The following is a 57671-nucleotide window of genomic DNA, read 5'->3' as shown; positions in this document are numbered from 1 at the left end:
AACAGCTTAATTTTATCTTCTTGCGAAGGATGAAATAGCTCTTCTTGAATACGTTTACCCGTTTTAACGTCAGGTTCAATTTGAACATGCTCTGGGTTTGTCATGTGTTCAAACGCTAACTCTTGTACGCGATACGATAATGTGGCAGAAAATAATAAGTTTAAACGCTTTGATGTATCTGGCATACGATCGAACATATAGCGAATATCTTTGATGAAACCTAAATCGAACATACGATCAGCTTCGTCAAGCACGACTACCTCAATTTCATTAAGGGTGTAACAGCCTTGCTTATACAGATCTATTAGGCGACCTGTAGTACCAATTAAAATATCAACGCCTTTTTCTAGTTGTGCACGTTGTTTTTCGTAATCTTCGCCACCATATACTAAACCTAAGTTAAGATTACAGTGCGGCGCTAAAATTTTAGCATCTTTGTGTATCTGAATCGCAAGCTCCCGAGTAGGGGCCATGATCAGGGCTCTTGGATGTTTACTAGGTGCTTTGCTAGATTGTAATAACCGATGGCACGTGGCAGTTAAAAACGCCAACGTTTTGCCTGTACCAGTTTGAGCTTGGCCCGCGATATCGCGTCCATCACAAATAAAAGGTAGGCATTTTGCTTGAATAGGTGTGCAATATTCAAACCCATTCTCGGTTAAACCGGCAACCACTTCCGGTGCGATAGCAAAGTCTGAAAACTTTTTATCGGTTAAATGTGTCTTAGTCATAGCGTTTAAGCATAACGTTTAAACTTGCAATAAGAAACAAGAGTGTTTAAATACGCACTAAATATTTCGCCTAACTAAATCGGAGAGCGCAATGAGCGAGAAAATAATCCAAATTACTGACGATAGCTTTGAAGCTGACGTATTACAATCAGACAAACCAGTACTAGTAGATTTCTGGGCTGAATGGTGTGGACCTTGTAAAATGATCGCCCCTATTCTTCACGAAGTTGCTGATGAATACGACAGCCGTGTGACTGTTGCTAAATTAAACATTGACCAAAATGCTGGCACACCGCCAAAATTTGGTATTCGTGGTATCCCTACTTTACTTCTTTTCAAAGATGGCCAAGTAGCTGCAACGAAAGTAGGTGCGCTTTCAAAAACTCAACTTATCGAGTTTTTAGAAAACAACATCTAACTGTAAGCTAGAACAATAAAAAAGGGCTTTTTGCCCTTTTATTAAATTTATTTTGTATAAAGACTGGACGCTTTGCCAGTGAACTGCTAGTTTATAAAGACAACTAATCCTTAGTTATATTCAACAAACCTCACTCAACGATCAAAGCGATTTTGAGTATGACAACTGTAATAAAGAACCCACCAATATGCATTTACGCGAATTAAAAGACAAGTCCATTAAAGAACTTGTAGACTTAGCTGAGTCCATGGGGCTCGAAAACGTAGCCCGCTTAAGAAAGCAAGATATCATTTTTGCTATTCTTAAATCCCATGCCAAAGGCGGAGAAAATATCTTCGGCGGCGGTGTATTAGAGATTTTACAAGATGGTTTCGGCTTTTTAAGATCATCAGAAGCCTCTTACTTAGCTGGCCCAGATGACATTTATGTTTCACCTAGCCAAATTCGCCGTTTCAGCATGCGTACTGGCGATTCAATTTCAGGACTTATTCGTCCACCGAAAGATGGCGAACGTTACTTTGCTTTACTTAAAGTAAATGAAGTTAACTTTGATAAACCTGAAAACTCTCGTACTAAAATTCTTTTCGAAAACTTGACGCCGTTACACGCTAACGAACGTTTTCGCATGGAACGTGGTAACGGCAGTAAAGAAGATATTACAGCCCGTGTACTTGATTTAGCATCTCCTATTGGCCGCGGCCAACGTGGTTTGTTAGTAGCGCCGCCAAAAGCGGGTAAAACAATGCTACTTCAAAATATTGCGCAATCAATTACGCATAACCATCCAGATGCAACATTAATGGTATTACTGATTGATGAGCGTCCGGAAGAAGTAACAGAGATGCAGCGCCTAGTTAAAGGTGAGGTTATTGCATCAACGTTCGATGAACCAGCTTCTCGCCACGTACAAGTTGCCGAAATGGTTATCGAAAAAGCAAAACGCCTAGTTGAACACAAAAAAGATGTTGTTATCTTATTGGATTCAATCACTCGTTTAGCACGTGCTTATAACACCGTTATTCCTTCATCAGGTAAAGTACTTACTGGTGGTGTAGACGCTAATGCATTACACAAACCTAAGCGCTTCTTTGGTGCTGCACGTAACGTTGAGGAAGGTGGTAGCTTAACAATCATAGCTACAGCGCTTATCGATACTGGCTCTAAAATGGATGAAGTTATCTACGAAGAGTTTAAAGGTACTGGTAATATGGAATTACACCTTAACCGTAAAATTGCGGAAAGACGTGTATTCCCAGCTATCGACTTTAACCGCTCAGGTACTCGTCGTGAAGAATTACTAACAAAACCAGATGAGCTTCAAAAGCTTTGGATTTTACGTAAAATTGTTCATGACATGTCAGAAATTGATGCTATGGAATTCTTAATCGATAAATTATCGATGAGCAAAACCAATGATGAATTTTTTGATTCGATGAGACGCCAATAAACGCGTTTTAATTGAATAAAAAAAGCGCCTTAGGCGCTTTTTTTGTGTCTGGATTAAATACAGTTTAGCTTTCATACCAATTCCATTAAGTATGTGATCTAAATTTTACGCCGAAAAAATAATTCAGTTCTAGGCGTAAATTGATGTAAATGGTTGTTCCCTTTGCGAAATTTACAACAAAGAAATGGGTTGTTTTAGCAAGTAAAATAGATCAGCTATTTATTGGAATTAGTATCATTATACTTTTTTAGTACGCTCTGCAGCGAAGTAACTAACGTTTTAAAGTCATCCCCACTACTCTTTTGGGTTCTACGTATAAGTGCTCTATCTAAACTTTTTGCTGATTGCGCAATTTCATCTAAGCCAAACATTTGCGCTGCTCCTAATATGCGATGACTATCTTTTTGTAGCGCATCTAAATCCTCGCTTATAAAATGCTGAGTAATTGTTTCACTCTCTAAAGCAAAGCTTTGCTTAAAGCTAATCACGAGATCGCTCATATCAACTTCACTTTGCTTTGTAATTGGCTGATTCTCTGCGCTATTGAGGTGATTAGAAAGTGCTTTATAAAATGACTCTTTGTCGATCGGTTTACCTAAGTAACCAGTAAATCCAAGCTCTAAATAACTATCTACTTCATGGCTCATAGCATTTGCGGTTAAAGCAAAAATAGGCCGTTCAAAACCACATTTTTTTAATAGTGTAAAAGCAGAACGCCCATCCATCACAGGCATTTGAATATCGAGTAAAACTAAATCCGGATACTCTTGTAAGCACTGCTCTACCGCTTGCTCACCATTCTCAACAGCAATAACCTCCAGCCCCATTGAGCGTAAGTAGCGGCTTATTAACCTACGATTGTCAGGATGATCTTCTGCAAGTACAACCCGACCTGTTAATTGTTTATTTGCCTTAGGAGTACTTTGAGTTTCAATCATGCTTTGCGATTTATTTACTTCTGCACAGGGTAAGAAGAACGAGAATTGACTGCCTTTTTTATATTCGCTTTGTACGCTTATATAACCGCCCATCATAGAGGCCAATTGTTGCGATAAGCTAAGGCCTAAGCCCGTACCACCAAAACGGCGGCTAATGCTATTATCAGCTTGGCTAAAGCATTCAAAAATAAGCTTTAACTGTTTAGAGCTCATACCTATACCGGTATCTTTTACAATAATAACTAGCCCCTGCTCACTCTTATTTAAAGCAATAATGATCTGCCCGGAATGAGTGAACTTAATAGCATTTGCACATAAGTTTATCAGAATCTGCTTTACGCGAATCAAGTCGAGCTTAGTGTAAAACTCATTACCTACTTGATTGTCTAAAATAAGGTGTAGATTTTTTGCTTTTGCTTGGGTGATAAACATTGCGTGCACGTCATTTACAAGCTCTACAATATCAAAGCACGAAATATTTAACTCTAATCTATTGGCTTCAATCTTACTTAAATCGAGTACGTCGTTTATTAAGCTTTTTAAATGATCGCTATGGCGCTGAATTACTCTTAATTCATCTTTAAGTGACTCCGGCTCATATAATTCGTTAATTAAAGCATCTGTTTGCCCTAAAATAGCCGTTAGTGGAGTGCGGATTTCGTGGCTAATATTAGCCAAAAACTGGCTTTTAACATCATTGGCTTCCCTTAGCTCTTGTGCTATCGCCTGTAACTCGGCAGTGCGCTGCGCAACTTGCTCTGTTAACTGCTGCTTAGCGCGTTTTTCTGCACCACGACGATAAAGCGCAATACCTGTTACAACAACTAAAAGTAACAGTAAAAAAGAGAATAAAGTAAGCTGGGAACGCTGCGACATTTTTAGCTTTTGCACACGGCGATCTTGTTTAAGTTTTTCTATTTCTTGGTTTAATTGCGTTGCTTTAAATTGGTTTTGAAGAACTGCTAACGCATTGATAATTGCCGTACTTCTAAGTTTTCGTTGCTCACTAATATACTTTTGTTGCAGAGCCATAGCGCTTGAATAATCACCTTTACTAGCCTCAAGAAGTGCTTTAGCGCCTAAGCTCTCCCTAATTATTCGCTCACTGCCATATTCATGCGCAAGTAAAATAGCTCTATCTAAATTTATTTGAGCCTCTTCTAAATCTCCCTTAACAAACTGAATTTTAGCCAGCGCATGCAGCGCATTGAGCTCTAAATTATGGTTATCTATTTTAAGCGCATAGTATTCACCTAATTTAGCCTGCTCGTATGCTTCATCAACTTTTTTCAATACTAAATTAGTATTTGCTAAATTAGTATATTGTGTAGATAACTTATTATAATCATTGGCTGAAATATAATAACGCAGCGCTAACTGATAGTAATGTAGTGCTAAATCAAATTGGTTACTCTCCATATGAGCAACACCCATGTTGTTATATACCTGCGCAATACCGCTTTTATCATCTAATCGCTGATAAACCTTAAGTACATCTTGATAAAGCCCAAACGCACTATCGTAGCGTGATAAACGTATATAAACACCTGCTATATTAAGCAATATATCGGTTTGATCTTGTTCACTACCGTGTGCTTCGTAAATAGCTTTTGCTTTTAAATAAAACTCTAGGGTATCGCCTAGCTTATTCATATTAAAATAAGCCAAGCCAATATTATTTAGTAAATTTGCTTGTTCGAGTAATTGTTCATTTTTTTCAGCTAATACTAGAGTGCGGGTATATTCAATAATAGCTTTTTGAAATAAGCCTTGATAAAAAAGCACTACACCTTGCATTTTAATTGCACGAAAGTGCTCATCAGGAAAGAAAGTATCTGAGGTATGTTGTTCTAGTAATTTAAAATAGTGTAAAGATTCTTTAAAATTATCAGCCGATAACGCACTATTACCCAATGCAGAATAAACAGCGACACGCTCTTTTCTGGAGATGTTTTTATTAGTGAGTAGCGTGTTTGCTAATTGTAATTTAGGCTCCCACTGCACTTCGTTTTTGAATTGCTCAAATAGCGAATCAGTATCTTGGGTATAGCCAGGAGCTATTAATACACAGCATATAGTAAATAAGAGGCATTTAAACTTGCCCAGCATAATTTTAATCCTTCAAACCGTTACTTATATCAGTGTAATCTTTATTGAAGATACACCAACTACTAGGGCCTAAACAATGCTTAACCCACTGATTGATGAGATTTTTGAGCTAATATTAACAAAGCAGGTTTGGCAAGTTCATACTTTAGCAGCAGAACTAACAAACCGCAGCGCAATAACAACACTCGATAAAAGCCCTGAACGTGATTTATTTAAACGCAACTTTTTAATTATGAATGCATTGTACCAACTGCAGGAACAATTACGTCCTCAGAGTTTACTCATTTCAACTCTGCATATCGAGCTTTTAGAAAAAGGAGCTAATAGTTTAGTAACAACAAGTGAAAATTTGCGAGATTATTATTTAGATTGGCTAAATTACGATACCAGTGAAGAGCAGATTGATACGCTTTTAAATAGCTTTTGGCGTCAGTTTAAAATGATATCGCCACAACAGACTTTAAACGAAAGTGAATTTAAAGAGTTGGCTTTAGAATGGAAGTTACCTGAAAATTTTACGCTTAAAAACCTTCAAAAACGCTGGCGACAACTAGCATTGAAAATGCACCCAGATAAACCAAATGGGTGTGAAGTGAAATTTAAAAAAATAAAATTACAATACGAGCAGCTAAAGGTAGCTGCTCGCTAATTTGTTAATTTAGCCTTTTAAATTAACGAGTAAGACGACGTGCGCGTATCTTACGCCCTTTAATGTTGCCTTCGGTTAATTTACGAAGCGCAGGTTTTAATGAGTTACGCTCAACAGCAACAAACGCTACGTTATCAAGTACGTTAATTTTACCTACCTGACGGCCTGCAACCCCATCTTTACCCGTTAAAGCACCTAAAATATCACCTGCGCGTACTTTTTGCTTTTTACCTGAATCAATCATCAAAGTAACCATTTCAGGTCGGTACGGCGGTTTATCTAATAAATTAAACGGTGGCATTTGTTCTGGCGTAATATCGCGCTCGTAATGCTCCCCTATTTGAGCAATTTTAAACGCTTCTGCTTCACCATAAATAGAGCATGCAATGCCCTTTTTACCAGCGCGACCAGTACGACCAACGCGGTGAACATGTGTTTGCGTGTCATGTGCTAAATGGTAGTTAATAACCATATCCATGTCATCAATATCTAAACCACGTGCTGCAACATCGGTTGCAACAAGTATTGAAGCACTTTTATTTGAAAAATGGATTAGCGTACGCTCACGATCACGTTGTTCTAAATCACCATGCAGCGAAACGGCGCTAAAGCCTTCGTCAGCTAGATCATCACACACTTGTTGTGTTTCTACTTTAGTATTACAAAATACAACACAGCTTTGTGGCGTAAACTTAAGTAGCAATAATTTAAGCGTTGGGTAGCGCTGCTTATTATTATCCATTTTATAGAAGTACTGCTTAATTGTACTTTTGGCTTGTTCTTCTTCTACTTTGACCATTTCTGGATTTTTAAGTACACGCTTAGCAATTGCTTCAATTGCTCTTGGGAATGTAGCACTAAATAACAGTGTTTGACGGTTTTGTGGAATACGCTCAATAATTGCATCAAGTGTGTCTTGAAAACCCATATCAAGCATTTGATCGGCTTCATCAAGCACCAATGTTTCAACATCGTCTAAACGCAAAGTACCTTTACGAATGTGGTCATCAACACGCCCAGGTGTGCCAACAATAATATGTGCACCATGTTCAAGTGAGCCAATTTGAGGACCAATTGATACACCACCGCATAGCGTTAATATTTTAATATTGTGGATACCGCGCGCTAATTTGCGCATTTCAACCGCAACCTGCTCAGCAAGCTCTCGGGTTGGGCATAAAACTAACGACTGAATACGAAAGCGTTTTACGTTTAATTTAGCGAGTACGCCCAAACTAAACGCAGCAGTTTTACCTGAGCCGGTTTTTGCCTGAGCAATGATGTCTTTACCAGCAAGTACAGGCGGTAAACTTTGCGCTTGTACAGGTGTCATGTGGGCATAGCCAAGTGTTGATAAATTATCAACGAGTCCAGCTGGTAAAGCCAAAGATGAAAAAGCAGTTGAAGTCACAGTAAGTTCCATAGCAATAAAAATAACATGGGGGAAAGCCCCACTAAATATGTTGCTAATAATAGCAGAATTCGCAATTGGCAACCATTAACAAACACACTATAAAGCATGTTAATAAAAGATGTTGAAAATGATAGTGATTTGCATTAGGATCTCGATTGTTTTTTACATAACTGCGCTGGAAGCAATCAATGAAACTGAATTCTCTTTACATAGCACTATTGGCAAGCATTACAACAAACGCATATGCAAACTCTACCGACCTTGAACGTATAGAAGTAAAAGGTAGCTACTTTAACGATTACAAAGTAGATAACGCTAATGGCGCAATGAGAACGTCAGCTTCATTACTTGAAACCGCACAATCTGTAACCGTAATTACAGATACTATTGTTAACGAACAACTCGCCACCACGCTTGGCGAAGTGCTAACAAACGATGCAAGCTTAACTGCAGGTTCACAGCAACGAAACCGTGAAGTATTTAACTTACGTGGGTTTGAGCTAAGCTCATCGACAGGTTATTTACGCGACGGGCATCAACATTGGTCGCACTATCAGCAACCAATCGAAATTTTGCAACAAGTTGAAGTAATTAAAGGCCCATCGAGCATTTTATATGGTCAATCAGGCCCGGGTGGCTTGGTGAACATGGTAACCAAAAAACCAACTGCAACGACATTATTTAATGCCAGTGCCGATGTGGATCAACATGGTTCAACGCGCTTTATGGTTGATGCTGCCGGTGCCTTGACTGAATCTGAAGATTTACGTGCTCGTGGCATTTTAGTCAAGCAAGACGTTGATTACTGGCGTGAATACCAAAACGGTGAAAACCGCGAGCGTGACCGCTTTTTAGGCGCTTTAGTTGTTGATTACGATATTAGCGACAACGCATTAGTACGTGTGCATTACGACCGCACAGACGACGAAGCAGGTTTAGATACTGGCGCATGGATAGACGATAATGCCAATGTAATTGGTGATGATAAAACAATCCGTGATATGTCTTGGGCGTTTACCGACATAACCGTAGAAAATCTAGGTGTAGACCTAGAAGTATTTTTAGCCGATAACTGGCAAGTAAAGCTTGGCTATAACGAACAAACGTTTGAACGCCAACGCTTTGAGTCAGCACCGAATATGCCGGGTGGTTTTACTGAAGGCGACAGCTATGAATCTCGCCCTTACGATCGTTTTGATGATTGGCAGTTTAAAACCGCATTTATTGATTTTATTGGTGAGTTTGAAACCGCGGGCTTACAACATCAGTTTTTAATTGGCGCAAACTCGCTTGATTACTACTACGGGCAATTACGCACAGCACTGCCTAAAGAAGAATACCTTTACTATTCAGCAGGTCAAGACGAATCATCTCGTCCATCAGTAAGCTATAAAACAGATGATACAATAAGCGAAACTGAATATGACTACTACGGTATTTACGTTCAAGACTTAATTTCGTTCTCACCAGAGTGGCAATTATCGCTAGGTGGCCGTTACGATAAACAAACACGAGAAGATGCAGATAACGAATCATTTGTACCAAAAGTAGCCGTGCTTTATCACCCAAATGCTTCTGCAACTATATACGCTAGTTACTCAGAAGGTTTCGAGCCTCAAGGTAGCGAAACATTAATTGATGAAACAGATGTAAATAACGGTATGAAATTAGATGCTATTACATCTGAGCAAAGAGAAATTGGTATTAAATGGCAGTTATTTGATGACCGCTTAATGCTTACCAGTGCTATTTTTGATATTAGCAAAGAAGGTACTCTTGTTAGCGAACAGCTTGAGACGCCTATTGGCTCATTCACAAGTGAAACAAACCAAGTAGGTGAACAACGCCACAAAGGCTTTGAAATTGCAGCTCAAGGCGCTGCAACAGATCGTTTATTTGTAATGGCATCTGCAATGTATTTAGATGCTAACTATGAAAGAGCGAATGAGGATCTGCAAGGCAAACGTCCTGTTGATGCCCCTAAATGGTCTGCTTCTTTGTGGACTCGTTATGAACTAAACGATGCGATTGCTTTTAACGCTGGTGCTTTTTATGAAGGCGAGCGCTTTGCAGATAGCGATAATACAATTACTAAAGATGCATATACACGTGTTGATGTAGGCGCCACTTATAAGTTTAACTTAAGTAATACCGATATTAACCTACGCCTTAACGTTGAAAACCTATTTGATACTGATTACTTAGGTGGTGGCGGTAACGGTAACGTAACTGTTGGCGAGGGCACAAATCTTCGTTTGGCTGCGCAATTTAGCTTTTGATTAAACGCTTACAATAATAGTTTTAAAATATAGCCCGCGTACATTTACGCGGGCTTTTTTATATCTAAACGTTTATACCTAACAGTATTAAACCTATTACAAAGTCTATTCATCTCATCTATTTTTTATCGTGTTTATTACATGCTCTAATAGGGTTAATTATTAAAAAGGCCCACCAAAATGAAAAAATTGATTACTGCACTACTGTTTACCAGCAGTATGGCTGCAAACGCTAACAGCGCCGAATTCACCCAAAAACAATTACAACAAGTAGACGAAGTACGCACTTCTGCTCTAAAAAGTGATTTAAGCTATAAATTACTAGAGTCATTAACAACTGAAGTTGGCCCACGACTTCCTGGCACCGAAAACGACAAAAAAGCGGTTGCATGGGCTAAAGCTAAATTTAATGAGCTAGGCTTTGATAAAGTATGGCTTGAAGAGGCAACGTTTCCTGAATGGCGCCGTTATAGCGAAAGCGGAAAAATACTGACTCCAAGCGAGCAACCACTGCACTTAACGGCGCTGGGTAACAGCATAAGCACGCCAAAAGATGGGATCACAGCACCAGTAGTCTTGTTCGAAACACTTGATGAGTTAATTGCAGCACCAGCAAACAGCTTAAAAGGTAAAATTGCATATATTAATTACCGTATGAACCGCGATATAGACGGCAATGGTTACGGACCGGCTGTAAAAGCACGCGGAACTGGCGCTATAGAAGCGTCAAAAAAAGGCGCTGTTGCCTACATGATGCGCTCGGTTAGTACCGGTCATCATCGTTTTGCGCACACTGGTGGTAGTTACTATAAAGAAGGTGTTAAAAAAATACCTAATGTAACCATTGCTAACCCAGATGCCGATCAAATCGCACGCTTAGTCGCTTTAAATAAAGACGTGTCGGTAAATATTAATGTGCAAACCGAAAGCCTTGGCGAAGGCACTGGCTACAACGTTATTGGTCAATTTAACGGTACTGAAAACCCTGAGCAATACGTATTAATTGGCGGGCATTTAGATTCTTGGGATTTAGGAACTGGCGCACTCGATGACGGCGCAGGCGTTGCACTAACAATGGCAGCCGCTAAGCATATTAGCGATGTAAAACGTCCTAAGCGCAGTATTCGTGTGGTACTTTTTGCAGCCGAAGAGCTAGGACTTTGGGGAGCAAAAGCGTACTTTGCACAGCATAAAAACGAGCTAAACAATATTGTTGCAGCCGCTGAGTCTGATTTTGGCGCCGATGTTGTATATGCTTTTGAATCGAACGTAAGCGCAGAGTCACTTCCTGTAGTTCGCGCTATAGCAAAAGAGCTTGCACCATTAAATGTTGAATACATTGGTAAAAACCAAGCGAATGGTGGCCCGGATCTAATTCCACTTAAAAATGTAACGTCAGCACCTATTTTTGAACTTGCTCAAGATGGAACTGATTATTTTGATTACCACCATACAGCCGACGATACCCTTGATAAAGTAACACCTGCTAAGCTTCGTCAAAATACCGCTGCATATGCTGTATTTGCTTTAATGGCTGCTGATGCTAAAACAACCATTAAGCCTAAGGCGCAAACTAAATAACCTGACATACTTACTTACAGTTTGCAGCTTTGATAAATACGCTCCTTGTTTTACCTTTAGGTAATTAAACAAGGAGCGTGCTTTATGTTACTTTTCAATACTAGCGAATCATTTCCACATTTTGCACAAACAATACGCTGTCCTCACTGCCAAAGCGACGCCTATCATTTAATAAATAAAAGCCGCTATTTACGATTTAGTATTTTGCCTATACTCGCCTTAAAATTAAATTACAAACGCGAGTGCTATCAATGCGGAAAAAGCGAACTTGTAAAAATTAAGCAGCTGCCATTAGCCGAAAAACTTAGCTTCCCAAAGTACTTTATTGGTACCTTTTTATTACTATGGTTAGTCACCTTCTTTTATCAACAGCATCTTGATACTGAAGCTCAAAAGCAAAATTACTTAAGCGCACCAAAACTATACGATACCTATTTAGTACAGGCTGACAAATTTACCCATGAACCTTGGACTCTTACAAACCTAAAAATTGCTCAAGTAATAAGTTTTGACGCGCAATTTACTACCTTTCAAGTAGGTAACTACAGCTATAAACGAAATAACAGTATTACGCTGGCAATGCGTACTAGCCAATTAGTACAAAATAACTATTTTTCAACTAAAACAATTACTCTCCCCCGCAATGAAATAAAGCGCTTATATAAAGACGAAGTTATTTACGACGTACTACGCCCTTATGCCAACAGCCTCTATGGCGGATTTGTGATGTTCCCCCCTAAACCTAAGCTACTATATAAAGGCTTAAAGCTCGATAAAAATAATCAACAAGGCATTATTTATTTTAAAGATGGATTATTTGTTGAAGCATTTGATAGCTTTAAATTAGCTGCCGAAGCGGGTTCTCAGTGGGGGCAATTAAATTTAGCGCAGATGTATCGTGATGGTGAAGGCGTTGAGAAAAATCATCACCAAGCTATTTACTGGTATAAAAAGGCTATTGAGCAAAAAAATACTAAAGCACAATTTGAACTAGAGTCTCTTTGTGAAATAGCTGAATGCGGGTAAGTCGATTAGGTAAGTTATCAATTGACTAAAAGTCGGTTTTTATAAAGCTGGCGTAATAAATACGCCAGCTATTAATTATTTTTTAAATAACTTTGTATAACCTACATGTATAAGCACAACGACTAAACCAGCAATAACACCAAGTAAACCATCAAACAAGAGAGGCGCTAATACTTCTCCTGTGCCGCCAGCAACAGACTGAGCATAGCTTGTTACATTTACTTGCGTATGATGTAATAACTCAACGCCATGTACTAAAATACCACCGCCTACTAAAAACATCGCAATAGTGCCCGCAAATGCTAAAAACTGCATTAATCTAGGTGCAGCAGCAAGTAAGCCTTTACCCAGTAACTCTTTAAATTTATTAGCAGATATTTTTGACTGATTAAGTAAATATAAACCGGCATCATCTAGCTTAACTATGCCAGCAACTAAACCATAAACGCCAATCGTCATTATAATTGCGATAACACAAAGCACTAAAGCTTGGTTAAGTAATGTAGCGCCTGCCACTGTGCCTAAAGTAATAACAATAATTTCGGCAGAAAGAATAAAATCAGTTCTTATTGCGCCTTTTATTTTTTGCTTTTCGTACTCAACTAAATCTAATTTTTCATCCTCATCTACCGCTTCATTGTGATGAGGTAAAAATTTAGCAAATACCTTTTCAGCACCTTCAAAACATAAAAACAAACCACCCATCATTAATAAAGGTGTTATTAGCCAAGGCAGCCATACGCTTATTAATAAAGCGGCTGGTACGAGTATCGCTTTATTTAAAAATGAGCCTTTTGCGACAGCCCAAACTACAGGTAATTCACGCTCTGCTGCCACACCTGTAACTTGCTGTGCGTTAAGTGCTAAATCATCACCTAATACGCCCGCCGTTTTTTTTGTTGCAACTTTACTCATAGTCGCAATGTCATCGAGTAAGGTGGTTATATCGTCTAATAAGGTTAAAAGGTTAGTGCCAGCCATAAAGCTTCCCAGCTCAAAAAATATTGCTATAAACATAACGTAAAGCGTAATTTTCACCAACGGTTAATTTTGCTTTGTTATTCTCATATAAACAAAATAGATAAGTCATCTAAAAGCAGTGGCTTAAAAGTAAATGGAGGAATGATGAAAGTATATTTGTCTATAGTGGCCGGTTTACTTAGCTTAACGGCATGTAACGACCCGCAAATAAGTACTACCTACTTATGTGACAAAAGCACTGTAAATCTCAATGTTATTAATCAGAGCAATGCTGAGCTTACTTTCAATAATCATACTTATTTACTTAATCGAGAAAGAAGTGCATCGGGTAATAAATATATAAATGAAGATGTTTTATTTTGGGGGAAAGGTAACAACGCAATGCTAATAATTGCGGGAAAAAAATACCTATGCGTTACAGAGTAAAAAATAATATATTCGATTCAATGCTGAACTAAATAAAGTAATAAAGCGTACTAAAAAGTATAACCACCCAATCAAGCCAAGTTAAAAACTAATTAACTCATATATATTGTAACTGTATTAAGGGTACTCTAAGTTTTGAGTGCAAATAATGACTTGCCTTGCATGAACTGGGTATAATACTTCAACTCTTTAGCTTAATAGCGGCCTCCAATGAAATACAAAGATTTACGTGATTTTATCGATTTGCTTGAAAAAAAAGGCGAACTTAAACGTATTACCCAAGAAATCGACCCGTATCTTGAAATGACCGAAATATCTGATCGCACATTGCGTGCTAAAGGTCCTGCGTTATTATTCGAAAATCCAAAAGGCTACGATATGCCGGTGCTTACCAACTTATTTGGTACACCAAAACGCGTAGCTATGGGCATGGGCCAAACCGATGTTAGTGAACTACGTGAAGTAGGTAAGCTACTCGCTTTTTTAAAAGAGCCAGATCCACCAAAGGGCATTAAAGAAGCCCTAGGCGCTATACCTATTTTTAAGCAAGTGCTTAATATGCCAGCAAAAGAAGTTAAAAAAGCGCCTTGCCAACAAGTAGTTTTAGAAGGTGATGATGTAGACTTAACTAAATTACCTATTCAGCATTGCTGGCCGGGTGACGCTGCACCATTAATTACTTGGGGCCTTACCGTAACTAAAGGACCTTATAAAAAGCGCCAAAATTTAGGTATTTATCGCCAACAGCTATTAGGCAAAAATAAAATAATTATGCGCTGGTTATCACACCGTGGTGGCGCGCTTGATTTTCAAGAATGGTGTAAAGAAAACCCAGGGCAACCTTATCCGGTTTCTGTTGCATTAGGTGCTGACCCTGCAACAATACTAGGCGCTGTAACACCAGTACCCGACACATTAAGCGAATATGCATTTGCTGGTTTATTACGTGGTAGCAGAACCGAAGTTGTTAAATCTATTTCCAATGACCTACAAGTCCCTGCCAGTGCAGAAATAGTACTTGAAGGTTACATTATGCCGGGTGAAATGGCGCCAGAAGGCCCTTATGGCGATCATACTGGTTACTATAATGAAGTCGACGACTTTCCAGTTATGACCGTGACTCACTTAACGCATCGTAAAGACCCTATTTATCACAGCACATTTACTGGTCGTCCGCCTGATGAGCCTGCTATTTTAGGTGTAGCACTTAATGAAGTGTTTGTGCCGATATTACAAAAGCAGTTTCCTGAAATTGTCGATTTTTACCTTCCGCCTGAAGGGTGCTCGTACCGTATGGCGATTGTAACAATGAAAAAACAATATCCTGGTCATGCTAAGCGCGTGATGATGGGCGTTTGGTCGTTCTTACGTCAGTTTATGTATACTAAGTTTGTAATTGTGTGCGATGACGATATTAATGCCCGTGATTGGGAAGATGTTATTTGGGCTATAACAACCCGAATGGACCCCGCCCGCGATACAACATTAATAGAGAACACACCTATTGATTATCTCGATTTTGCATCGCCAGTTTCTGGCCTTGGTTCAAAAATGGGAATGGATGCTACCAATAAATGGCCTGGCGAAACCACCCGTGAATGGGGCGAGCCTATTGTTATGGATAAAGACACCAAAGACCGCGTAGATGATATTTGGGAAAGCCTTAATATTCTTTAAGTACTTATATGTAAGTACATAACAGGCTATAAAATAACCCTGCGGATATGCTAGAATCGACTCATTCGATTGCGTATCTGCTGTTAAAAGCGCTGCTAAAAGGTAAAAAATGCAAACATTAAAAGCTGAAGTTGTAGCTATCAGCCCACTTACAGAATTTGTTCATAAAGTAATTTTAAAGCCACAACAACCTGTGACCTTTGAAGCTGGCCAATACATGCAACTGGTGTTAGGCGAAAAAGACAAACGTGCTTTTTCTATAGCTAGCCGCCCTTCACAGTGCGATGCAATAGAACTGCATATTGGCGCGTCAGGTGCCGATTCGTATGCAATGCAATCGCTGGAACATTTACGAAGTGCACATAATGATGGGCAGTTAGTAGACATTGAAGCCGGACTGGGTATTTCACAGTTGCGCCTACAATGTGAGCGACCAATTATTTTACTTGCCGGCGGTACTGGTTTTTCATACGCAAAATCAATGGCTGATCACTTAGCTGAGATTAAATGCGACCGCCCTGTATTGTTTTACTGGGGCGTAAAAGAAGAGTCTGCTTTATACGCACACACCGAAATGCAAACATGGGCCGATAGCCACAAAAACTTTGAGTTTATTCCTGTGGTAGAAAACCCTTCTGCTAATTGGCAAGGTCATACTGGTTATGTACACAAAGCAGTAATGCAAGATATTGTATCGCTTGAACCGTACGATATTTACATGGCGGGTCGTTTTGACATGATAGGTATCGTCCGTGATGACTTTATTACTCATGGTGCAATACGTGAAAACATGTACGCAGATGCATTCGCATTTATCAAATAATTGAAATTTACTTTCAGTTATAAATAAAGGCACCTAATCGGTGCTTTTATTTTATATAACAATAAATACTTAATAGTTAAAACCTATCAATCTCATCAATATAAACAATTTCCTAAATTCCTATCTATAAACCATACTTTGTATAGAACATCAGCGGGAGAGACCCAAATGCTAAATACAAAAGTAAAAGATTTTATGCAACGCAAGTTGCCAAATATAACACCCGATACAGAAATGACGACAGCCATAGCAGAACTACAAAAATTTAAACTACTTGGCGCACCTGTATTTGATAAAGATAAATGTCTAGTCGGATTTATATCAGAGCAAGAACTATTAAAACCACTTACGCAAAGCAGTTATTTTTGTGATGGGATGGTTAAAGTTTCGCAGCTTATGCAAACAGAGGTAGTGACCGTCAGCGGCGATACCAACATTATTGAACTAGCAGAGCAAATGCAGCCTGGAAAACCAAAAAACTACCCTGTTGTAGAGGGCGTTAAAGTAATCGGCATGATCAGCCGAACAGATGTACTTAAAGCACTTTACGATAATTACATAAGTTGCCAAAAACGCTAATACCAATCTGTAGATACAAAAATGCCGCTTATATAAAGCGGCATTTTTAATGTTCTTAAATTAACGTGCGCTAACGAGTGCTGAAAGTTCTTTTTTATCACCATCGCTTAAAAATGCTATTTCTAATGCATTTGTTTGGGCTTTTTCCATATCGGCTTGTGTTAAACCTGCTTTAGGTGCTGCAACAGTATATTCGTACTCAATTTCAATGCCTTCAACCGCAGGGTCATCAGTATTAATACACGCTAAAATACCGTGATCTAAAAACTGTTTAAGTGGGTGTTTAGCTAAGTCGTTCACTGTGCTAGTTTGAATATTACTTGTTAAGCACGACTCAATACCAATACGGTTATCGCGTAAGTAATCCATTAGTTTTGGATCTTCAATTGCTTTAACGCCATGCCCTATTCTGCTCGCACCTAACTCATTAATTGCTTGCCAAATACTTGGGGCACCAAGTGCCTCTCCAGCATGAATAGTCGAAGCTAAATAAGCATTTCGTACTTGTTTAAAGTGCTCTACAAATAACTCACCCGGAAAACCAATTTCGTCACCGGCTAAATCAACAGCCACTAAATCATTTTTAAACGCAAGTAACGCATCAAGCTCTTTTTGGCATGTTTTTACGCCATAAGTACGCGATAAAATACCAATCAAGTTAGCTTTTATATTTGCCCCCTTTGTTGCCGATTTAATACCATCAACAACCGCCTCTACAACCCCTTCTGGGTGTAAACCTTGGCTTTGTGCCATGTAGTAAGGGCTAAATCGAAGCTCTACATAATCAAGGCCTTGTGCTTGTGCATCTTCAATGTTTTCAATCGCTATGCGTCTACACGCATCGTAGTCGCCAAGTACAGTGACACCCCAATCTAACTTTTGTAAAAAAGCCATAAGGTTTGGCTCAGGGTCAATAACTTGAACATGAGGAATGAGTGCCTCAACGTTATCTGCAGGTAACTCTATATTAAACTGACGACCAAGTTCTAATATGGTTTGCGCACGTACATTACCATCTAAATGACGGTGAATATCTAGCAAAGGTAATTTTCTATTTATCATAATAGCAACCCAGTTTAGTTAAATTTGCGCGCATGATACGCAGATATAGTTATTTTTCAAGTCTATATGATTTGCGGTAAGTTTAAGCGGTCATATGTCTGCTTTTTGTGCAAAAAATAACGTAACTTATTTATTTGATAAATAATGCCAAAGCGTTTTAAAAAGCGTATTTGCATCAATAGGTTTAGTGATATAACTATTCATTCCACAGGCCAATGCCTTTTTAACATCATCGTCATGGGCATTCGCCGACAAGCCAATTATTGGTAAATCAATTAACCCTAAGTCATTTCTAATTACTTTTGTTGCTTGAAGACCATCCATTTTTGGCATCTGAATATCCATAATCACAATGTCGTAGCTATTTTCGGTTAGCTTTTCTATGGCTTCAAAACCATCATTGGCGATGTCGGCAATACATCCTTTGGTTTTTAAAATGGCACTGGCGACATGCTGATTAAGCGGATTGTCTTCTACTAAAAGTAATTTATAGTCTGTAAATGATAAAGTACTTACATCTATTTCGTCGTATTGCTGCTGAATTTGTTCTGCTTTTGGTAAAGGCGAAATAATTGGCAAACTAAATGTAAATGTAGAGCCCTTACCTTCATAACTGACTAAATCAATTGCACCGCCCATTAGTTCAACTAGTTTTCTGCAAATACTTAACCCTAAGCCCGTGCCACCATATTGACGAGAGGTTGAGCTATCAGCTTGGGCAAATGGTTTAAATAACTGCTTTTGTGCTTCGCTACTAATACCAATACCCGTATCGTTAATACTAAAATAGGTCATTTTTTTTGACTGCCAAATTTTCAGGGTTATCTCACCTTCTCCTGTAAATTTAACCGCATTATTGAGCAAGTTTAACAGCACTTGTTTTAAACGAATGGGGTCGGCATTGATCACCAAATTCGATGTTTTATCAAAATCGAGGCTTAATTTTATTGATTTAATGTCTGCCTCAAACTGAAGTAAGTTAAGCATTTCATCAGCTAAACTCGCTACATCAATAGGCTCTTGCATTAAATCTAGCTTACCGGCTTCCATTTTTGAAAAGTCGAGCACGTCGTTTAATACCCGTAGTAAAACACCTAATGCACCATCTGCTTGCTCTATGTAGCTTCTGGCTTGTTGCCAATCATTTTGCTGTAGTGCTAAATAATGCAGCCCCTTTATGCCGTTAATAGGGGTACGCACTTCGTGGCTCATATTCGCTAAAAACTGCCCCTTGATATGACTCGCTTCATCTGCTTTTTGTTTTTCTTTACGTAAAGTATGTGTTTGCTTAGCCACTTGTTCGCGAATTTGTATATTTGTACCAGTAACCGAAATCAAAAATGTAATCAGTAACCACACAAATAACATACCCACTATTTGTGCAAGCCAATAAACTAGCCAAGACGTTCTAACTATTGGTTCATATAATTCGACCTGCCACATGCGCTTGCCAATTAATAATTGATACTCTTTAAAAAGCGTTTGCGAATTATTTATGTCGGCCATATAAATTGGCTGTTTTTTACCTGATATCGTTGTATCAAAAAAGCTGGCTGAAATTGAGTTGTTGTGATCAAATAATAGTGTTTGCGATAAGCGTTTAGGGCTGACAATCGCTGCCACAAAACCTTGAAAATCATCTTCGGTAGACGACTCTCCAAAAACAGGATATAAAAAGAGTACACCCTGTTCGGCTGTATTTTGGACTAAATTAATTGGCTCACTTAACGCAAGTTCATTAAGCTCTTTCGCTTTGCTAAGTGCTGCTCCTCTTACTTTACTAGAAGCTAAATCAAACCCTAAAACACCTTCATTACCTTTTAAGGGATACACATATTTTACTGGAAAGTAATTACTACGAGTATCTACTGGTTGCCAGCCCCCACCTAGTGACTTTTCTTTTATGTATAAAGGTTTGCCTGTGGCTGTATTTTCATAAGCTTCAAAATCTACGAGTTTATTTGCTGGTACGTAAGGTATCCATTCAAACGCTAAAATTTCTTGGCTGTAGTCCAACTGTTTTGAAGTAAATTGTTTGAAGTCTTTAAAATTCACGTCATCACTACTAGCAAAATATGCCGCTAGTAATCCTAAGTGAGCAGTAATACCGTCGAGCTTTTGGCTTATAGCGTTTTGTACAGCAAGTACTTTGGCTTCTTGCTTTTGAATGTCTTTTTCTTTTTTAACACTGGCAGCACCATAAAAACTAACGCTGATCAGTATATAAATTAATAGTGAAGGTAAAATCACCAGCATACGATGGCGTACTTGCGTGTAGTTAAAAGCTGCCAGTACTAGTGGTGTAAATATAAGTACACCAATACTGTCACCAATCCACCATGCGATAAAATTATCAAAAATAGCATTGGTCGGTATCACATTATTTAATGCTAATAAGCTAGTTCCTACACCTGCTGCAATAACGCAGCATATTGGTCCTGCGACTATTAAGCTCTGTATACTGTGTTTTAAAGAAGATAGGTCCAGTGGCGCTTTTATAACATTTACTATAATTTGACGGCCAACCCAAGCCTGTAAAACAGAGGCTAAAGTGATGCAAATAGCTTGTAAAAGCACATTAAAATGAAGAATATCTACGGTGTTATCAAGGTGAATTAAGTTAGTACAAAAAGCACCAATAATAAGGCCAACAAATGACTTACGTCCCCAAATTAAAAAGCTCGCTAAAGCAATTCCTGAGGGCGGCCAAGAGGCGACCGCATAGCCATCTATAGCAAGAAGTGAGTTACTAAAATACCCAGTAAAAAAATAAGCACAAGCCAAGCTAAGGGTTAATATTAAAAACTTTCTCAAAGCTTGTGCTCCTGAACTACAAAAAATGCTAAGTAGCTATAGTGTAGTCATTTATTGATATAAAACGAGCGCCTTTTCTGCCTGCGCACTATTTTTATAACTTAAAGCTGCTTGTTCAGAAAACTGCTTTTTATTTTCCATATTCAGTGCTTTATCAAAAATTCTAGCTGCTAAGTCATAATCACCTTGCGCGTTAGCCAGGCAAGCCAATGCAAGTAATAATGAGTTATTTGAATCATCCTTTTTAAGACGATCTTGAATGCTTACTTGCAGTTTAGCTGCATCAGCAGACGTCGCTTTACTTAATATATTAGCCAGTTGCGCATGCTGCTCATTGTGTTTAACCATTTTAATTAGGTCACCTTCAATAACAGCCAGTTGACCTGCTTGCGCCATTTGCATTAAATATGCGGTGTGGGCATGAACTTGCAGTTTTTTCGGTAGCTGTTTATATTTCTCACTCAGATTGTCTGCATCTAACGCATTAAAGTAGGCACTAAATAACTGCGTCCACTGTGCATCAGTAAGTGCTTTTTTGCGTAATAAACGCGGCAAAAAGTCTTCCAGCGCACTAAAGTGTTGTTGCTGCACTAAAGCTTCTGCGTAAAGTTTCAACTCAAGATTGGTGGCTTTTTTAGCTTCTGCACTAATACGCATTTGTGATTCAATCGCGCTACTGTCGCCACTTGCCAACCATAGCTTTGCTACTTTTAATTGATGCTCTGGGCTTATTTCAAATAAACGCTCAAGTGCTTTATCTGCTTGATTATTAGCAAGCGCTGCTTTTGCAAGTAATGCTAAGCGTATATCTTCAAACTTACTTGGCACACTATTACCCGATAGAGCCTGCTCTACATGCTCATAATCATCGTTAATAGCACTCCACAATGCCTGTTCAATCGCTGCTTGTTTACGCTCTTGGCTACGTGCAAAAAAGCCATGTTTAGTATTATGATAAATCGATAATAAGTAGCGAATTAATTTATATGTTAAATATAAAACAATAGCGGTAATGGCCGCCATTATACAAAACGAGACTATCGTGCCTTCTATCGTTGTATTGTTAAATGAAATAAGCACGTAGCCTTTTTCATCTAGTACAAATGGAGTAACCGCCAGTACAACAACAATAGCTACAATTAAAATAATTAGCCCTATCATTGCGCCCACTCCTTAACCTTTTGTGTGCTATTTAAGGTTACTTTTGGATTAAAGTTAAGCTGCTCTTTTTCAAGTTTTACTAACGCGTTAACTACTGACTTAGTTGCATCATCATCTTGTTTAAAATATTCAGTAACTAAACGTTTAGCTTCACCTAAGGCATTAAAATAAATACTGGCTTGCTTACTTATTAACGCGTCTTGCGCTTGAGTTAAGTTAAGTTTAATGCGCTGGTTAATTAAGTGGCGCTCTTGATCGGTTAACAGCGGCTCAATAGCAACACCTTCATGCTGGCGAATGGTAATAAAGCTATCGACTATCTGATTCCAACTATTACTTAAATTTTGCTGCCAATCACTTACATCTTCACTCAACGCATTTTCGTCAACCTGTGACGCTTCTTCAGGAATATTTACTGCGTTAAAAACTAAGTCATCAATACTGCTTAGCACACTATTTAGCTGTAAATAAATAGCTTCTGTTGCTATAGGTTTGAGGCTATCAAGTGTCTGTATGTCTTGCATAATAGCTTGGCGAACTTCAACTGTTCCTGGGTGCTCGCTAAGTAGTGCATCTAAGCGCTTTAAAACAGCACTAGTGCCTTGGTAATCCTTTTCAGCCCATAGTTTAAACTCAGCCATACGTTGTAAGCTGGTTACTTCTTGTGGGTTTAAAGACGAGCCTTGTTGCTGCGCTTTTTGCAAAGCTGCTTTTAGCTCTTGCTGATTTTGAGTTGCACTTTCACTGAGTGCTGCGGCCACTTTTTTCTCACTATTAAATAGCGCTTGCTGCAAATTAGATTGTGCTGACTTAAGTGCTTGCAGCTCTTGAGCGAGTAACTTATTTTGTTCACTCAACTCATTCGCGGCCAGGTTTTGCGCCTTACCCGCATTTAATTTTTGATAAAACTCGTAACCAACACCTGAGGCCACAATTAGCGAAATAAGAAGTGCAAGCACTGCGACTTTGCTAACCTTTTGTTTATTTTTATTTGCGGTGTTTTTAGCGGCTACAGGCTCTTGTTTAGCTGATTTAACCGAGGCCGTATTAGCTGTTATTGGAGTGGCTTTTTCTGCCGTAACTGACTTTGACTGTTCGCTCATGTTGCTACCTTGCTGATTAATACAGGTAAACATAGCGTCATCGCTAGCTCCTGCTGCAATATGTATATTAGCCAAACTTACTTGTTGTTGCTGTAAATATGCGGCAATGCGCTCGCTGGCAACATAAAATTGGCACTGTTGTAACCATTGTAGTTGTGGTGCAGCAAGGGGAGTAAAAATGGCATCGACTGCTGCATTACTTGTTATGACTATACCTTGTACATTATTGCTTTTCCAGTGGTCAGTCCAGTTGCCACCTAATTCACTTATCGGTTCACGTTTGTACACTATGCAATTATTTAAAAAAGCACCGCGCTCTTTAAGCACTTTTGCTATATCTGGGCGACCGCCTTGCCCTTTAACCAAAACTATATTACTACCATCAACCTGAGCAAGTGATTTTAGAGCCAGTAAGCCCTCTGAATCATATTGCTTAGATTTAGGCAATGCAGCACGCACTCCAAATTGTTCATATATTGTGTCGGCTGTTTGTTGGCCTACCGCATAAAACTGCGCTTTTGTATTTATATCTGGTTTTAGTTGCGCAAGCGCACTGACTGCATCTTGCGATATAAATATTATTTTGTCCGCATTTAACAGCGGGCTCAGCTCGGTGCTAGAGGGTGTTAAATGCGTTATTTTTAATACCGGAAACAAAGACGCCTGATAACCCGATTGCTCTAATTGCTGTGCAAGGGATGCGCCTTTTCCTTCGGGCCGAGTTATCAGAATATGTGTCATTTATGCGTCTCTATAAACTTCAGCTAATATTTTGTCTGCGCCTTGAGCTAGTAATTTTTTAGCAAGCTCAATGCCTAGTTTTTCTGCATCATTTACATGGCCAGTTACTTCGTCGCGTAAAATTTCGCTGCCATCTACAGCACCCACTAAACCACGCAAATGTACCTGCTCGCCATCAACTAATGCATAAGCACCAATAGGCACTTGGCAACCACCTTCTAAATGGCGATTCATCGCACGCTCTGCATTTACGCGAATACGTGTTTGAGTATGCTCAAGTGGTGCAAGTAATGCTTTTGTTACTTCATCATCAATACGGCACTCAATACCTACTGCGCCTTGACCATTTGCCGGTAATGACACTTCTGGCTCAATGTAGTCGGCAATACGCGACTCCATTTCTAAACGAATAAGCCCTGCTGCAGCTAAAATAATAGCATCGTATTGGCCATCATCTAACTTACCTAAACGCGTATTTACATTACCGCGTAAATCACGAATATCTAAATCAGGACGAAGTGCTTTAATTTGGCACTGACGGCGCAAACTCGAAGTGCCCACAATAGCGCCCTGTGGTAGAGCGTTTAAATTAGCAAAATTGTTTGATACAAACGCATCTCGTGGATCCTCACGCTCACAAATAGTATGCAGTTCTAATCCTTCTGGGAACTCTACTGGTACGTCTTTCATAGAATGTACGGCAATATCAGCTCGGCCATCTAACATGGCTTGCTCAAGCTCTTTAACAAATAAACCCTTACCGCCAATTTTGGCCAAAGGCGTATCTAAAATTATATCCCCTTGCGTCGACATTGGGACTAATTCTACGCGTACATCTGCATGAAAACGCTCAAGTTCAGCTTTTACAAATTCGGCCTGCCAAAGTGCTAAAGCACTTTTACGAGTTGCGATGCGTACTAATTTTGTTTTTTCTGTCATAAGGGTATCCAATTAATTACTGTATTTAGTCAGCTAAAATTCTAAATTCTTTTTGGGCAATTAAATTACCTTGCTCATCTACAACATCAACACGCCAGTGGCCTGTTTGTGTGTCCATAATATTTTTTGTTGAGTAGGTTCTGTAGCGAGGCGAAGTAACATTGAGTGTAATTTCAGCCATAGTTTCATCTTCAAACGTCCAAACATGTTTAACTTGCTGCCCTTGAAGGTTTTTAATCTCGCTAAAAAACGATAACCCTTCATCAAACTGACTTAACCTAATATCTGCCGCAAACACATTAGTAGGCTCACGCTTACTTACTTTACGAGTAAGTACCGCACGGCTAATTTTATCTGTGTCTATTTGCGCGCCTAATGCCACACTTGCCACTTGTGCTGTAGGCGAAAAACCTTCAGTACCACTCAATGCACCATCATCGCTTTTTTGATCTAAAAGTAAGTCACCTTGATCAGCAGGCTCAGCTATATTTTCAGCTTCTTCGGTTTCTTCCTGCACATCATTATCAAGGTTTGAGTTTAACTCTGTATTAATACTCTCACTTTGATCAATCACAATATCGTTGCTAGCTAATAAAACTGTATCATTATTTACTGGATTCACTTTATCAGGTGCATTATTTGATATGCTTTGCTCAACTTCATTCTGCGCAGCTAATAACGGTTCAATGCTCGTTTGCGTTATCTCTGCGGACTCGTTAGGAATGTTGTTTATTGATGATTCAGGCTCAACATCCGTTACTTCAACGTTTGTCTGGTTTTGAGCGTTACTGCTAAAGCTTAAAAATTGTTCCTGCTCATTTGGATGCTCACCTTGCTCTGCACTGGCTGAGGTTGTTAAGCCATATACAACTGCTGCAGAGGTCATTAATACCAACATAGCAATACTCACAATACGACGCCAATTCCACTCGTAGCTTACCGTTGGTACACTCTCTTGTAGTTCGCGTTTAACATTTGCTTTAATAACTATTTTTTGACTCATATTGACCTCAGCGGTTCCAAAATTAGCTTAAACGAGCAATTAACCATTGGCGAATAGCTTGCAATTCTTCTGCGCAAACTTGATGAGCCATTGGGTATTCTTGCCAGCTTACATCCATGTTATGTGCTGTTAATACTTCAAACGCACTTCTTCCCGCACTATGCGGTACTACGTTGTCTTGACTACCATGCGCCATAAATACGTTTAAATCAGTATGCTTTGCTTCATCAGCAAATTTTTGCGGCACACACATATAAGTAGAAAGCGCCATAACACCCCCAAGCTTTTGCTCAAAGCGCGGTGCTAAATGCAGAGACACAACACCACCTTGAGAAAAACCAGCTAAAATAATTTTATTAGCAGGTATGCCATTAGCAATTTCTTTATTAATTAACTCTTCTACCTTTGCAGCCGAATCCCTTACGCCTTGTTCATCGGCACGCTTATCTAATTCTATAGATTTAATATCGTACCAAGAGCGCATTTCCATGCCACCATTTATGGTGACCGGTTGTACTGGCGCATGCGGAAAAACAAACCGTATACCCAGTTCACTTGGTAAATTAAGCTGCGGAGCTACTGGCGCAAAACCATCCCCAGAGTCACCTAAGCCATGTAACCAAATAACCGTTGCTTTGTGCTCACTTTGAGCTGGAAATTCTACAAACTCTAAACTCATAGTGTTGATTGCCACTTAACTTCTTGACCTGCTTGGCGAGTTGATGCTTCATTTATAAACGCCCAAAATTCTGCACCCGAACGGTTATCAATCCATAACCCATCGCGCATTTCAAAATGATGACCGTTAAACTTAGTCGCAACCCATACTTGATGAAGAGGCGCTTGTTTATTGATTACTATTTTACTTTTATCAGGAAAAATAATTTCTAAAATACCTTGTGCCGATTCGTAATCTAAATCAGCTTCGCAATCATCAACTTGCTCTTCAATAGTGAACATAAGAGCTTCGGCTAATTGGTGATATTCGTGTTCAGTCATTGTTATTTCCTTTGCAGGCGAGCCGCCTAATATTGGGTACGTTTTAGCTTTAAAAGTGTACTGTTAGTGTAACAGGAATAAAATCATCCGCGAATAGCTGCATTTTTTAGATATTCTGTTACTCTGCGATTATAAAGCCAGCAACCATATTAATCTAATGAAAGCGACGCATACCTTACAATTAAAAAAACTATTAATAAGCACTGTACTGTTAAGCGCCTTAGCTGGCTGTGGGCAGAGCGGTCCGCTATATTTACCAGAACAACAAACAGAGCAAAACCAACCTCAAAATACAGCTAAGCCAGCCACTACCGCTGAGCAAGCAAAAACACAGCAAAGTCAGGAGCAATAAATGGATTATTTTAACTACAAAAACAACCAATTATTTGCCGAAGACGTAAGTGTGGCAAGCATAGCGCAGCAATACGGCACACCTTGTTATGTATACTCGCGTGCTACGTTTGAGCGCCATTACCTAGCGTTTGCTAACGCCACTAAAAATCATAAAAGCTTGGTGTGTTACGCCGTTAAAGCAAACTCAAATATAGCCGTACTTAATATATTAGCGCGCTTAGGATCGGGTTTCGATATTGTGTCGAAGGGTGAACTGGCACGTGTAATTAAAGCAGGAGGCGATGCTTCTAAAGTGGTTTTTTCGGGCGTGGCTAAAACGTCTGACGAAATAGCGTACGCATTAAAGTTAGGCATTAAATGCTTTAACGTTGAATCAGCTTCTGAGCTTGAGCGAATTTCAGAAGTTGCTTGTGAGCTTAATTTAGAAGCGCCTATTTCTATTCGTGTAAACCCCGATATAGATGCAAAAACACACCCGTATATTTCTACCGGCTTAAAAGAAAATAAATTTGGTATTGATATTCAAACAGCGGTGAGTGTTTATCAACAAGCAGCGGCTTTACCTGGTTTAAAAATAATTGGTGTTGATTGCCATATTGGCTCTCAATTAACTGAAGTAAGACCCTTTTTAGAAGCCCTTGATAAACTCATGGCGCTTATTGATGAGCTAAAAACCAACGGTATTGAGCTAACTCACTTAGATATTGGTGGGGGTTTAGGCGTGCCATATAACAACGAGCAACCACCGCACCCAAGTGAATATGCAGCGCAAGTTACCGAGCGCTTAGCTAACTATAAACACCTTGAACTAATTTTTGAGCCAGGGCGCGCTATTGCAGCTAACGCAGGTATTTTAGTTACTCAAGTTGAATTTATTAAACAAAACCAAGACAAATTTTTTGCCATTGTAGATGCAGGTATGAACGACATGCTTCGCCCTGCGCTTTATCAAGCGTGGCAAAAAATCATTCCGGTATCAGTTCGCGACGACGAAACACCGACTCACAACTTTGATATTGTGGGTCCGGTGTGCGAAACCGGCGACTTTTTAGGAAAAGATCGTGAACTAGCGCTTAAACAAGGCGACTTACTCGCACAGCGAAGTGCTGGTGCATATGGCTTTACCATGAGTTCAAACTACAACTCGCGCCCGCGTGTTGCAGAAATAATGGTAGATGGTCAGCAGCACCATCTTATTCGTGAACGCGAAACTATTGAAAGCCTTTATCAAGGTGAGAAAGTTTTACCATAAACGTTTTTGTCTACTAGCTGCTCTGTGGCATGATTAGCACAGAGCAAAACCGAATTAGAGCGCTATGTTAGTTAATTTTTCCAAAATGCACGGCTTAGGCAACGACTTTGTTGTGATTGATAACATTACACAAAATGTTTTTTTGTCGCGAGATCAAATCAAAAAACTGGCAGATCGCCATTTTGGCATTGGCTTTGACCAATTGCTAATGGTTGAAGCGCCATACTCTCCTGATCTCGACTTTCATTATCGAATATTTAATGCCGATGGTACCGAAGTAGAACAATGCGGTAACGGCGCACGCTGTTTTGCCCGCTTTGTACGTATGAAGGGCCTTACTAACAAGCATAAAATTACTGTGTCGACCAAGTCGGGCAACTTAACGCTCTACATAGAAAAAGACGGTCAAGTAACGGTTAACATGGGTCATCCAAATTTTGAGCCAAGTAAAATCCCTTTAAAAGCGAGCAAGCGTGAGCTTACTTATATTATTAGAACCGAAGAACACACTGTATTTAGTGGCGCGGTATCTATGGGTAACCCGCATTGCGTACTAGAAGTTGACGACGTAACCACCGCGCAAGTTGATATATTGGGGCCATTACTTGAAAACCACGAACGCTTTCCGCAAAAAGCGAATATTGGTTTTATGCAGGTTGTATCGCAAGAACACATTAAATTAAGGGTATGGGAGCGAGGCGTTAACGAAACCCTAGCCTGTGGCACAGGCGCATGTGCAGCAATGGTTATTGGTCATATGCAAAATAAGTTATCAACAACCGTTCAAGTAGATTTACCAGGCGGTAGCTTGCAAGTACGTTGGAGTGGCGAAGGTCACCCTGTACGCATGACAGGCCCCGCAGAGCATGTGTTCGACGGGCAAGTAGCGCTATGAGCGAGCTAAGTAAAGAACAGGTTATTGATTACTTACATCAACATCCTGATTTTTTGGTTCAACACCCGGAGCTACTCGCACAACTTGAGCTGCACCAACAAGCTCAAGGTGCAACGTCGCTGGTACATATTCAGCAACGCCAATTACGCGAGCACAACACGCTTTTAAAAAGCCAAATAGACGCGATGAGCAAGCATGCAACGCAAAACGAGCTTGTATATCGTTTGTTTAGCCAGTGCCATCGCCAGCTTTGGAATCATGACGACTTTGATACGCTAGCAAATAACCTGCGCAATATAATTTGCTCAAGTGAAGATGTTAACGACTGCAAATTAGTAAAATATAATCCCGAATACGACGAACTTATTGCACATCGCCTTACCCATTCTGGGCATTATTTAGGGCGTATTAATCAGCAAGAACGCGAACAATTATTTAGTGAAGATACACAATCTGTCGCCATTTATTTAATTGGCGACACTACACACCCTATCGCTATTTTGGCGTTTGGTAGCAGTAACGTAAACCATTTTGAGCCCGCTCAAGATAACCTGTTTGTACTCGACTTTATAAACGCATTACACCTGCGGTTGCAAAAACTAGCATGAGTGACGATGCGCCTAATACTACCCAGTTAAGCGACAATTGGCGTACACCTATAACGCTATTTAGCGATTATTTAAAGTTTGAAAAACAATATTCAGCGCACACCGTAAACCAATACGTAAGCCAACTTGGCTTTGCAGCCCTTTATTTTAGCAAACTATGTGATGACTGGTTTGGCGTACAAGGCGAGCATATTCGCCGCTACAGCATGGCACTGCGATCAAAACAATTAAGTGGCCGTACAATTAGCTTAAAGCTCAGTTGTATTCGCAGCTTATATAAGTTTTTAAAAGCAAAAAATATTGCCGAGCAATCGCATTACCATAATCCGGCGGTGGGTATAAAAGGTCCTAAGTTTGCAAAGCCCCTACCTAAAAATCTCGACGTAGATCAAATGGCGCGCTTACTCGAAATACCCGACGACGAGCCTCTCGCAATTAGAGATAAGGCAATGATGGAGCTTATGTATTCATCAGGGCTGCGTATAAGCGAATTAGTTGGCGCTAACATGCAAGATATTAGTGCCGCTAATGGCGAAATTTTAGTGCGTGGTAAAGGCAATAAAGAACGGTTAATTCCGGTGGGTAAAAAAGCGTTAGACGCATTAAAAAAATGGCTCACAATACGCCCTCAGTTTGCAAAGCCCGATGAAATAGCTGTATTTTTAAGTAGCCAAAAAAATCGTATTTCGATTCGCCAAGTGCGCCTGCGTATGCAAGAGTGGGGAATAAAGCAAGGCATTAGCTCGCAGGTTCACCCGCATAAGTTGCGCCACTCGTTTGCGTCACATATTTTAGAATCGTCTGGTGATTTACGCGCCGTGCAAGAATTACTAGGGCACAGCAGTTTGTCGGCGACACAAGTGTATACGCATTTAGATTTTCAGCATTTAGCCAAGGTGTACGACAACACACACCCTCGCGCAAAAAAACGAACTGATTAGGATAGAATATGATTCGATTTAATCGTGCTATAAAACCATTTTCTGTTATGAGCTTTGATTTAGACGATACGCTATACAGCAATCACCCTATTATAAAAGCAGCCGTTAAAGCCCAACAAAATTATTTAAACGCGCTACCAGGCTATCAAGAGCAAGGTCCACAATACTGGCAACTGTGCCGCGAACTGGCCGTAATACAAAACCCAGACCTTGCAGATGACGTAACTAAGTGGCGCAAACACACCCTACGTTTAGCGCTTTCTAAACTTGGCTTTACTGCAGATGAAGTAGAGCACCATGCAAATGCCGCCTATAACGCCTTTGCCGATGCGCGCAGCAACATAGTGGTAAGCGATGACGTGCTTAACTTACTAGATAACCTAGCCAAACATTTTACGCTTGTTGCAATTACTAACGGTAACGTTGAAATTGAACGCTTTAATTTACACAATAAATTTGAACTCGTACTGCAAGCAGGTATGCACGGCAAAGCAAAACCCCACACCACTTTATTTGATAAAGCAGCCGCACATTTAAACGTGGCTAAAAGCGATATTTTACATATTGGCGATAGCCTAGATACCGACGTACAAGGCGCAAATAATGCCGGCTGCCAATCGGTATGGTTAAACGATCAAGGTGCTAACTATGCCTATAAAGGGCTGGCTGATATTGAAATTGCTAACATTCACGCCTTAACGCACTTTATTAAATAACCTACTCGTTTAAAAGTAAGAGGTCACTATGAGCCACTATGCCAAGCTAATCACCTTGCTATTAATTGGCTCACTTAGCCTAAACGCTTATTTATTATGGCCGCAGCCTGCGTTAACTACACCACAAAAAACGCAAAGTGCCCAGCAAAGCATATCGCCTAAACAACAAAATACGTTGCTAAATACGGCAAAGCAGCAATTTAAAAAACACCAGTTTGAAGCTGCACTTAGTAGCTATCAACAACTCAAAAACAGCAATCCAGAAAGTGCAAAAAACCTTTATTCATCGTGGCTGATACAGCTTAAAGCATGGTTAAATAGCGATTTATTACTCAGCGAATCATTTATCAATGCGCTATTAAATAACAGCCCTTACAACGTAGAAATACTTAACTTGCAGGTTGAATATTTAATAAATAGCGAGCAAACACAAAACGCCATTATTGCTTTATTTGAGCTGAATTCATTACTGCCTGCTGATCCTCAAAACAAAGAAAACACACGCTTAAATACGCTCACCCAAAACGAATTACACACATTAACTGAGCAACAAAATTGGCAAGCTATTATTGAGCAAACACAGATTTGGCTTGATTACGAAAGCGATAACGCACAGTTTTTATATTCGCTTGCGTATGCTTACTACCAGCAAAGTGATTTAATTAGCGCACAAGCAACGCTTGATAGAATGCCAAGCCAGCACAGCCTAAAAAGCCAAGTGCAAACGCTGCAAACTATGATCAATAAAGCGCAATCGCAAGACGACTTTGTTTCCCTAACGCCTCGCGGCGCACACTACTTAATAAGCACTGAAATAAATAGTAATCTATCGACCGAACTAATGATTGATACAGGCGCAAGCATCACCTCACTACCTAGTAATATTATTAAACAAATTTCTCCACAGCCTTTGTATTTAGGGGATGTAACAGTTAATACAGCTAACGGTCAAATTGTTGTAAAGCGTTATCAAATTGAATCGTTTAAAGTAGGTTCGCAAATTATTTATGGTTTTGAGGTACTGAGTATCGAAGGTACAAGCGGACAAGGTTTACTAGGAATGAACTTTTTATCGCGATTTAAATTCAATATAAATCAGCAAACAGATGAGCTAGAGTTGAGCGCTAAATAAAATTTATTAATTGGATTAACTTCAAATATAAGGACAAAAAATGACTTTAAATGAGTACTTAGCAAGCCTTGCTGAAAACCCGAAAAGCGTTCAATTTACCGATACTATTGCCGTTATAGAGGCAAACTATACATTTACTGCATGCGGCTTTAATAACCACGGATTACTTAGCTCTGCAAGTGAGAACAACGGTTCGTGTAAAATTTTTGCGTTTGCTAAATTAAACGATTTAAGTAAACAAAATACGTTAGATTGCTTTGGTAAGTTTTACCGAGAAGACGTGCTGCAAAACCCTAAAGGGAATGATCACATGAACATTCGCACCTTTATGTTAGCGCCAGAGGCAACGCCATTCTTAGGTATTACCTTTGAAGGCGAGCCGCTAAAAGCAAAATAGTCAGCAAAAAATTAAAGTGGCTTTTCCATAAAATAACGCGTACCTGAGCGTGGGTAATTATTAAGTTGATACTTAACACTATAACCGCGCTTTTCGTAAAAAGGCTTCGCCTGAAAATCAAGAGTATCAAGCTGAGCGGTCGTTGCACCTAGTTCAACAGCTGAGTGTTCAAGTGCCGTTAGCAACTTATCTGCAAGCCCATTACCTCGCGCTACATCGCTACACCAAAGCCAACTAATCATCAGCCAATTTCCAAATACACACCCACTAATACCTGCAACAAGCTCACCTTGCTCATCAACAAATTTATAGCCTAGTGGCACTCTTTGCGCATCAAAATGCTGGGCATTAAATTCAACCATTTTTGTGCGAAGCGCTGAGCTTAACACGTCGGTATTATCTGCTTTTAATTGATACATGTTCCGCCCTTAAAGGAGCAGATACTAGCAAACTAGCTCTATCAATACAGGTTGTTTTTACCGTAAGGTACTTCGAGCATATTACTGCCGGTTTTTTCGGGCTGTCCGCACATTTCGTCGTAAGCGCTTGTTTGGCGCAGTACCATTCCCGCATACGCTATTTTATCAAAACGCTTTTGAACATGCAGTGGGCTTAGTGCTCTTAAAAATTCACCGCTGTCTTCTGTCACATAATATTCAACGTTATTGATCATTACCGATACTTGATAAAGCGCCATATCTAACGAGTGTACAATGACTTTTTGTAGCGGCTCATGCTTTTTTAACTGTGAAAATTTAATACCCATAATTTTTGCCTTAATTAAATTTAACAGTATCGATACGCAGCTTTGCTATAATCGCGATCAAATCTTTATTAGCCGCTGGCGTCACACGTTATGAGCACAAAAATCCGACTCGCTAAATATATTGCCCATGCAGGTATTTGTTCTCGTAAACAGGCATCGCGTTTAATTGATGAAGGTGTTGTGACTGTAAATAATCGCCCAGCAAATCATATTGATCACGTTGACGAGCAAGACACTGTAATTGTTAACGGGGAAAAAATTGAAGGCGTAGCCGATTTAGTTTATTTTGCGTATCACAAACCAGTTGGTATTGACTGCAAATTAAATATTGATGACTCAGCCAGCCTTATTCACCATTTGCCTACACTCACCCGTGTTTACCCTATTGGTCGATTAGATAAAGACTCTCGTGGTTTACTTATTTTGACCAACGATGGGGATTTTTGTAATCAACTAATACATCCTGACTTCCACCAGCCTAAACATTATTTAGTCACCGTAAATAAGCCTTTAGACGATGATTTTTGTAAAAAAATGGCTGCAGGCGTACCCGTTGATAAACACATAACCCTGCCTTGTGAAGTAACTAAAATAGCCAGTAATCAGTTCAGTATTGTTTTAAAACAAGGGCTAAACAGGCAAATTCGTAAAATGACGCATTACTGCGGATACAAAGTAATTGATTTATTTAGAGTGCAATTTAGCGATCTCACCCTTTCAAAGCTAAACCTACCTGAAAACCAATATATACAAATTAATAAAGCCGATATTTCAAAAATCTAATACCAAGTCACTTAATACCAACCTGCATAAATCTTTGATCAATTTAACGAATTAAATTTCACTATAACGTCGTTAAAATTTTTTATTTAGAACAACTAGATACAAGAATTTTTGCCTAGTTCTAGCGTAATTTTCTTAACGTTAAATAGACCCCATATATAAGCAGATTGGTATAACTACATCTCAAAAAGTTAAAAAATAAGCTTGCAATTATAGATTACAGGCGTAGTCTTTAATTAAAGATTACATTTGTAGGCAGTAAAATGATTGAGTTATCAAAAGCAGAATTTGACGTGCTCGACGCACTTTGGATTAACTACCCTGCCACCGCGAGCCAAATAATTGAGCGTTTAAGCGACGACAAGCAATGGCACGAAAAAACAATTAAAACCCTACTAGGTCGATTAGTAAAAAAAGGCGCACTGTCCTTTGAAAAAGAAGGTCGCCAATATATTTATATGCCGTGTATTGAGCGTGCCGACTACACCTTAAAAGAAAGCCAAAACTTTATTGAGCGCTTTTTTAGTGGGCGTATAGCACCACTTGTAAGTGGTTTTGCTAAGTCGGAGCAGCTTTCTCAGCAAGATATAAACGAGCTTAAAAAAGTCATTGATGACTGGGAAAAAAACCAAAATTAAGGGATTAATATGGTTATTCAAACTGGTTTTAATTGGTTAATTGAGCAGCAACTACTATTAAGTATTTTGTTTTGTGGATTTATTTTACTCGAGCGATTTGGTTTAAAAGCTCTTGGCTCGCGATTTGTATATAAATTAGCATGGCTATTACCTGCGGCATTGGTGATTGCTAATTTACCCAATGCGGTTAAACCACTGAAAAATAGCGACATTAGCCATTACTTAATCACCCCTAACCAGCCTTTTACACATGAAATGGGTATTAGCTGGGCGCTCATGTATGTACTCATTACCGCAGGGTTATTAATAGCTAGTTTTATTACACATACCCGCTTTGTTAAAAGCCTGCAGTTAACTGAGTTAATCCAATTTGAAGGTACTCTTACCGCTGATGTTAAAACCTACACCAGTCAACATGTAGCCACGCCAATGGTGGTGGGTATTTTAAACAGCAAGCTGGTGTTACCGAGTAACTATAAAACTCAGTTTGATAAAGCCACATTAGCGCTTATTTTAGAGCACGAAAACGTACACATAAAACGCAAAGACAACCTAACAAACGCACTTATATTACTGCCTACTATTTTACTGTGGTTCAACCCACTAGCTTGGGTTTGTTACGCAAGCATGCGCCGATTACAAGAGCTGACTTGTGATGAACGGGTACTCAGCAATAAAACCACACAACAACACATTTTATACAGCAAAGCCTTAGTAAACTGCGCGGCAAATGCGCCCACAGGACTTATGGCTTACTCACACTACGGAGATAAAAAAACCATGTTACAACGACTAATTAATATAAAACACAGAGGTAAAAGCTCTCGATTTGCTAAAGGTAGCTTAATGCTAATAGCGGCAAGCATGCTTAGCGGCTTAGCCATTGCAAAGCAACCAGAAGTAAATAAAACGCAAGAGGATCATATTTCACCAACAATACGCATTGAACCTGCCTACCCAATACAAGCAGCTCAACAAGGGATCAGCGGATCTGTTGTATTAAAGTACGATATTGCAGCTAACGGTAAAACAAAAAATATCAGCGTCATTCAATCTAAACCTAAAGATATTTTTGATAGATCGGCAAAAGAGGCACTAGCAAAATGGAAATATAAAGCATCAGATTCAGGTTTTGAAGATGTACTGGTACAGCTAGATTTTGCAATAAATAGTGAAGTAGCGCCTACCGATTTAATAGAGCGAATTAAAGTATCGCATTAACGCTACCTGCGTTGTTCAAGACTACAAAGCAAGCGCCCTTTTAGGCTGCTTGCTTTGTGGTTTTAAAGTATAAAGCTACAAACTCACCACAATCATGGCAATAGCTGTACCCAAACCAATAAACCATACTAGTGAGCGTATTATATCTAGGTTCATGTAATAAAAAACACAGTACAAAATACGCGACACAATATGCGTAACCGCTAACATTTCGGTCACTGCACCTACAGAGTTAGTGCCCAGTACAACTGTAATAGCGACTGCAAATACAGCGAGTGATTCAAAACAGTTTTGATGTGCTGCTAGCGCACGGGCACCAAAGCCGTTTAGTTTTGCTTGTTGCGCCCTTGGGTGTTTATTATCGTATCGACCTAATTTTGCCATTGATATAGCGACAGGCACTTTTGCAAAGTAAGGCATTAGTACAGCAAGTAATGCACATACAACTAATGTTGTCATAGTTTATCCTTTTGATGTTTTTGACAACTTAGCATAAGCACACAAAAAAAGCCGCCAGATACGTTTTATGACAAACGCTGGCGGCTAAACAATAACATCACACTTACTATAGCTAAGTTTACTCATAAAACAGTGCGGCATAATGTCGCAGATGATGAATATTCACTATCACCCTTAATGCATCGCATTAATAACTAAAGATTGTTAACTTAAAGACCTTATTTTTAATCGACAAATACCATGACTTGGATCTTTTTCACTTTTTTAGCCGCCTTTATGCAAGCCTGGCGCAATGCCCTGCAAAGTAAATTAAGTAGCAATGTGAGTGTTGCTGGCGTAACTCTCTCTCGCTTTATTATTGCAGGCCCCATTGCGGCGGTGTATTTATATGGTTTGTATCAATATCAAGATACCGCCATGCCTACGTTTAATAATGCCTTTTGGAGATTTATTATTGGCGCAAGCATTATGCAAATACTCGCCACCGGCTTGATGGTTAAGTTGTTTAAAATGAATAACTACGCTGTAGGGGCTGGTCTTGCTAAAAGCGAGGCGTTAGTGGCTGCCATTTTAGGTGTATTATTTTTTGGCTCAGCACTCTCTTTACTTGGTTGGCTTGGTGTATTTTTTGGCGCTATTGCCGTATTGCTACTCAGCGGCATAACCAGTGTAAAAACCTTTAATGCTAAAACGGCTTTGTTGGGGCTTGCATGTGGTACTTGCTTTGCGCTTACATCACTGTGGGTACGTGAAGCGAGTTTAAATTCAGGGTTACTATTTCCACACTCTGCCGCTTGGGTTTTACTGTTTGTAATTAGCTTACAAACGCTAATATTACTTGGCTATTTATTATTAAAAGAGCCAAAAACGCTCAGTGCATTATGGAAATACAAAGGCACTACAGCCGCAATTAGTGTTTTTAGTTGTTTGGGCTCAATAGGCTGGTTTAGTGCTATGAGCTTACAACATGTTGCTTACGTTAAGACGCTTGGGCAGGTTGAAGTATTTTTTACCATGCTAATTGCCGTACTTTGGTTAAAACAGCCACTTAAAAAACAAGATACTGCAGGCTTAATACTCATAGCCATTGCCGCTATTTTAGTTATGTTGCCGAATTAAGGGCATAAAAAGGCGCAGGCTTTTATACCTGCACTGTTATAATTTTTTATAGCTTTAAGAACTGATTCTAAGAGCTTATTTTTAGCGTTATCACACCACTAATAATCATTAGTACACCGGCAATACGACCAAAAGTAGCCGCATCGTTATAAAACAATATACCCACAACAAACGTACCGGCGGCGCCAATACCTGTCCATACTGCGTATGAGGTGCCCATTGATATTTGCTTTTGGGCAAGCCACAGCATAAAGCCACTAGCGATTAAAAAAGCCGCCGCCATTGTGATACTCTGCCAGCGAGTATCTGGGTTTTGCGAAATTTTTAAACCTATCGGCCAGCCAATTTCAAGTAGCCCGGCGATAATTAAGTACACCCACGCCATTAAACATCTCTCTTTTTCAAAATTACGTCGTATAAGTCTTCGCGGCGATCTTTTAAGTTGCGCACAGTACCTTCGCTATGAAGAATTTTTAGTTTATCCATATCAAGGTCACTAAATAACAGCATCTCTGTATTTGGAGTGGCTTCGTTAAGTGTTGCATCGTGTGGGAACGAAAAGTCTGATGGCGTTAATACAGCCGATTGTGAGTACTGTACGTCTAGGCTTTCTACTTGTGGTAAATTACCTACCGAGCCTGCAATAACTACATAACATTCGTTTTCTATTGCGCGTGCTTGTGCACAGTGGCGTACACGTAAATAACTATTTTTAGTGTCGGTCCAAAATGGGACGAACAAAATATCTAACCCTTGTTTTGCTAATATGCGTGAAAGCTCAGGAAACTCTACGTCATAACAAATTTGAATACCTACACGCCCGGCATCGGTTTCAAATACAGCAATTTTGTCACCGCCTTGAATAACCCAATCGTTTTGCTCATGCGGGGTAATGTGTATTTTACGTTGCTCGTCTATTTTACCGCTGCGGTGGCATAAATAACTCACGTTATAAATTTTATCGTCTTCGGCAAGCGGCATAGAGCCAGTAATAATATTGGCGTTGTATTCTATTGCCATACGCGACATCGCGTTTTTAAACGTTTCGGTATATTCGGCTAAATAACGAATCGCTTCCGTTTGGTTGCTTTGATTTCCTAGGCCCATTAATGGCGCGTTAAAAAACTCAGGGAATAGTATAAAGTCACTTTTGTAGTCAGATACGGTATCTACAAAGTATTCAACCTGCTTTAGCATTTCTTCAACCGATTCAACGCAGCGCATTTGCCATTGCACAGCACCTACGCGCACGATCGATTTAGTTGACTCAAGCACTGTGTCGGTTGGTTCATACATAATGTTATTCCACTCAAGTAAAGTGGCGTAACCAACTGACTCTTGATCCTCTGGTAAGTACTTTTTAAGTAAACGCTTTACCTGAAAATCGTTAGATAACTGAAAACTTAAAATAGGATCGTACAGCTCTCTTTGATCTACTTTTGCAATGTATTCCATTGGCGTCATTTCACTACTGTGATTGTAATAACGTGGAATACGCCCACCCGCTAAAATAGCGCGTAGGTTATATTGGCGGCACAGTTCTTTACGAGCATCATAAAGGCGACGACCTAAACGCATGCCTCTGTGAGTTTCGCTAATGGCAACATCTAAACCGTATAGCGCATCGCCGTCGGTATCGCTAAATACACGGTCGTGACCATCTGCAATGTCTTCGTAGGTATGCGGGTTTGAAAAACGTGTGTAATCAACTTGCACACTTAATGCTAAGCCCACCAGCACACCGTCATCTACAATCCCTATTTGCCCTTCTGGAAATTGGTCTATTAATCTAAAAATGGTATGACTTGGCCACGCACCACCTAAGTCGGGATACGCTTGATCCATCAAGGTTTTAATTTGCGGATATTGCTCTCTGGTTAAGTTACAAATTTCAAGATGGGTTTTTTCTGCCGACATACACAACTCCTTTAGGCATAAGAAAATAAAAGCCGAATGTACGCTCGATTAAATCAAGAATACACTCAGCTTTGTATCATGTTTTTTACTTTAGATGTACTACTTTAAACTGCGATAAAAGAGTGTGGTTACTTTCTCTTTTGGTAACCAGCCTGCGTATTCAAGACCAAGTTCTGCCAATGGATCGGCTTTAAGTACTTGCTCTAAGCTTGCATTATTTTGCATTGCTTTTAGCATTACGTCTTTCGCGTTTTGAACTAGCTTACCATACGCTATCAGTCCTGAACGGTCACTTACCTTACCGTGTCCTGGTATTACTTTAGTGTTGTCGTCAATTTGTTTAACTACATCGTCTACTGCCGCTAAAATACCATCAACGCTGCCGCCGCTATCTACATCAACAAACGGTAAGCTGCCAAAATTAAAGTAAATATCGCCCATGTGCACTATGTTGTCGTTACTAAAAAAGACAACCGAGTCACCATCGGTATGTGCATGTTCGTAATGCACTACATGGGCGTGTTCATTATTAAAATGCAGTTTTAAATCGTGACCAAAACTAATGCGCGGTAAAAAGTCTGACCCTTCGCCATGCTGCTCTTCTAAACGTTTATGTACATTGTCGTGTGCTATAACGTGCGCACCCGCTTTAGCAAAGTTTTCGTTGCCACCGGTATGATCGCCATGATGATGTGTATTAATAACAAACTCTGCACTGCCTGGTTTTAAATCGCTAATCGTTTTTTTAATGTCGTCTGATAACTTGGCAAACTGATCATCAATAATATAAATGCCATCATCGCCTACACTTGCTGCAATATTACCGCCTTGCCCAAATAGTACGTATACATGCTCACTTAGTTTTTGTGCTGTTACTGGACCCTCGTCTGCTTGCGCTGCTGTACTTAGTAATAAACCTGTTATTAATGCGGGTAGTATTTTTTTCATTTTTGTTCTCTGTTGTATGAATTAATAAATATAGAACGTTTTTATCACTATTTAAGCTCACTCACTTGTCACTTAAACATTATTTAATAGGTCTTATGACTATTTGATGCATAAGTGTTTGCGGCAATAAAGGTGTATGTTTACCCTCTACGTAATCACTAAACCCCGCTCTATAAAATTCAGAAAGAGGGTGCCCCGATTGACCACCAGGAATAGCTAAAATTGCATGTTCTAAATGACCAGGTTGAGCAATAAAACGCTGCGATGCACCGAAACTGCGCCCTTGTACGGCAGGCATGTAACTATCGCCAAAACCTTGTGCTGTAGGCATATTTAAAAACTTAGCAAGTAAGGGGATTTGCTTTGCAAACGGATGCTCTATTACTAGCTCGTTTACCTTGCCCCACTGCCAACCTTGTACGTTATTACCAAATTGCTCAGTAAGCTTAGTAACAGTTTGGCTAAATGCACCGAGTAATTGCGCATCCCAACTTTTAAATTGTGGATTTATCCACGAATCAGGCTTGTTATTAATAAGTTGCCACACTGCAGGTTCTAAATCTCGTTTTACGTATTTAAGCGTGCCTTGTTGTTTATTTAGTTGGTTTTCAATATTACTAAATAAAATATTAATCACTTCATCGCGGTAGCGCTTAACTAAGGTATACCCTATGGAGGTTGAACACGCACATTGCTGCCAATTCTTAAGTGCTGTTATATATTGCTTATTTTTGGTTTTATCGGCTTTTAATTGCTTTAATAGTAAAGCATGCCAAGGCATTAAAAAGCGAGCTTGGTTATCGAGCTGTAATGCGTAAAAGTCGCTTTCTGCAAATGTTTGTTTTTCGAATAACCTGTCGCGAATTTGGCTTGAGCGCGCACCCAGTGCATAACCACCATTACCAAAGCGTGCGTTATCCTCAGCCGATACAACGCGTGAGTTCCCTGTCCATAAGCGGCCGCTTTGTGGGTTTTTAACAAACGGGCGTTCTAATTCGTTTTGCTGCCAAAGGGCTGAATATTCGCTTGTATCTACGTTTAACTCACTTGGTGTTTTACGAGCCGGTATGCCGCCCATATGCTTCCACGCTGCGCTACCTTGGCTATCTACCACCATTAAGTTTTGTACCGGAATACCTACATTGCTAGCTATTGCTAATGCATCATCAACAGTATTTGCTTGTTCAAGCTTTAGTAATTCCATATCAACGGCATAAGGCTGATGTGCCGCCCAGCTAAGTGCGTAAGGTTTTTCGGTAATGTATTTTACAGGGCCGTATTCACTAAGTATTAATGGGTAGTTTTCAACCTCCCCATCCGGTAATGCAATAGGTTCATCAACTTGCCATGTTTTACTATCGTCATTTAATGCAATCCAATCGGCGGTGTCTATATAGCCGTTAGTAAATCCCCACGCAATCTTATTATTGGTGCCAACCACAATTGCCGGCGCACCAGGCAGCGATACACCGGTTACCTGAGTTTGCTCACCATTTTGCATATAATTTAATTGCGCTCTGTACCAAATAACTGGCACTGCCATCGATAAGTGCATATCATCAGACACCATTCCTGCGCCTGTTTTAGTCAGCGCGCCTGTAACTGCCCAGTTATTACTGCCGCGCTCTTGGTTTGCTTCAATATTTTTAACTGTGTGCTGTGTTTGAGTTAGCAACGCGGGTATGTCGCCGTTATAAGGCGTTAATTTACTACCATCAAGTGCAGCTTGGTATTTGCTCGGTTGCGTTAAAAAATCAACCATTTGCTTACCGTACGCTTGCTCAAGTTGTATCAGTGCTTGGTCACGTTCAAAGGTCGCGCTTTGTAAATCAAGGTACATGCTAAATATAACTAATAGACTGTCTTCGCTTTGCCATGGCTTTTGCGCTGCTCCAGTTAGTAAATATTCAAAGCTTGAATACCCTACTTGCGCCAAACCTTCATTTACACCTTGAGCGTAGCTTTTAAGTAACTGCTTATCGGCATCAGGTAAGGTTTTTAAAATAATTTGGCTGCGTTTACGCAATTGATGAAAGCGCATTTTTTTATCAAGCCCCAATGCGGCTTCGCCAAATAATTCACTTAGCTCGCCTGCGGCGTTACGCCTTAATAAATCCATTTGAAAAAATCGGTCTTGCCCGTGCGCATAACCTAAACCATAAGCAGCATCGTTTCGGCTAGTAGCGTTTATTACTACTTGCCCTAATGCATCGCGCGAAATTTTTACAGGCTCTACGACTGCGTTACTGCGTCCGTTTCCATCAAGAGTAGGCAAACTTAAAGTAAGTACACCATAAACAACAGCGGTGCTCGCCAGCCCAAAAATCACAATTAATAACAACAAGCGTTTGATTACTTTAAACATCAACCTTTCCTTTGCACGTTTTTGACCAAGCGTTAAGAACATATAATAACCACAGTTTTATTAAATAATAATGTTCTTGCTCGCAAAGGGTGAAATAAACATCAAAATCCACGATAATGTCGGCTCCACACATCGTGCAGAACTAGTTGAGATCAATATGACTGAAAAAACATTTATCAAAGGTAAAGACCGCGACCTAGAATCGTCAATCTCTAGCATGCAAAACAAGCTTAAAGCCCTAAATATTAATGTTGAAGAAGCGCTTTGGCTTAACCCTGTAGCTAACTGTTATTCGGTTCATATAAAAGACAGCGACTGCGGTGTTATGTTTACCAATGGTAAAGGCGCAACCGACAAAGCATCTATTGCCTCAGCACTAGGTGAATACTTTGAACGCTTAAGCTGTAACTACTTTTTTGCAGACTTTTACCTAGGTGAAGAATTTGCCAATGGCGAGTTTACTCATTACCCAACCGAAAAATGGTTCAAAGTTGAAGGCGATGAAGTACCGCAAGGCATTATGGATGAGAGCTTATGGGATTACTTTGACCCAGAGCGCGAACTTAACGCATCACACCTTTTTGATTTTAACTCAGGTAACGATGACCGTGGTATTTGTACCCTGCCATACACGCGCCAACGCGATAACCAAAACGTATACATTCCGGTAAACGTTATTGGTAATATTTTTGTATCTAACGGTATGAGCGCAGGTAACACAAAATTTGAAGCTCGCGTACAAGGTTTATCAGAAGTATTTGAACGCGCTATTAAAAACCGCATAATTGCCGAAGGTATTTGTTTACCAATCGTGCCTGAAGACGTTGTTAAGCAATATCCTCAAATTCACGAAGCCTGTGAAGAACTTCGCAGCCATGGTTTTCATCTACGTATTGCCGATGCATCACTTGGTGGCAAATACCCAGTAATGAGCGTAACGCTTATTAACCCAACAGATGGTTCTGTATTTGCCTCTTTTGGTGCTCATCCTTCATTTGAAGTAGCGCTTGAGCGCACCGTTACCGAATTATTACAAGGTCGTCGCCTTGATCAACTAGATGTATTTCAACCAGCTACATTTGATAACGACGAAGTAGCAACACCAGAGAACATTGAACTGCACTTTATTGATTCAAGCGGTTTAATTTCGCATGATTTTTTCCGTGCAAAACCTGACTTTGAATTTGTACATTGGGACTTTAGCGGCACAACTGAAGAAGAATATAACTTCTGTACAGACCTAATCCACAGCATGAATCACGATATATACATCATGGATTACACGCACCTAAACGTATACGCGTGTCGTATTTTAGTACCTGGCATGTCAGACATTTACCCTGTTGATGAGCTTATTTGGCGCAACAACAACGAAGGCGCTAAATTCCGCGAAGCATTCCTATCGCTTGATCAATACGATGCAGAGCAATGGATGGAAATTTACGACAGCCTAGAAGAAGCAGGTCATAGCGATATTATCCGCGCCGCAGAATTTATTGGCTTAGCAACTGATGCCGACACGCCATGGCACACACTACGTATAGGTGAGCTTAAAGCGCACCTATGTTTAGCCGCTGGCAGTGAAGAAGCCATTGATTGGGTTGATTGGATACTTCATACAGGCCAAGTAAACGAAGAGGCAATGCGCCACTTCCGATGTTTAAAAGCTATTTTAGAAATTAAATACGATGACGAGCGCGAATACGCTGATTATCAAGATGCCTTAGGCTTAATGTTTGGTGCTGATAACGTAGCACTGGCTATTGAAATTGCCGAAGGTAAAAAACAGTTTAACGGTTTAACGTTCCCTGGTTTATCGCTTGAAGGCTTTAAAAAGCATGCGGCGCTACTAGATGGCTACCGCAAGCTACACGTAGCAAAGCAAAATCATTGGGCGCGAGAAGTTAGCGATAGCTAAACTACTAATTATAAAAAATAAATGGCGCATTTTTAACGCGCCATTTTCATTTATGCAATAAATTAGCTATAGTTAATTTGCCTTAATTAACGCCACGATGTAGCTAATGCCACCGTCTAATAACAACAAAACGAATGTCCATAACTTTAAGCTGACCTTTTGGTTATCGCTTACGCTAACTGTACTAGTTGGTGTTGTTCTTGATCGTATTAACTATAATCGTGTAAAAGATGCCCACCGCTTACAAATACTTTCTGAAATAAGTACCTATCGTGCTCAATTAGAGTCTATTTTAGTGTCTAATATTCAATTGGTTCGAGGTTTAGGCGTTGCCGTTGCAGCACAGCCTGATTTACAACAAACCCAATTCGAACAAATTGCTAAGCCACTATTTAAAACCTCAAATGAACTACGTAATATTGGTGGCGCTCCCGATATGGTAATTCGCATGACTTACCCTTTAAAAGGTAACGAAAAATCGCTCGGTTTAAACTTTTTAGAAGAAAAAAACCAACGCCTTGATGCAATTAGAGCACGCGATACAAATACCATTGTAATGGCTGGCCCATTAAAATTAATCCAAGGTGACATTGCACTTATTGCCCGAGTGCCTGTTTACGTACCGCCAGATAATCGCTTTTGGGGATTACTCTCAGTTGTTCTTAATATTGATAAAGTCTATAAAAATTCAGGTATTTATGAGCTCGAAAAAGAATACAACGTCGCTTTACAAGGCAGACATGGGCTAGGCAAAAAAGGGGAGTTTTTTTATGGTGATCAAAACATAATAGATCAAGACCCACTAGAATTCACCTTAAATTTTCAAGGTGGGAATTGGCAGCTTTATGTTGCACCTAAAATAGGTTGGAGCCCTCCTAACTCAGCTATATGGCAACTTCGTTTATCGATTATTATTATTTGCGGGTTATTAATTTGGGCCTTTTTATTCTTTTTAAAAATGCTTGATCGCCAACAGCAAAACGAAAAAATGCTTGAAGCAATGAGTGACTTAGCTCAAATCGGGGCTTGGTCATTTAATCTAGAAAACAAGCAAATATATTGGTCTGATATGACCAAAAAAATATTTAAATACTCACTAGATACACAACCTGAATGGCCAAGTGATTTAGGCTATTTTAAAGAAGGTGAAAGCCGAAAAAAAATAGCCGGGTTAATTGAACGCGCTATAAAGTTTGGTGAAAGTTATGAAGTTGAACTTGAAGTTATTAACGCTGAAAATAAAACTATATGGGTACTCGCGCATGGCGAAGTGGAGCGAAAGAATGGCCGTAGCATTCGTATCTTTGGATCATTGCAAAATATTGATACCCGTAAAAAAATTGAATTAGAAAGCAATAAAGTTGCACTGCACAATGAAATACTCGCATCGCTAACCGTTAATAAACTCATATTAAACGGACAACTAAGCCAATCTAAAGACGTAATCACACAATCGATTTGCCAAGCATTTGACGTTAAACGTGCCAGCATTTGGTTTTTTAATGAAGATAAGAGTCAACTAAATCCGTTTGCAGTTCACAGCAATCAATTATCAAGCGACACCGTAGACCCTATTTGGCTAAGAAGAAATGCTAAAGACTTTTTTAATACCATTGATCACCAAGCTGTATTTAATGCTCCAGATGCACTAAATCACCCGGTTTTAACGCCTCTAAAAGCACACTATTTAAACCCTTTAGAAATTCAAGCCATGTTATGCGTGGTTATCCCAGCCGGTAGTGGAGCTTTGGGTGTTGTATGCGCAGAGCAATGTCAGTCACCTAGAAATTGGTCTCGTAACGAAGAGAGCTTTTTAATTGCCGTCGCAGCACTTATTGGCAGTTTGTACTCAAGCCAAAAACGTATTGAAACCGAGCAACAACTCGTTACCGCTAAAGAAGCAGCAGAGCAAGCTGTTGAAGCTAAAAGTGAATTTTTGGCAAGTATGAGTCATGAAATTCGTACCCCAATGAACGGGGTTCTCGGTATGCTTAATATAATTAAGCAAACTCAATTAGATCTTCAGCAAAAGCACCATATTGAACTTGCTCAATCATCTGCTCAATCTTTACTTAATATAATTAACGACATATTAGATTTTTCTAAAATTGAAGCTGGTAAGCTCGATATTGAAAACGTGCAATTTAACTTACCTCGGTTATTAGGAGAAGTAGTTGAATCGTTTGCCTTAAAAGTAGAGCAAAATAATACAAAACTTATTTTAGATGCCACTCAAATTACAGTTAGCGAAATAATTAGTGACCCTAACCGCTTGCGCCAAATTTTAAATAACCTAATTGGCAACGCGGTTAAATTTACTATTAATGGCGAAGTAGTTATTACCGCCAGAGTAGATGACACAACGGATGGCTCGTTCCTACAATGTTCGATTATTGATACGGGCATTGGTATTGACCCTAAAAAACAAGCGTCGTTATTTGACTCATTCACACAGGCTGATACCTCAACTACACGCCAATTTGGTGGCACAGGGCTTGGACTTGCCATAGTAAAACAATTGTGTGAGCTGATGAACGGTGAAGTAAGCGTAAACAGCATGCAAGGTGAAGGAAGTACGTTCTCGTTCATAATACAAATACAACCTCGCTTGAGTAAAGAACAAGATTTACCAAGCCATTTAATTAAAAACAAACATATTTTAATTATTGATGAGTGTTCGTTAAATGCAAATACAGCCAGAAAACAACTTACTGTATGGGGTGCAAAGGTTAATTGCATACATGACTATCTTGAGATTGCTGATTATTTAAATAATGTAACCACCCACCCTGAAGCTATTTTAGTTGATTACTACTTTTTTGAAAAAGCGCCGCAAACGGACATAACCGCACTTAAAAACTTTATAAATATGCACAGTTGCAAGTTAGTTATTATGGCTCCAATGAGTTACTCACCTGAGGAGTCTAAAGTAGGTATGGAAGTCGACTGTATGATTTTCAAACCACTGACCCCTTCTGACTTGTTTGACTCACTCACGAACGATAAATACATTGAGCAACAGCAGCAACAAGCACAGCTGCAAAACAAGCTAACTAAAGCACCGGTACTTGATTCATCAGAGCCACAATTACTGCTCGTTGAAGACAATAAAATAAACCAAGTGGTTGCTTCGGCGTTATTAAAACAAGCTGGTGTGACTTTTGATATTGCTGAAAATGGGCTTGAGGCAATTGTAAAACTTAATGCAAAACAAGGTAAGCCATATAAGCTCATTTTAATGGATTGCCAAATGCCTGAAATGGACGGCTACCAAGCCACTAAAGCCATTAGAGAAGGTGATGCGGGCAAAGGTAATGAAAACATTACTATTATTGCACTTACAGCCAATGCCATGCAGGGTGATAAAGAAAAATGCCTAGCTGCAGGCATGAACGACTATTTAAGCAAGCCACTCGATTTAGCCGCCCTAAAACCTAAACTTCAACAATGGCTTGGCACTCAATAAAGGTGTAAGCTAATAAAATACGCTTACTAATTTGAGATTATTTATGCAGTTATCAGCAAATCAACAACGTATTCTTGGTTGCTTATTAGAAAAACAAAGCACGACGCCAGAGCATTATCCGCTATCATTAAATGGGTTAGTGAACGCCTGTAACCAAAAGTCTAATCGCGATCCTGTGCTAAACCTTACCGATGAAGACGTGCAAGATGCACTCGATGAACTAATAGAAATGCGTTTGGTTACCATAGATGAAGGGCTTTCAGGACGCGTAAATAAATACGACCACCGCTTTTGCAATACTGAGTTTAGTAATCTGCAATTTTCTGCTCAGCAACGTGCCATTGTTTGTTTATTACTTTTACGTGGCGCCCAAACCCCAGGTGAATTAAGAACCCGCAGTGCTAGGCTTGCTGATTTTAATAACGTAAATGAAGTAGAAACAGCGCTCAATAAACTGATTGAAAGCGAGTACGCGCGTAAATTAGAACGAGAAGCAGGTAAGCGCGACAGCCGATACATTCATTTATTTGGCGAACAACGAAATAATCCCGCCGATGCCTTTGTTGCTCTACCAAGCGAAGTAATTAAAGATAAAGAGCTGAGTGATTTATTAGCAGAAGTAGAAGAATTAAAAGCAGAGCTTCGCAAAATAAAAGCTCATTTAAAACTTTAATTAATTAAGACTAAATCACATAATAAGTTTATTGCGTATCACATATTAAATTTTATAAGGAGCTGGCAATGCGCGCCGAAATTATGGCTGAAATGAAAGTACAGCCAACGATTGATGTAAATGCTGAGATAACTCGTCGAGTTGCTTTTATTAAAGCACGTTTAGTAGCAGCTCATTCGCGATCACTAATATTAGGTATTAGCGGTGGTGTTGACTCATCAACTTGCGGCCGCTTATGTCAACTTGCCGTAAACGAGCTAAATAAAGAACACGATACTGACAAATACCAGTTTATTGCTGTGCGCTTACCTTATGGCGTACAAGCTGATGAAGATGAAGCACAAATGGCCGTTGATTTTATTCAGCCAAGTAAACGTATGACCGTTAACGTACAACCAGCTGCTGATGCACTGCATGAGCAAGCAATAGCCGCGGTAGTTGGCTGCGGTGAGGCTCTGCCTGAGCAAGCTCAAATAGACTTTATTAAAGGTAATGTTAAAGCACGGCAACGTATGGTTGCTCAATACGAAATTGCAGGTTTTTGCCAAGGCTTAGTAGTAGGTACCGATCATAGTGCTGAAAATATTACTGGTTTTTATACTAAATTTGGTGACGGCGCGTGCGATTTAGCTCCGCTATTTGGTTTATCAAAACGTCAAGTTCGTGCTCTTGCTACTGCATTAGGTGCCCCAGCTTTGTTAGTAGATAAAGCACCTACAGCTGATTTAGAAAGTGACCGCCCAGGCTTAACAGATGAAGAAGCACTTGGTTTAAGCTATGAGCAAATTGATGACTTTTTAGAAGGTAAATCTGTGTCTAGCGATGTTGAACAAAAGCTTGTAAGCATTTACACGCGTACACAACACAAGCGCCAACCCATTCCGACAATTTACGATTAATGTTTAGTAAATAAAATAAAGCAATTAACGCCTTTGAGGATTAATTGCTTTTTTGATCGACAGATCAAGAGACTGCGTATATTTTACTAAATTAACACGCTAATATTTATTAACCACCCGCCAAAGAGAACACAGCCTTATATGACATCGCCCATTTTAATTACCGGCGCAGGCCAACGCATTGGTTTAGCACTTGCTCAGCACTATTTAGCTCAAGGGCAGGCTGTTATTATTACGTATCGTACTCGCCACGATGCTGTTGATACACTAGAGCAACAAGGCGCTGTGTGTATCTATGCCGACTTTAGTACCGACGACGGTATAAGTGCATTTATAAATACGCTTAAAGAGCACACAACATCGCTGCGCGCTATTGTTCACAATGCATCAAGCTGGGACTGCGAAGCTAACAATCCTGACTTTGCATCACTGTTTGATAACATGATGCGTATACATGCTAAAACACCGTATTTAATTAATTTAATGTGTGCTGAGCTGCTTTTAAACTATCAACAAAGTGTCAATGCACCTGCTGATATAATTCATCTTACCGATTATGTAGTTGAAACAGGCAGCCCTAAACACTTAGCTTATGCAGCAAGTAAAGCGGCACTCGATAACTTAACTAAATCGTTCAGCGCTAAATATGCACCAAATATAAAGGTAAACTCGGTTGCTCCATCACTCATTATTTTTAATGAACATGACGATGAGCAATATCGAGCTAAAACCCTTAAAAAATCATTAATGGGCATCGAACCCGGATGCCAAGAAATTATCAATAGCATTGATTTACTATTACAGAGCCACTACATCACAGGGCGCTCCTTGCCTGTTGATGGCGGACGCCATTTAAAGTAGAACACACTAGACTGAGAAACTTATGCATGACGAATTAAAAGAAAGTTACCAAAAAATAATTACTGCTGTAGGTGAAGATGCTAACCGCGAAGGTTTACTTGATACGCCAAAACGTGCCGCAAAAGCAATGGAATATTTAACGCAAGGGTATCGCCAAACGCTTGATGAGATAACCAACAAAGCGGTATTTACGTCTGATGCTGACGATATGGTTTTAGTGCAAGACATAGAGCTTTACTCTATGTGTGAGCACCATTTGCTGCCGTTTATTGGCCGCTGCCACATTGCTTACATTCCAAATGGTAAAGTATTGGGCTTATCTAAATTTGCACGTATTGTTGATATGTTTTCACGTCGCTTTCAAATTCAAGAACAGTTAACGCATCAAATTGCTAAAGCGGTTGAAGAAGTTACTGGCGCTAAAGGTGTGGGTGTTATTGTTGAAGCAAAACACATGTGTATGATGATGCGTGGTGTAGAAAAACAAAATTCAAGCATGCGTACATCAGTAATGTTAGGTAATTTTAGAAGCGATCCTAAAACACGTAATGAATTTTTGCAGCTTATTAAGGGTTAACCTATGGCTAATGCAATTATTAACGTTACTAATTTACGCCTGCGTACGTTTATTGGCTTTAACCCCGATGAGCGTGAAAAAAAGCAAGATGTAGTGATCAATCTAGAAATTCATTACCCTGCTGATAACGCCTGTAAAACGGATGAAGTAGACCAAGCACTTAACTACAAAGTGATCACTAAAGAAGTAATTAGCTTAGTAGAGCAAGGGCACTTTTTATTGCTCGAAAAATTAGTGGCTGAAATTCTTGCCGTTTGTCACTCACACCCAAGTGTTCATTACGCTAAAGCACGTGTAGATAAGCCGCATGCACTGCGTTTTGCCGACTCGGTGTCGTTAACGCTTGATTGGGCTAAATAAGGTCTTAAAAACTTATTCAAAAAAGCTTTTCGAATCCTACGGCAAGGGCGATAACCGCTAAATAGCGCGCGCCTTTGCCTAGTGTTACTAGTAATAAAAACATACTAAAGCGTACTTTAAATATCCCCCCAATTACAGTTAGCGGATCGCCTACTACTGGCAGCCAAGCAAACAACAAACTATACGCACCGTATTTATTAAATTGCTTTTGTGCGTTATCAAGCCCTTTTTGCGATACCGGAAACCATTTTTTATCTTTAAAACGCAGTACCTGCGTGCCTAACCAGTAATTAACACAGCTCCCTAACACATTTCCAAGTGTTGCTACGCACCACATAAGCCATAAATTAACTTTACCTTGGGCAATCATTCCCACCATTATCACTTCAGAAGAGCTGGGCAATAATGTGGCAGATATAAATGCGCTAATAAATAACGTGAGATAAAGCATAATGCCCTTATGGCTAAACGTAAAAACCCAGCCTATAGCTGGGTTTATAATACCAATTTTATTAAAAACATGATCATTCTAGCGTATTAAATAACTCACTAACGACGTTAAAAATTATTTATATAGAACAACTATGTATCATAATTTTAGCCTTGTTATTGAGCTATTTTCTTATCGCTATAATAGATCACTAATTTAATGCAATTGGTATAAAAATAACTGAGGTTTTATTTTATCAAATTTAAACTAAACGGGTAATTAAACTCTTTACCTTCGTTAGCTTTAATACTCGCCATTACAACCATTACAAACCCAAAAATTGCCACTATAGGTAGTAATATTAAGCCTACCGCTACAAACATCAGTAAAAAACAAACTACATATGCAATTGCCATCGTTATTTGAAAGTTAAGCGCTTTTTTACCATGCACGTCAACAACTGGCATTTCATCTTTTTTAATTAACCACACAATTAATGGCCCAATTATTGAGCCAAACGGCACAATAAATCCGGCAAGCGCACTCAAATGGCATAACATAGCCCACGTACGGTCATCTTTATTAACTGGTTCAACCTGTTGATTTTCTTCCATAACACTCTCCTTTTTGTTTTATGTATGTTGCCTCTTAACTAAACAAAAGTCTACTAATCAACCAGCGTATTTACCTTTAAAAATCACAGCGTGAAATCTTGTGATAAAAAAGTGATAAGTTTGTGAGAGTTTCTGGAGACGATTATTCAATACTTAACTCGAATCATCACTTACAGGAAATAATAATGAAAACTTCTACATTAACAATCGCAATTCTTTTAGCGGCAGCTAGCCAGTCGACTATGGCCGCAGAGTTAGACTTAAAGGTTACTAACCTAACCAAGGGTATTCACTTTACTCCACTATTAATTACAGCACACAACAGCGAAGACACACTATTTGAAGTAGCAACAGAAGCTTCTTCTGCACTACAAACAATGGCTGAGGGCGGAAATATTGCAGAACTAGTTGCACAAGCAACTGCTGCGGGCAGTGATATGGCTGCAAATCCAGCTGAAGGTTTACTTGCACCAGCCTCATCTACAACGGCAACACTGACCACTACTGACGGTAACGAATACCTATCATTAACTGCAATGATGCTGCCAACTAATGATGGTTTTGTAGGCTTAAACAGCTGGAAAATCCCAACAGAAGCGGGTACTTACACAATTAATTTAAATGCTTACGATGCAGGCACAGAACAAAACAATGAACTTGTAGTTGAAGGCTCTGGTGCACCAGGTACTCCAGGTATTCCAGCAGCTCCAGGTGGCGACGCTGGCACTGGCGGTACTGGCATATTAAGTGGTGATACAAATACAAGTATTCATATTCACCCTGGTAGCTTAGGCGATGACGATTTAGAAGCCGGTAATAGCGATTTAAGCAATACAGTACACAGATGGTTAAACCCAGTAGCTCAATTAACCGTTACAGTTAAGTAGGATCATGATTATGTCATCTGCTAACAACCTTAAAAAAAGTCTACTAGTGCTTGCACTTGCAACCACACTTGCAGCGTGTAGCGATAACGATAATGACGATCCAATAATAGAAGAGCCGGTCGTTGTTGAACCAATTGTTGTAGAACTTGTAATTAGCGAATTTACAATTACGTTTAGTAATTTAACTGCTGGGCAGCCTTTATCACCGCTCTCTGTCATTGCTTTTGACGATGAAGCACCTTGGACATTCGGCACAACGGCTTCTGTTGGTTTAGAAATGCTCGCAGAAAGCGGCGCAAATGAAGAATACCTAAGCTACGAAAGTGCGCTTGCTGCTGTTTCAGCTGAAGGAGGCATTGGCCCTGGTGAGACAACCACAGTAGTTATTTCTGTTGAAGATCAAGAAACGCTTAATTTGTCATTTGCTGCAATGCTTGGGAATACAAATGATGCATTTACCGGTCTTAGTTCTTTAGATGTATCAACATTAGAAGTTGGCGGTTCGTTATCACGCACTACGACTGCTTATGATGCGGGTACGGAAGCAAATACAGAAACAGCTGAAACTGTGCCAGGTCCAGCCGCTAGCGGTGAAGGATTTAACGAAATACGTGACGATACAGCCGATATAATAACAATGCATCCAGGTATTGTTTCAAATCAAGATGGATTATCTACATCAGCACTTGGTGTTGAACATAAGTTTGATAACCCAGTATCGAAAATAGTAATTACGCGCACGCAGTAACGTTCCAGCTTGTAATGGGGAAGTAAGGGAGCATGGATGCCCCCCTTTTTACGAGGTAATACATGCGTCACGAAAAAATATTAGTAGTAGAAGATGACAGAGAAATAGGTAAGTTAATTACCACACAGCTAACGTCGCTTAACTTACATGTTGATCATGTTGTAAGCGCAGAACTTGCCTTAAAAAAAATAGCTAAGCATCCCTACGGACTTATTTTACTCGATATAAACTTACCCCAAATGGATGGTTTGAGCTTATGCCGAAAAATAAAAGAGCATTACCCTACTACCTCCGTTATTTTACTCACCGCGCTTAGTAGCGATATGGACAGAGTTATTGGCCTTGAAATGGGCGCCGATGATTATATTTGCAAACCCTTTTTTGCACGCGAATTACAAGCCAGAGTAAAAACCCAATTACGCCACAGAGCACAGCTACTCGCTAGCCAAAATAACGACAACTCCCCCATTGATAGCGAACAAACACTAAATGTAGGCTCACTCAATATAGAATTTAGTTCGCACCAAGTGTATTTGGGAAAGCAAGCACTTAACCTTACCGCCACCGAATTTGATTTACTCGTTTACTTTGCACGCCACCCTAATCATGTTTTTAGTCGCCAGCAATTACTCGATAAAGTATGGGGTTATCAGCATAGTGGCTACGAGCATACGGTTAATTCACATATCAACCGATTACGTGCCAAGCTAGAAGAACACCAACAAGCGCCTATTATCGAAACCGTTTGGGGTGTTGGTTACAAACTAAACCCTAGCCAACTCAATTAAGACACCTATTATGAAATTATCCTTGTATCAAAAATTAGCTATATCGCTAGTCGTAATTTTTTGTTTTATTTGCGCCCTTGTTTACGGCTGGAGCAAGCAATTAGAACTGACTTCAAAACACCACGCCGAACAAAATCTGCACTTAGCGTTAGCTGAGCATTTAGTACAAGATAACCCATTAATAAAAGAGGGGGTTTACGACTACAAAGCGCTTGAAAACCTCTTTCATACCTTGATGTTATTAGGCCCGGCGTTTGAATTTTATTTTGTAGACGAAACCGGAAAAATTCTTACTTACTCAGCAAAGCCAGGAAAAGTTAAACGCACGCATATTAGTTTAACGCCTTTAAAAAGACTGATTAACGATTCAAGCGCTACACCTATTTATGGTGATAACCCTCGTAATAAAGAGCAACAAAAAATATTTTCAGCCGCGCCAGTATTTAATCACGATAAGTTACAAGGCTATTTATATGTCATTATTGGTGGTGAGGCTTACGACACCTCACTAAGCACGGTAAAAAACAATGATAAGTTATGGCTTGCCGCTTTATGGCTTGGCTCTGCACTTGCATTTTTATTTATTGCGATGCTAATTTTACTGCGATTTTTTACCAATCCAATTCAGCGCTTAGCGCGCGATGTTAGTAATATAGAAGCGGCTAATTACAGCCTTACCGATACAAAGCTAAGTAATTATTCAACGCAAAAAAGTAATGAAGTGCATAGTTTAGGGCGAAGTATTCAAGCCATGCTTACCCGTATTAACGAGCAGTTTAAAGCGCTTGAACAAGGCGATAAACAACGCAAAGAGTTACTAACTCACTTATCGCACGACCTACGTACACCACTTGCCTCCTTGCAAGGGTTTTTAGAAGTATTAAATCAATCGGGCGAGCAGTTAAGTAAACAAGAGCAGCAAGAATACTTACAGGTATCGCTTAATAATTGCGGGCAATTAAAGCTACTCATAGAGCAAATATTTGAGCTTGCTCACTTAGAAAACGGCGAAATAAGTATAAATAAAGAAACCTTTAATTTAGGTGAACTCATTTACGATTGCATGGCAAAATTTAGTTTAGCCGTTGATAAAAAAGGCATTAGTTTGTCGGTAGAACCTGCGATTTGTGATTTTCCTGTGGTTGCCGATATAGCTAAATTAGAGCGCGTGTTAAGCAACTTAATTGATAACGCAATTAGGCATACCCCTCGTGGAGGCAGCATTGCAGTACATGTAAAACGCAGTGACGATAATCAACTATTTGTGCATGTATCAGACACGGGCGTAGGCATAAAAGAAGATGAGCTGAATGCTATTTTTGATCCGCACTACCAAGCAAGTAATTCTAATAAAGAAGGGCGCCAGCAAGGTGGTTTAGGATTGGCTATTTGCAGAGGGTTATTAAAACTGATGGATAGCGAAATTTACGTACAAAGTGAAATTGGTAAAGGCACGATGTTTAGCTTTAATTTGCCACAAAAAAAGGTGCTTTCTTAAAAAGCACCTTATTGAGTTAAATCTATTTAAATATTAATTACTTTTTAATACCCGCTAAATCAAGCATAAATGCATAGTTTAGCGCGGTATCTTCTAAGCGTTTAAAGCGACCCGATGCGCCGCCATGCCCTGCTTCCATATCTATTTTAAACAATAACTTATTGTCATCAGTTTTATAGTCACGAAGCTTAGCAACCCATTTTGCAGGCTCAAAGTATTGAACTTGTGAATCGTGCAGACCCGTTGTTACCAGCATATTAGGGTACGCTTGCTTAGATACTTGGTCGTATGGCGAGTAAGACAGCATGTAATCGTAATACGCTTTTTCGTTAGGATTACCCCATTCGCCGTATTCATTTGTTGTAAGCGGAATACTCGCATCAAGCATCGTTGTTACTACATCCACAAACGGTACCGCAGCAACCATCCCTTTATAAAGCTCAGGCGCTTGGTTTGCTACTGCGCCCATTAATAAGCCACCAGCACTGCCACCTAACGCAAATATTTCATCTTTTGCGCCATACTTTTGAGAAACCAATGC

55 protein-coding genes (2 of these 55 cut by a window edge) are annotated in these 57671 nt (G+C 39.6%); 33 read left to right on the top strand and 22 right to left on the bottom strand.

What is annotated here, in order from left to right; translation table 11 throughout:
* Window positions 1–731: the 5' portion of an ATP-dependent RNA helicase RhlB gene (rhlB, locus tag GQR55_RS04325; protein ID WP_024598841.1), read on the bottom strand. It extends 547 nt beyond the left edge of the window; only the first 731 of its 1278 coding nucleotides appear in the window; its start codon is at window positions 729–731; the stop codon falls past the left edge of the window.
* Between the two features lie 91 nt (window positions 732–822).
* Between rhlB and trxA the strand changes: the two genes are divergently transcribed.
* Window positions 823–1149 carry a thioredoxin TrxA gene (gene trxA, locus GQR55_RS04320; RefSeq protein ID WP_002960942.1) on the top strand — a complete coding sequence of 109 codons (327 nt, stop codon included), beginning with the start codon at window positions 823–825 and terminating at the stop codon, window positions 1147–1149.
* 187 nt (window positions 1150–1336) lie between these two features.
* Window positions 1337–2596, top strand: a complete 1260-nt coding sequence (gene rho / locus GQR55_RS04315; RefSeq protein WP_166419578.1) for a transcription termination factor Rho — start codon at window positions 1337–1339, stop codon at window positions 2594–2596.
* Between the two features lie 215 nt (window positions 2597–2811).
* On the opposite strand, the gene GQR55_RS04310 is transcribed toward rho, so the two are convergent.
* Entirely contained in the window at window positions 2812–5643 is a 2832-nt protein-coding gene (locus GQR55_RS04310) for an ATP-binding protein (protein ID WP_166419577.1), read from the bottom strand.
* Between the two features lie 76 nt (window positions 5644–5719).
* On the opposite strand from GQR55_RS04310, the gene GQR55_RS04305 reads away from it, so the two are divergent.
* On the top strand, window positions 5720–6292 hold the full coding sequence (locus tag GQR55_RS04305) for a DNA-J related domain-containing protein (protein ID WP_166419576.1): 573 nt from the start codon (window positions 5720–5722) through the stop codon (window positions 6290–6292).
* Between the two features lie 22 nt (window positions 6293–6314).
* Here the strand turns inward: GQR55_RS04305 and dbpA are convergent, their stop codons facing one another.
* Window positions 6315–7703: an ATP-dependent RNA helicase DbpA gene (gene dbpA / locus GQR55_RS04300; protein WP_007580581.1), complete on the bottom strand. Its 1389-nt coding sequence runs from the start codon at window positions 7701–7703 to the stop codon at window positions 6315–6317.
* A 191-nt stretch (window positions 7704–7894) separates the two neighbouring features.
* On the opposite strand from dbpA, the gene GQR55_RS04295 reads away from it, so the two are divergent.
* The 3 genes from GQR55_RS04295 to GQR55_RS04285 all read left to right on the top strand — a co-directional run bounded on the left by GQR55_RS04295 (window position 7895) and on the right by GQR55_RS04285 (window position 12592).
* The gene (locus tag GQR55_RS04295; RefSeq protein WP_166419575.1) at window positions 7895–9985 is read left to right on the top strand and encodes a TonB-dependent receptor; all 2091 of its coding nucleotides are present in this window, start codon (window positions 7895–7897) and stop codon (window positions 9983–9985) included.
* A gap of 180 nt (window positions 9986–10165) precedes the next feature.
* Entirely contained in the window at window positions 10166–11566 is a 1401-nt protein-coding gene (locus GQR55_RS04290) for a M20/M25/M40 family metallo-hydrolase (protein ID WP_166419574.1), read from the top strand.
* Between the two features lie 84 nt (window positions 11567–11650).
* On the top strand, window positions 11651–12592 hold the full coding sequence (locus GQR55_RS04285; protein WP_166419573.1) for a tetratricopeptide repeat protein: 942 nt from the start codon (window positions 11651–11653) through the stop codon (window positions 12590–12592).
* A 75-nt stretch (window positions 12593–12667) separates the two neighbouring features.
* On the opposite strand, the gene GQR55_RS04280 is transcribed toward GQR55_RS04285, so the two are convergent.
* The gene (locus tag GQR55_RS04280) at window positions 12668–13573 is read right to left on the bottom strand and encodes a DUF808 domain-containing protein (protein ID WP_166419572.1); all 906 of its coding nucleotides are present in this window, start codon (window positions 13571–13573) and stop codon (window positions 12668–12670) included.
* Window positions 13574–13717: 144 nt separating this feature from the next.
* On the opposite strand from GQR55_RS04280, the gene GQR55_RS04275 reads away from it, so the two are divergent.
* The 4 genes from GQR55_RS04275 (at window position 13718) to GQR55_RS04260 (ending at window position 17078) form a co-directional block, all read left to right on the top strand.
* On the top strand, window positions 13718–13999 hold the full coding sequence (locus tag GQR55_RS04275) for an MliC family protein (protein ID WP_166419585.1): 282 nt from the start codon (window positions 13718–13720) through the stop codon (window positions 13997–13999).
* Between the two features lie 210 nt (window positions 14000–14209).
* Entirely contained in the window at window positions 14210–15676 is a 1467-nt protein-coding gene (gene ubiD, locus GQR55_RS04270) for a 4-hydroxy-3-polyprenylbenzoate decarboxylase (protein ID WP_007580574.1), read from the top strand.
* A gap of 109 nt (window positions 15677–15785) precedes the next feature.
* Complete coding sequence (gene fre / locus GQR55_RS04265) at window positions 15786–16499, top strand: NAD(P)H-flavin reductase (protein WP_166419571.1); 714 nt, start codon at window positions 15786–15788, stop codon at window positions 16497–16499.
* Between the two features lie 168 nt (window positions 16500–16667).
* Complete coding sequence (locus GQR55_RS04260) at window positions 16668–17078, top strand: CBS domain-containing protein (protein WP_166419570.1); 411 nt, start codon at window positions 16668–16670, stop codon at window positions 17076–17078.
* Window positions 17079–17138: 60 nt separating this feature from the next.
* On the opposite strand, the gene add is transcribed toward GQR55_RS04260, so the two are convergent.
* The 8 genes from add to cyaY form a co-directional block, all read right to left on the bottom strand.
* Complete coding sequence (gene add, locus GQR55_RS04255) at window positions 17139–18140, bottom strand: adenosine deaminase (protein ID WP_166419569.1); 1002 nt, start codon at window positions 18138–18140, stop codon at window positions 17139–17141.
* A 126-nt stretch (window positions 18141–18266) separates the two neighbouring features.
* Window positions 18267–20954 carry a CHASE domain-containing protein gene (locus GQR55_RS04250; RefSeq protein ID WP_166419568.1) on the bottom strand — a complete coding sequence of 896 codons (2688 nt, stop codon included), beginning with the start codon at window positions 20952–20954 and terminating at the stop codon, window positions 18267–18269.
* Between the two features lie 51 nt (window positions 20955–21005).
* The gene (locus GQR55_RS04245) at window positions 21006–22115 is read right to left on the bottom strand and encodes a heme biosynthesis protein HemY (protein WP_166419567.1); all 1110 of its coding nucleotides are present in this window, start codon (window positions 22113–22115) and stop codon (window positions 21006–21008) included.
* Window positions 22112–23959, bottom strand: a complete 1848-nt coding sequence (locus GQR55_RS04240) for a uroporphyrinogen-III synthase (RefSeq protein WP_166419566.1) — start codon at window positions 23957–23959, stop codon at window positions 22112–22114. The genes GQR55_RS04245 and GQR55_RS04240 overlap by 4 nt, the downstream gene beginning before the upstream one ends.
* Window positions 23960–24898 carry a hydroxymethylbilane synthase gene (gene hemC, locus GQR55_RS04235; protein WP_166419565.1) on the bottom strand — a complete coding sequence of 313 codons (939 nt, stop codon included), beginning with the start codon at window positions 24896–24898 and terminating at the stop codon, window positions 23960–23962.
* A gap of 25 nt (window positions 24899–24923) precedes the next feature.
* Complete coding sequence (locus tag GQR55_RS04230) at window positions 24924–25901, bottom strand: DUF2914 domain-containing protein (protein ID WP_166419564.1); 978 nt, start codon at window positions 25899–25901, stop codon at window positions 24924–24926.
* A gap of 22 nt (window positions 25902–25923) precedes the next feature.
* Window positions 25924–26580, bottom strand: coding sequence for a dienelactone hydrolase family protein (locus tag GQR55_RS04225; RefSeq protein ID WP_166419584.1), 657 nt, complete (start codon window positions 26578–26580; stop codon window positions 25924–25926).
* A complete protein-coding gene (gene cyaY / locus GQR55_RS04220; RefSeq protein ID WP_007377335.1) occupies window positions 26577–26900 on the bottom strand; it encodes an iron donor protein CyaY in 324 nt (107 codons plus the stop codon). Before cyaY ends, GQR55_RS04225 begins: the two co-directional genes overlap by 4 nt.
* Before the next feature lie 157 nt (window positions 26901–27057).
* Between cyaY and GQR55_RS04215 the strand changes: the two genes are divergently transcribed.
* The 8 genes from GQR55_RS04215 (at window position 27058) to GQR55_RS04180 (ending at window position 33195) form a co-directional block, all read left to right on the top strand.
* Window positions 27058–27252 (top strand): lipoprotein, encoded by a 195-nt coding sequence (locus tag GQR55_RS04215; protein WP_166419563.1) that lies wholly within the window; start codon window positions 27058–27060, stop codon window positions 27250–27252.
* Window positions 27253–28506, top strand: a complete 1254-nt coding sequence (lysA, locus tag GQR55_RS04210) for a diaminopimelate decarboxylase (protein ID WP_007580550.1) — start codon at window positions 27253–27255, stop codon at window positions 28504–28506. It abuts the gene before it with no gap.
* 64 nt (window positions 28507–28570) lie between these two features.
* The gene (dapF, locus tag GQR55_RS04205; RefSeq protein WP_024589649.1) at window positions 28571–29401 is read left to right on the top strand and encodes a diaminopimelate epimerase; all 831 of its coding nucleotides are present in this window, start codon (window positions 28571–28573) and stop codon (window positions 29399–29401) included.
* Window positions 29398–30009, top strand: a complete 612-nt coding sequence (locus tag GQR55_RS04200; RefSeq protein ID WP_166419562.1) for a DUF484 family protein — start codon at window positions 29398–29400, stop codon at window positions 30007–30009. Before dapF ends, GQR55_RS04200 begins: the two co-directional genes overlap by 4 nt.
* A complete protein-coding gene (locus GQR55_RS04195) occupies window positions 30006–30950 on the top strand; it encodes a tyrosine recombinase XerC (protein ID WP_024592615.1) in 945 nt (314 codons plus the stop codon). Before GQR55_RS04200 ends, GQR55_RS04195 begins: the two co-directional genes overlap by 4 nt.
* Before the next feature lie 8 nt (window positions 30951–30958).
* The gene (locus tag GQR55_RS04190; protein ID WP_166419561.1) at window positions 30959–31666 is read left to right on the top strand and encodes an HAD-IA family hydrolase; all 708 of its coding nucleotides are present in this window, start codon (window positions 30959–30961) and stop codon (window positions 31664–31666) included.
* A gap of 28 nt (window positions 31667–31694) precedes the next feature.
* Window positions 31695–32798, top strand: a complete 1104-nt coding sequence (locus GQR55_RS04185) for a retropepsin-like aspartic protease (RefSeq protein ID WP_166419560.1) — start codon at window positions 31695–31697, stop codon at window positions 32796–32798.
* 40 nt (window positions 32799–32838) lie between these two features.
* Window positions 32839–33195, top strand: coding sequence for a HopJ type III effector protein (locus GQR55_RS04180; protein WP_166419559.1), 357 nt, complete (start codon window positions 32839–32841; stop codon window positions 33193–33195).
* 11 nt (window positions 33196–33206) lie between these two features.
* Here GQR55_RS04180 and GQR55_RS04175 read toward each other — a convergent pair whose 3' ends face one another.
* On the bottom strand, window positions 33207–33614 hold the full coding sequence (locus GQR55_RS04175) for a GNAT family N-acetyltransferase (protein ID WP_166419558.1): 408 nt from the start codon (window positions 33612–33614) through the stop codon (window positions 33207–33209).
* A 41-nt stretch (window positions 33615–33655) separates the two neighbouring features.
* Entirely contained in the window at window positions 33656–33961 is a 306-nt protein-coding gene (locus GQR55_RS04170; RefSeq protein ID WP_024609954.1) for a DUF6482 family protein, read from the bottom strand.
* A 90-nt stretch (window positions 33962–34051) separates the two neighbouring features.
* Here GQR55_RS04170 and GQR55_RS04165 point away from each other — a divergent pair, with 90 nt between their 5' ends.
* The 3 genes from GQR55_RS04165 to GQR55_RS04155 all read left to right on the top strand — a co-directional run bounded on the left by GQR55_RS04165 (window position 34052) and on the right by GQR55_RS04155 (window position 36603).
* The gene (locus GQR55_RS04165) at window positions 34052–34744 is read left to right on the top strand and encodes a pseudouridine synthase (RefSeq protein ID WP_166419557.1); all 693 of its coding nucleotides are present in this window, start codon (window positions 34052–34054) and stop codon (window positions 34742–34744) included.
* Between the two features lie 263 nt (window positions 34745–35007).
* Window positions 35008–35382: a BlaI/MecI/CopY family transcriptional regulator gene (locus GQR55_RS04160; RefSeq protein WP_166419556.1), complete on the top strand. Its 375-nt coding sequence runs from the start codon at window positions 35008–35010 to the stop codon at window positions 35380–35382.
* A 9-nt stretch (window positions 35383–35391) separates the two neighbouring features.
* The gene (locus tag GQR55_RS04155; RefSeq protein ID WP_166419555.1) at window positions 35392–36603 is read left to right on the top strand and encodes a M56 family metallopeptidase; all 1212 of its coding nucleotides are present in this window, start codon (window positions 35392–35394) and stop codon (window positions 36601–36603) included.
* Between the two features lie 75 nt (window positions 36604–36678).
* On the opposite strand, the gene GQR55_RS04150 is transcribed toward GQR55_RS04155, so the two are convergent.
* Window positions 36679–37062 carry an MAPEG family protein gene (locus GQR55_RS04150; RefSeq protein WP_166419554.1) on the bottom strand — a complete coding sequence of 128 codons (384 nt, stop codon included), beginning with the start codon at window positions 37060–37062 and terminating at the stop codon, window positions 36679–36681.
* Window positions 37063–37338: 276 nt separating this feature from the next.
* Between GQR55_RS04150 and GQR55_RS04145 the strand changes: the two genes are divergently transcribed.
* The gene (locus tag GQR55_RS04145) at window positions 37339–38181 is read left to right on the top strand and encodes a DMT family transporter (protein ID WP_166419553.1); all 843 of its coding nucleotides are present in this window, start codon (window positions 37339–37341) and stop codon (window positions 38179–38181) included.
* Between the two features lie 67 nt (window positions 38182–38248).
* On the opposite strand, the gene GQR55_RS04140 is transcribed toward GQR55_RS04145, so the two are convergent.
* From GQR55_RS04140 to GQR55_RS04125, 4 genes are all read right to left on the bottom strand, one after another.
* The gene (locus GQR55_RS04140; RefSeq protein WP_166419552.1) at window positions 38249–38566 is read right to left on the bottom strand and encodes a multidrug efflux SMR transporter; all 318 of its coding nucleotides are present in this window, start codon (window positions 38564–38566) and stop codon (window positions 38249–38251) included.
* Window positions 38566–40098, bottom strand: a complete 1533-nt coding sequence (locus tag GQR55_RS04135; protein WP_166419551.1) for a bifunctional GNAT family N-acetyltransferase/carbon-nitrogen hydrolase family protein — start codon at window positions 40096–40098, stop codon at window positions 38566–38568. Before GQR55_RS04135 ends, GQR55_RS04140 begins: the two co-directional genes overlap by 1 nt.
* Before the next feature lie 99 nt (window positions 40099–40197).
* On the bottom strand, window positions 40198–41046 hold the full coding sequence (locus tag GQR55_RS04130) for an MBL fold metallo-hydrolase (RefSeq protein ID WP_007580517.1): 849 nt from the start codon (window positions 41044–41046) through the stop codon (window positions 40198–40200).
* Window positions 41047–41125: 79 nt separating this feature from the next.
* Window positions 41126–43411 carry a penicillin acylase family protein gene (locus GQR55_RS04125; protein WP_166419550.1) on the bottom strand — a complete coding sequence of 762 codons (2286 nt, stop codon included), beginning with the start codon at window positions 43409–43411 and terminating at the stop codon, window positions 41126–41128.
* A gap of 157 nt (window positions 43412–43568) precedes the next feature.
* Between GQR55_RS04125 and ycaO the strand changes: the two genes are divergently transcribed.
* From ycaO to folX, 7 genes are all read left to right on the top strand, one after another.
* The gene (ycaO, locus tag GQR55_RS04120) at window positions 43569–45329 is read left to right on the top strand and encodes a 30S ribosomal protein S12 methylthiotransferase accessory factor YcaO (protein ID WP_166419549.1); all 1761 of its coding nucleotides are present in this window, start codon (window positions 43569–43571) and stop codon (window positions 45327–45329) included.
* A gap of 106 nt (window positions 45330–45435) precedes the next feature.
* Complete coding sequence (locus GQR55_RS04115; RefSeq protein WP_166419548.1) at window positions 45436–48795, top strand: ATP-binding protein; 3360 nt, start codon at window positions 45436–45438, stop codon at window positions 48793–48795.
* A 43-nt stretch (window positions 48796–48838) separates the two neighbouring features.
* Window positions 48839–49468 carry a YceH family protein gene (locus GQR55_RS04110; protein WP_166419547.1) on the top strand — a complete coding sequence of 210 codons (630 nt, stop codon included), beginning with the start codon at window positions 48839–48841 and terminating at the stop codon, window positions 49466–49468.
* A gap of 68 nt (window positions 49469–49536) precedes the next feature.
* Entirely contained in the window at window positions 49537–50367 is an 831-nt protein-coding gene (gene nadE, locus GQR55_RS04105; protein WP_166419546.1) for an ammonia-dependent NAD(+) synthetase, read from the top strand.
* 141 nt (window positions 50368–50508) lie between these two features.
* Window positions 50509–51228: a dihydromonapterin reductase gene (gene folM / locus GQR55_RS04100; protein ID WP_166419545.1), complete on the top strand. Its 720-nt coding sequence runs from the start codon at window positions 50509–50511 to the stop codon at window positions 51226–51228.
* A 22-nt stretch (window positions 51229–51250) separates the two neighbouring features.
* Complete coding sequence (gene folE / locus GQR55_RS04095; RefSeq protein WP_024598803.1) at window positions 51251–51805, top strand: GTP cyclohydrolase I FolE; 555 nt, start codon at window positions 51251–51253, stop codon at window positions 51803–51805.
* 3 nt (window positions 51806–51808) lie between these two features.
* Window positions 51809–52165: a dihydroneopterin triphosphate 2'-epimerase gene (folX, locus tag GQR55_RS04090; protein WP_166419544.1), complete on the top strand. Its 357-nt coding sequence runs from the start codon at window positions 51809–51811 to the stop codon at window positions 52163–52165.
* A 16-nt stretch (window positions 52166–52181) separates the two neighbouring features.
* Here folX and GQR55_RS04085 read toward each other — a convergent pair whose 3' ends face one another.
* On the bottom strand, window positions 52182–52616 hold the full coding sequence (locus GQR55_RS04085) for a YqaA family protein (RefSeq protein WP_166419543.1): 435 nt from the start codon (window positions 52614–52616) through the stop codon (window positions 52182–52184).
* A gap of 227 nt (window positions 52617–52843) precedes the next feature.
* Window positions 52844–53209, bottom strand: a complete 366-nt coding sequence (locus GQR55_RS04080; RefSeq protein ID WP_166419542.1) for a DUF4870 domain-containing protein — start codon at window positions 53207–53209, stop codon at window positions 52844–52846.
* Between the two features lie 185 nt (window positions 53210–53394).
* Here GQR55_RS04080 and GQR55_RS04075 point away from each other — a divergent pair, with 185 nt between their 5' ends.
* The 4 genes from GQR55_RS04075 (at window position 53395) to GQR55_RS04060 (ending at window position 57130) form a co-directional block, all read left to right on the top strand.
* Window positions 53395–54096: a spondin domain-containing protein gene (locus GQR55_RS04075; RefSeq protein ID WP_166419541.1), complete on the top strand. Its 702-nt coding sequence runs from the start codon at window positions 53395–53397 to the stop codon at window positions 54094–54096.
* A gap of 10 nt (window positions 54097–54106) precedes the next feature.
* Window positions 54107–54844, top strand: coding sequence for a spondin domain-containing protein (locus GQR55_RS04070; RefSeq protein ID WP_166419540.1), 738 nt, complete (start codon window positions 54107–54109; stop codon window positions 54842–54844).
* Between the two features lie 62 nt (window positions 54845–54906).
* Window positions 54907–55632, top strand: coding sequence for a response regulator transcription factor (locus GQR55_RS04065; RefSeq protein ID WP_166419539.1), 726 nt, complete (start codon window positions 54907–54909; stop codon window positions 55630–55632).
* Window positions 55633–55642: 10 nt separating this feature from the next.
* Window positions 55643–57130 carry a HAMP domain-containing sensor histidine kinase gene (locus GQR55_RS04060; protein WP_166419538.1) on the top strand — a complete coding sequence of 496 codons (1488 nt, stop codon included), beginning with the start codon at window positions 55643–55645 and terminating at the stop codon, window positions 57128–57130.
* Window positions 57131–57167: 37 nt separating this feature from the next.
* On the opposite strand, the gene GQR55_RS04055 is transcribed toward GQR55_RS04060, so the two are convergent.
* A protein-coding gene (locus GQR55_RS04055) for a S9 family peptidase (protein WP_166419537.1) crosses the window boundary here: on the bottom strand, window positions 57168–57671 show its 3' portion. Its footprint extends 1671 nt past the window's final position; 504 of the gene's 2175 nt are visible here — the last part of the coding sequence; its start codon lies off the right edge, out of view — the gene reads right to left on this strand; the stop codon is at window positions 57168–57170.

Source organism: Pseudoalteromonas sp. Z1A8 (assembly GCF_011378855.1).
In the GTDB taxonomy this organism is placed as follows: Bacteria; Pseudomonadota; Gammaproteobacteria; order Enterobacterales; family Alteromonadaceae; genus Pseudoalteromonas.
Note: the sequence above shows the minus strand (reverse complement) of the source record. Positions and strands in the feature narration are given on the sequence as shown.

Coding starts and splice junctions, on each gene's coding strand:
- GQR55_RS04085 (WP_166419543.1), bottom strand. CDS start 52,616: ATGCTTTATCTCACGTTATTTATTAGCGCATTTATATCTGCCACATTA.
- ubiD (WP_007580574.1), top strand. CDS start 14,210: ATGAAATACAAAGATTTACGTGATTTTATCGATTTGCTTGAAAAAAAA.
- GQR55_RS04275 (WP_166419585.1), top strand. CDS start 13,718: ATGAAAGTATATTTGTCTATAGTGGCCGGTTTACTTAGCTTAACGGCA.
- GQR55_RS04165 (WP_166419557.1), top strand. CDS start 34,052: ATGAGCACAAAAATCCGACTCGCTAAATATATTGCCCATGCAGGTATT.
- GQR55_RS04150 (WP_166419554.1), bottom strand. CDS start 37,062: ATGACAACATTAGTTGTATGTGCATTACTTGCTGTACTAATGCCTTAC.
- nadE (WP_166419546.1), top strand. CDS start 49,537: ATGCGCGCCGAAATTATGGCTGAAATGAAAGTACAGCCAACGATTGAT.
- lysA (WP_007580550.1), top strand. CDS start 27,253: ATGGATTATTTTAACTACAAAAACAACCAATTATTTGCCGAAGACGTA.
- hemC (WP_166419565.1), bottom strand. CDS start 24,898: ATGACAGAAAAAACAAAATTAGTACGCATCGCAACTCGTAAAAGTGCT.
- add (WP_166419569.1), bottom strand. CDS start 18,140: ATGATAAATAGAAAATTACCTTTGCTAGATATTCACCGTCATTTAGAT.
- GQR55_RS04170 (WP_024609954.1), bottom strand. CDS start 33,961: ATGGGTATTAAATTTTCACAGTTAAAAAAGCATGAGCCGCTACAAAAA.
- GQR55_RS04190 (WP_166419561.1), top strand. CDS start 30,959: ATGATTCGATTTAATCGTGCTATAAAACCATTTTCTGTTATGAGCTTT.
- GQR55_RS04080 (WP_166419542.1), bottom strand. CDS start 53,209: ATGGAAGAAAATCAACAGGTTGAACCAGTTAATAAAGATGACCGTACG.
- GQR55_RS04130 (WP_007580517.1), bottom strand. CDS start 41,046: ATGAAAAAAATACTACCCGCATTAATAACAGGTTTATTACTAAGTACA.
- GQR55_RS04310 (WP_166419577.1), bottom strand. CDS start 5,643: ATGCTGGGCAAGTTTAAATGCCTCTTATTTACTATATGCTGTGTATTA.
- GQR55_RS04175 (WP_166419558.1), bottom strand. CDS start 33,614: ATGTATCAATTAAAAGCAGATAATACCGACGTGTTAAGCTCAGCGCTT.
- trxA (WP_002960942.1), top strand. CDS start 823: ATGAGCGAGAAAATAATCCAAATTACTGACGATAGCTTTGAAGCTGAC.
- GQR55_RS04295 (WP_166419575.1), top strand. CDS start 7,895: ATGAAACTGAATTCTCTTTACATAGCACTATTGGCAAGCATTACAACA.
- rho (WP_166419578.1), top strand. CDS start 1,337: ATGCATTTACGCGAATTAAAAGACAAGTCCATTAAAGAACTTGTAGAC.
- GQR55_RS04185 (WP_166419560.1), top strand. CDS start 31,695: ATGAGCCACTATGCCAAGCTAATCACCTTGCTATTAATTGGCTCACTT.
- GQR55_RS04180 (WP_166419559.1), top strand. CDS start 32,839: ATGACTTTAAATGAGTACTTAGCAAGCCTTGCTGAAAACCCGAAAAGC.
- GQR55_RS04160 (WP_166419556.1), top strand. CDS start 35,008: ATGATTGAGTTATCAAAAGCAGAATTTGACGTGCTCGACGCACTTTGG.
- GQR55_RS04195 (WP_024592615.1), top strand. CDS start 30,006: ATGAGTGACGATGCGCCTAATACTACCCAGTTAAGCGACAATTGGCGT.
- GQR55_RS04065 (WP_166419539.1), top strand. CDS start 54,907: ATGCGTCACGAAAAAATATTAGTAGTAGAAGATGACAGAGAAATAGGT.
- cyaY (WP_007377335.1), bottom strand. CDS start 26,900: ATGACTGAACACGAATATCACCAATTAGCCGAAGCTCTTATGTTCACT.
- GQR55_RS04305 (WP_166419576.1), top strand. CDS start 5,720: ATGCTTAACCCACTGATTGATGAGATTTTTGAGCTAATATTAACAAAG.
- ycaO (WP_166419549.1), top strand. CDS start 43,569: ATGACTGAAAAAACATTTATCAAAGGTAAAGACCGCGACCTAGAATCG.
- GQR55_RS04280 (WP_166419572.1), bottom strand. CDS start 13,573: ATGGCTGGCACTAACCTTTTAACCTTATTAGACGATATAACCACCTTA.
- GQR55_RS04125 (WP_166419550.1), bottom strand. CDS start 43,411: ATGTTTAAAGTAATCAAACGCTTGTTGTTATTAATTGTGATTTTTGGG.
- GQR55_RS04240 (WP_166419566.1), bottom strand. CDS start 23,959: ATGACACATATTCTGATAACTCGGCCCGAAGGAAAAGGCGCATCCCTT.
- folM (WP_166419545.1), top strand. CDS start 50,509: ATGACATCGCCCATTTTAATTACCGGCGCAGGCCAACGCATTGGTTTA.
- GQR55_RS04155 (WP_166419555.1), top strand. CDS start 35,392: ATGGTTATTCAAACTGGTTTTAATTGGTTAATTGAGCAGCAACTACTA.
- GQR55_RS04140 (WP_166419552.1), bottom strand. CDS start 38,566: ATGGCGTGGGTGTACTTAATTATCGCCGGGCTACTTGAAATTGGCTGG.
- GQR55_RS04260 (WP_166419570.1), top strand. CDS start 16,668: ATGCTAAATACAAAAGTAAAAGATTTTATGCAACGCAAGTTGCCAAAT.
- GQR55_RS04200 (WP_166419562.1), top strand. CDS start 29,398: ATGAGCGAGCTAAGTAAAGAACAGGTTATTGATTACTTACATCAACAT.
- dapF (WP_024589649.1), top strand. CDS start 28,571: ATGTTAGTTAATTTTTCCAAAATGCACGGCTTAGGCAACGACTTTGTT.
- GQR55_RS04245 (WP_166419567.1), bottom strand. CDS start 22,115: ATGATAGGGCTAATTATTTTAATTGTAGCTATTGTTGTTGTACTGGCG.
- GQR55_RS04075 (WP_166419541.1), top strand. CDS start 53,395: ATGAAAACTTCTACATTAACAATCGCAATTCTTTTAGCGGCAGCTAGC.
- GQR55_RS04285 (WP_166419573.1), top strand. CDS start 11,651: ATGTTACTTTTCAATACTAGCGAATCATTTCCACATTTTGCACAAACA.
- folX (WP_166419544.1), top strand. CDS start 51,809: ATGGCTAATGCAATTATTAACGTTACTAATTTACGCCTGCGTACGTTT.
- GQR55_RS04060 (WP_166419538.1), top strand. CDS start 55,643: ATGAAATTATCCTTGTATCAAAAATTAGCTATATCGCTAGTCGTAATT.
- GQR55_RS04230 (WP_166419564.1), bottom strand. CDS start 25,901: ATGAGTCAAAAAATAGTTATTAAAGCAAATGTTAAACGCGAACTACAA.
- GQR55_RS04225 (WP_166419584.1), bottom strand. CDS start 26,580: ATGAGTTTAGAGTTTGTAGAATTTCCAGCTCAAAGTGAGCACAAAGCA.
- fre (WP_166419571.1), top strand. CDS start 15,786: ATGCAAACATTAAAAGCTGAAGTTGTAGCTATCAGCCCACTTACAGAA.
- GQR55_RS04290 (WP_166419574.1), top strand. CDS start 10,166: ATGAAAAAATTGATTACTGCACTACTGTTTACCAGCAGTATGGCTGCA.
- GQR55_RS04145 (WP_166419553.1), top strand. CDS start 37,339: ATGCAAGCCTGGCGCAATGCCCTGCAAAGTAAATTAAGTAGCAATGTG.
- GQR55_RS04115 (WP_166419548.1), top strand. CDS start 45,436: ATGCCACCGTCTAATAACAACAAAACGAATGTCCATAACTTTAAGCTG.
- GQR55_RS04135 (WP_166419551.1), bottom strand. CDS start 40,098: ATGTCGGCAGAAAAAACCCATCTTGAAATTTGTAACTTAACCAGAGAG.
- GQR55_RS04070 (WP_166419540.1), top strand. CDS start 54,107: ATGTCATCTGCTAACAACCTTAAAAAAAGTCTACTAGTGCTTGCACTT.
- folE (WP_024598803.1), top strand. CDS start 51,251: ATGCATGACGAATTAAAAGAAAGTTACCAAAAAATAATTACTGCTGTA.
- GQR55_RS04215 (WP_166419563.1), top strand. CDS start 27,058: ATGAAAGCGACGCATACCTTACAATTAAAAAAACTATTAATAAGCACT.
- GQR55_RS04110 (WP_166419547.1), top strand. CDS start 48,839: ATGCAGTTATCAGCAAATCAACAACGTATTCTTGGTTGCTTATTAGAA.